Origin of the sequence: Aestuariibaculum sediminum (assembly GCF_014596945.1) — a bacterium.
GTDB classification, from domain to species: Bacteria; Bacteroidota; Bacteroidia; order Flavobacteriales; family Flavobacteriaceae; genus Aestuariibaculum; species Aestuariibaculum sediminum.
The window spans coordinates 519,042-576,712 of the sequence record NZ_JACVXB010000003.1; the positions used below are offsets into that span (position 1 = coordinate 519,042).

Sequence of the window (57,671 nt, forward strand, 5' to 3'; positions counted from 1 at the left end):
CAACCAAACAGGACATAATATTAGTTTCAGAATTTTCGGTAACAGCAATAAACGCATCCATATTTTCAATATTCTCCTCGTCTAGTAAATCTACATTTCTACCATCGCCTCTAACCACCAATACGTCTGGTAATTGATCGGCCATGTTAAAGGCATGCTCTTTATCCTGTTCTACCAGCTTTATGTACAAGTTCTTTTTACTTAAATCTCTAGCAGCTTTGAATCCAATCTGGCTAGCTCCTAAAATCATGACATTCTTTATCTCTCGATTTACTTTACCTGTGAGCCTGCATAATTCTTCAGCTCCACCTTCGGAAGTAATAAAAACCACATTATCGCCGCGCTCAAACCTTGTGCTTCCACGTGGAATTATTGTGTATTGAGTACCATAACGTTGAATAGCAATTGGCACAAAATGAATTTCAGGAAAAATCTCGGCTGCTTCTTTTACTGTTTTTCCAACAAACGACGCAGAGCTTGAAAGAGTTAATCCCACCATGGTTAAAGCGCCACTTTCGAACTCATAGGTTTCGTTAAACGACGACTGCTTTAATGATAATTCGATTTCTGCAGCTGCTAACGCCTCAGGAGAAATCAATTCATCTACACCAAATCTGTCGAAACCTAATTCCTCCTTATGGTGTATAAATTCGGTATTTGATATTCTTGCTATAGTTTGTTTTGCGCCCAACTGTTTTGCTAAGGCACTCACGGTAATATTGGTGGTTTCACTTGAAGTTACGGCTATAAACAAATCACATATACCTACACGCCCTTCCTTTAAAATACTTATAGAGGTAGCATCACCACGAACCACTTTAATATCTAAATGTGCATCGGCATAGGAAATTCGTTCTTTATCCGGATCTATTAAAGTAATTTCCTGAGATTCGTAGGATAATAATTTTGCTAAATGAAATCCAACTTCTCCAGCACCAGCAATTATAATTTTCATTTGTTATTGTTCAAATTTAAATGAGAGAATGTCCCATTTCTATATCTGTAGAATTTGCTATTAATCTTAAACAAGAAATGTTTCATCACATATTATATTATAATAAGTAATACAAAGATAGTATAATTTACATTTGTAAATAAAAACGTCTCCTACATTTCAATTTCTATAATTGTACAATTCGTTTTTTAGCGAATTAGGCATTATTTCATATTTTTTACTCGGAATAAATTATGTAGGTTTGTCAAAAATTTAAAGCATTGTCAAAAATTAAACCATACAAGCATAGCGATTTAGGAAAAAAAGAACAAGTAACTCAAATGTTCGACACCATTTCTGGAGATTATGATGGCTTAAATCGTGTTATTTCCTTTGGAATAGATATAAAATGGCGTAAAAAAGTTGTTAAAATGGTTAAGGAAACCAATCCTGAATCCATATTAGACATCGCCACTGGCACAGGCGATTTAGCTATTAATTTAGCTGAAACTAATGCCAATAAAATTGTTGGGTTAGACATAAGCAGCGGCATGCTAGAAATTGGCAAAGAAAAAGTAAAAAACAAAGGCTTAGGAGACCGAATTGAAATGATTTTGGGCGACAGTGAAAATATGCCTTTCGAAACCAACACCTTCGATGCCATTACCGTATCGTTTGGTGTAAGGAATTTTGAAACTTTAGAAAACGGCCTTAAAGAGATTTACAGAGTGCTTAAACCTGGCGGTACTTTTGTTATTTTAGAAACTTCTATACCAACAAAAACGCCTTACAAACAAGGTTATAACATTTATTCAAAACACATTTTACCAGTAATAGGCAAACTTTTTTCCAAAGATCGTAGCGCCTACAAATACTTAAGCGAATCTGCATCGGCTTTTCCATATGGAGAGGCGCTAAACAATATTTTGCGCAAAATTGGGTTTATTAATGTTGAAGATTTTCCGCAAACATTTGGAGTTGCGACTATTTATAAATCCGTAAAGTAAATAACCTATATGAAACGCATCCTTGTTTTATTATCATTTTTATGCTTAGTTCATGGAGCAAATGCCCAGCTGTTTAAAAAAGATAAAGTTATTTATGATGCGAACCAAGGTCGCGGATCTACAGATAACGACTTACTGCGTTGGGGGTATTTTTTAGGAATTAATTACTTAGATTTTAATTTCGATTACAATCAGGATTTACGTGATATTTATGTAAAACGAAGTCCCGGATTTAATGTTGGGTTAATTGGTAATTTACGTGTAAATAGCTTTTTAGATGTTCGTTTAGAACCTGGACTGCTTATTTCTAGTCGAGAATTACATTATAGTTCCACTTATTTTTCCGACCCCGATGTATCGGATTCTGACTTATTCCGTGAAGTCAAATCCACCTATATTTATGTGCCCTTACTTCTAAAAGTTTCCACGAAGCGTATTAATAATTTTAAACCGTTCATTACAGGAGGATTTGCTACAGCCTTAAATTTATCTAGTAATGAAGGAAACCCAAATGATAATAACAACGGTCAGTTCAGAACTAAAAAAAATATGCTGTTTTATGAGTTAGGGTTCGGTATCGATTTTTACTTACATAACTTTAAGTTCACCCCATCCATTAAAGGTGTTTTTGCCATGAACGATGAGCTCGTGAGGGATAAAGACCCAAATAGTCCATGGACAAGTAACATCCACAGTATGCAAACAAGAGGCATTTTTATTAACTTTACCTTTCAATAAAGCCTAATTATCGACGCTTCAATTCACTTAATAAAATGGCTGTTGCAGTTGCTACATTTAAACTTTCAGTAGCCTGTAAATCACCAAACCTAGGAATCGAAATCTTATTAGTCACCAACTGTTCTATACGCTTCGAGATACCGTTAGCTTCATTTCCCATCACTAATACTCCTTTTTCCGGCAATTGACTTTGGTAAACATTATCACCTTCCATAAAGGCCCCCAATACAGGTAAATCCATTTCTGATAAAGTTTCTTTTAAATCGGCATAATGAATATTCACCCGAGTTATTGATCCCATTGTAGCTTGTACCACCTTAGGGTTAAAACAATCTACTGTTTCCTGACTACATAATAATTCAGTAATACCAAACCAATCGCAAAGTCTAATAATAGTACCTAAATTTCCTGGGTCACGAACATCATCTAAAGCAACTATTAAACCATCGTAGTTTAGAGTTATTGGTTGTGGAATTTTAAAAAGAGCCAATGCCATATTCGGATTTTTCAAAAAACTAATTCGTTTTAAATCGCTTGCCGAAATTATCGTTTCTAGTTTGGCATTAATATTGAAGCTTTGCGTTGTGAATAACGCATGAAGTTCTAGATTAGAAGATAGTAGTTCTGTTATGGTTTTTACACCTTCAACTACAAATAACCCATGTTGTTGACGGTATTTTTTTTGCTTCAAGCTAGCAATTAATTTTATTTGACTTTTGGAAAGCATTGAAAAAAAATCCTTTAAACTATTAACGGCGTAAAGAAATAAAATTTTACTCTGATAAATGTTTTAATTTATTTAAATCTTTTTTAGAACAAGCAAAAAAAGAATAATATAGCTTTATTTAAAGTAATGTCTATAAATTACCTTGGAAAAAAATAAAAATAAACTCATGAAATAATGTATTTTTGAGCCAATTAAAGGTAAAAGCAACGCGGTACATCCATAAGAATTTAACAACCTACATTAATTTATAATTTCGTTTGAAACCACTTTATAAAAATATACCTGTATTAATTGTTATGGCAGGAATATTGTTTTCATGCAACGCCGTAAAACGAGTTGATGAAAAGGACTATTTACTTACCAATAATGCGGTTTTAATTAATGGAAAGAAAAACAAATCGGAAACCATAGGGAATTTACTGTACCAAAAACCTAACAGTAAAATACCAGTTGTAAACACGCCTTTAAGATTGCATATTTATAATTTGGCACGACCAAACATAGATTCTATTCTTGAAGAAAAAATTTATAATAACCCAAAAAAATTAAAACGAAAAACTAAAAAGTTTTCAAGAAAACAAGTCAATAAGGATGTTGAAAACCGATTAAATTTCAACGCTTGGTTAAAATCTACGGGTGAAGCTCCGGTAATTGTAAGCGAAGATAAATCTGAAAAATCGGTTAAGCGACTGGAAGATTATCATATTAATAATGGTTGGTTCGATGTTGAAGCCAGTTATGAGATAAATAAAAAAGACAATAAACGCGCAGACGTTGAATACAACGTTGAAACAGGCCCTGCGTTTTTATTAGATACCATTACCACTAAAATAAAATCGCCTGTTATAGATTCTATTTATCACAAAAAAATACTACGTAATAGTCTCATAAAATCGAAAGAACAATACAGAACGTCTAATTTCGAGCAGGAACGCGACCGTATTTCGAACGAATTAAGAAACTCTGGACTTTTTCATTTTAATCAGGATTATATAGGTTTTGAAATCGACACCATTGGAACCAATAAAAAAGTAAACGTCGATATACAAATTCAAAATAGAACCATTCGGGATTTAGATTCTATTTACCGCGTTCCATTCAATATTTACAAGGTTAAAGACGTAAATATTATTACCGATTATACCTTTGAAAAGAGAAACAAAAAGTTAAATGGTCCCGTTAACTATAAAGGTTACAAACTTTGGAGCTATGGCAAAATGCGTTATCGCCCTAAAGCCATTACTGATGCCGTTTTTATAACTCCCGGAGAAATTTTTAAAGATAACGACCGCACATTAACATACAGGCACATAAATGGATTACGCACGTTTAAATATCCAAATATCGATCAGGTAGAAATTGACAACCACACCCTATCGGACACCATTAGATTAACGGCTTTAAAAAAGTTCAGTTTAGGTTTTAGTACCGATGTTTCAACCAGCAATATTCAAACCGTAGGATTTTCATTAAATCCTAGTCTTTTAATGCGTAATATATTTAGAGGCGCAGAAACCTTGGAAATTTCGGCCATTGGATCAATCGGTTCTTCAAGAGACCAAAATGAAGGCGATCCTTTTTTCGATATTAACGAAATTGGAGCAGACCTGAAACTTACTATTCCACGGTTTTTCTTCCCGTTTAACACCAATAATTTAATAGCGAAAGACATGTCGCCCAGCACACGCATATCGCTTGCCACTACAAGTCAAACCAATATTGGGTTAGACAAACAAACCTTAAGTGGTGTATTTAATTACAAATGGTCGCCATCGCAAAAAGTAACAGATCGATTAGATGCATTCAACATTCAATATGTAAGAAACCTAAATATTGATAATTACTTTAATGTATATACCAGCTCATTCGATAATCTGGAAAATATTGCTTTAAACTCATACAATACCCCTTCAGAATTTATATCTATTGATAACAATGGTCAGGAATCGCTGATTATAGATAAATCTGATGAGTTTATAGATCTGGTGTTATCCGATGACAATTACCAATCTAGCAACCCCAATCAGTATAAAGAAGTTAATAATATTAACGAAAGAAAACAACGTTTAACCGAGAACAACCTTATTCTGGCCTCAAGTTTCAGCTTAACCAATGATGAACGAACCAATTTATTTGATGAGGATTTTTCAATATTTCGATTTAAGTTAGAAACCGCTGGAAATATTTTATCGGGTATGTCGGACATTTTAGGTTTGCAAAAAAACACTAATGGACGTTACGAGCTGTTCAATGTGGCTTATTCCCAATATATAAAAACCGAATTAGACTATGTAAAGCATTGGGATTTAGGCAAAAAAAACATTTTAGCTTTTAGAAGTTTCTTTGGAATTGCGATTCCGTATGGCAATTCCACTAATATTCCATTTTCTAAAAGTTTCTTTGCTGGAGGAGCTAACGATAACCGCGCCTGGAACGCCTATAGCTTAGGTCCTGGTAGTTCCAAAAATAGTAATGACTTTAACGAAGCTAACTTAAAAATAGCATTAAGTGCCGAACATCGATTTAATATTTTTGAAGACCTTAACGGTGCCGTTTTTGTTGATGCCGGAAACATATGGAATGTCCTGGATGATGTTGAAGATGAAAATGCGGTATTTTCTAATTTCAATTCGCTAGAAGATATTGCTATTGGAACCGGTTTTGGATTACGCTACGACTTTAGCTTTTTTGTATTCCGTTTCGATATAGGTTTCAAAACGTACGACCCTTCTTATCAAGATAATAACCGTTGGTTTAACGATTATAATTTTGGAAATGCGGTTTACAACATTGGAATTAACTATCCATTCTAGTTCTCCATCATATCTCCATCCTGCATCGTTTGGTATTTTATTCTATATAAATAGTTTACACATCTGTATTTTGGTATTAGCCTCTACCTACACTTTAGCTTACAAAAACTACAACGTTTTAGTTTATTTTTAGCATTTTACATAGATAAAACATCTTCTCCTAACATAAAAATTGATTATTTTTGGGACTTACAAACTAAAAAAAACAAAATTTTATAAAATGGGACACAACATTAAACCAGGAGTTGCTACCGGACAAGAAGTTCAAGCAATTTTCAAACTTGCCAAAGAAAAAGGATTTGCTCTACCAGCAGTTAACGTAATCGGTTCAGACACTATTAACGGTGTTTTAGAAACTGCAGCTGCTCTTAATGCTCCGGTAATCATTCAGTTTTCTAATGGTGGTGCCCAATTTAACGCTGGTAAAGGCTTAAGTAACGACGGACAAAAAGCTGCAATTGCTGGTGCTGTTGCCGGTGCAAAACACGTGCATACTTTAGCAGAAGCCTATGGTGTTCCTGTTATTTTACATACAGATCACTGTGCTAAAAAATTATTACCTTGGATAGACGGTTTATTAGACGCTAGTGAAAAGCACTTTGCAGAAACAGGTAAATCACTTTTCAGTTCTCACATGATTGACCTTTCGGAAGAGCCTCTGGAAGAAAACATCGAAATATGCAAAACCTATTTAGAGCGTATGAGCAAAATGGGAATGACATTAGAGATTGAATTAGGTATTACAGGTGGTGAAGAAGATGGCGTAGATAACACAGATGTAGATGATTCAAAATTATATACACAACCTGAAGAAGTTGCTTATGCATACGAAGAATTAAGCAAAGTTAGTAGCCAATTTACTATTGCTGCAGCTTTTGGTAACGTTCACGGTGTTTACAAACCAGGAAATGTAAAACTTACTCCAAAAATTTTAAAAAATTCTCAGGAATATATTTCAGAAAAATACGGTGTAGAGCACAATCATATTGATTTCGTATTCCATGGTGGTTCGGGTTCATCTGTTGAAGAAATTCGCGAATCGATTGGATACGGTGTAATTAAAATGAACATCGATACCGATTTACAGTACGCATTTATGACTGGTATTAGAGACTACATGGGAGGAAAAGCCGAATACTTAAAAGGCCAAATAGGAAACCCTGAAGGTGATGATGTTCCTAACAAAAAATATTATGACCCTAGAGTTTGGTTACGTGAAGGAGAAAAAACCTTCGTTGAACGCTTAAAAAAGGCTTTCGAAGACCTAAACAATGTGAACACATTATAACAAGGTTCTAATAAATATTATAAAGCCTCTACAATTGTAGGGGCTTTTTTATTTCTACAATATATCATTAACTAGCTCTCATTACAAGACCATCAATTTATTGCTATTCAATAATTTAATTGAACAACACAGTCCTTATAGGTTAAATTTTTTGTAACTTTTAACAGCCCTAACAAACTATTTTTCCCTAACAGAAAAACAAATTGTGTTAACCAATCAATTGTTTAGAGCAGCTCTTCTATTTTTTAATATTTTGAGTGTAACTCTTAGTTATACCCAAAATGAATCTGCTATTTGGTATTTTGGCAATCGTGCCGGACTTGACTTCAAAAATGGCTCGCCGGTTTTTCTTAATAATGGAAAATTAAATACCGAAGAAGGATGCGCTACAATAAGTGACCAATATGGAAACCTGTTATTCTATACCGATGGACGTACGGTTTTTAATAAAAATCACGAAATCATGCCGAATGGAGTAGGTTTAAAAGGCCATCTTTCAAGCACACAGTCTGCCATAATAGTACCAAGTATTTCAAACACACAACTTTATTACATTTTCACGGTTGATGATAAATTCGGATCACAGTGGGGAGGACCTCCAAAAACGGGCTTAGCGTTTTCGGTGGTAGACATGACCTTAAACTCTGGTTTAGGGGACGTTATTCCTACATCTAAAAACACCGTATTACTCCCGTATGCATCCGAAAAACTAACTGCTGTAAAAAAGAAAAACGGTGATGGATTTTGGATTATCGCCTTCGCAGAAAAATCAAATGCATTTCACGCATACGAGGTTAATGCGCAAGGTGTTAATACAACTCCTATAGTTTCCCCAACAAATTCAATAGATTTTTCCCGAGGATACCTTAAAGCCTCGCCTAATGGTGATAAATTAGCCATGATTAACGCTGTTTTCAATGGCTTTTTACTTTTTGACTTTGATAATGTAACAGGTAAAATTAGTAATCAACAGGCTATAGAATCTCAATTAATTTTAACCTCTCCTGATCCGTTTTACTTTTGGCGAGGCCCCTATGGGTTGGAATTTTCTCCTAACGGCACGCTTATTTACATTTCTGGTGATTTAACAGGAATTGTGCAATTCGATATCAGCTCTGATAACGTTAACACAATAAAAAATACAGGCATATTATTACACGACGGTAGCAACCACCGTTTTGCAGCATTGCAATTAGCATTAAATAAAAAAATTTATGTAGCCACCTATAACTCCAACAAGTTAGGTGTGATACAAGAGCCCAATATTAAAGGTACAGAATGTCGCTTTATTAAAGATATTATTCTATTAGATTTTGGTATTTGTTTAGACGGTCTGCCGCAATTCTATCAACATTATTTTTCAGAATTGGAAATAGAAATCACCAATTCTTGCTACGGAAACCCTAATGCCTTTAATTTCTCAAGTAATTCTAGTTTTGATACTATTCATTGGGATTTTGGCGACGGCACTTCTTCTTCCGAACAAACCCCCGAATATACTTATAGTGCTCCGGGTCGTTACGCAGTAAGTTTGACCGTAACAAAGGGTCTGAAAACATTAACTCAAACAGCTATTGCCTTAGTACATGAGTTACCCGCATTCCCCACTGAAATTGAGCTTCAACAATGTGACAATGATAACGATGGTCTAACAATCTTTAATTTAGACCAACTCATGCAAACAATAAATCCTAAATTTAACGGTCATATTCGTTTTTTTGAATCGGAAAAGGATGCTGAACAGTTTACCAATTCAATTGATGATTCATCTGCATATAAAAACAAAACTAATGGTTTAACACAAGTTTGGGCTAGAGTAACAAACGAAAACGAATGTTATAAGTTGACAAAACTAAAATTAATTGTTACCACATCGCAAATCCCCGAAAATTTTGTTTGGGATTTTTATGCCTGTAGTCAGGATGACAATATGGATTATGCTACATTTAATTTTAGCGGTGTTACAAACGAAATAAAGCTATTATTCCCAAACCCAGAAGACCTCATAATTAATTATTATCGAAATGTTAATGATGCTTACACACAAAACAATCCTATTGAAAACATTTCCAACTACACAAATACGGGCTATCCCAAGTCACAACAAATCTACATTAGGGTTCAAAATAAATTTAATAGCAATTGCGTAGGCTTAGGAGCCCACATAAATTTACATGTTAACGCTTTACCCGCATTTACATTGGAAACGCTTCCCGTAATCTGTTCCTCTACTCCTTCTCATGAAGTTGTTATTACCCCCTTTAAGAATCTCCCTGTGGAGGACTATAATTACACTTGGGCGTTTAATGGTAGTATCGTTTCGACCGCACCTCAACTAATTACAAGTATTCCTGGAAATTATAGTATAACCTTAACTAAGAAGTCTATAAGTAACTGTTCCGTAACTAAAACATTTACGATAAAATCATCAGAAACAGCTACCGTTTCATTGAATGATATCACTAAGATTGAACTTTCAGAAAATAATTCTATTGGCATACATAAAAACAATTTAGGCACAGGAGACTACGAATTTGCTTTAAACAATAGCCTAGGTCCGTATCAAGATACAGCTTATTTTGATAAATTACCGTCTGGACAACACACCTTATTTATTAATGATAAAAACGGTTGTGGCACAACCGCTATTGACGTGTATATTATGGGGTATCCTAAATTTTTCACTCCAAACAATGATGGCGTTAACGACACTTGGAATATTGAAGGAATTAACGGTAATAACATACAAAAGCCAATTGTATACATTTATGATAGATATGGTAAGCTTCTCAAAGAAATAACCCCAAACGAAACGGGTTGGGATGGTATTTCAAATGGCAAATTAATGCATCCCGCAGACTACTGGTTTGTTGTTTCTGCAAAGAACGCCAATGGTCAACTAAAAACCTTTAAAGGTCATTTTAGTTTAATTCGATAATCATAATTCCTTGTCTATTCTTCAGTATTAAAGTAATCAGAACTAAAACCATAATAAATTACTAGTAATCATTAAATTAAAAAACAATATTTTGAATCTTTTCAGATAAATAAGCATAAAAAATACATTTTAACCAATAAAAGAGACAAGGCATTACCTCAAAATTAAAAAAAGACTTAATTTTGTGCACTGGTTTTTTAGATTTGTATGTTACAAAAAACATTAGAAACCTTATAATTATAACGATAAACAAGATTTTCTTTATAAATCTAAAATCGTAAATTTAAAATCGTAAATCATTATGTCTTGGTTTAAAAGAAAAACAAAAGGAATAACCACCACAACCGAAGAGAAAAAAGATACTCCGAGAGGATTATGGTATAAATCTCCAACTGGTAAAATTGTAGATGCAGAAGAATTAGAAAAGAATTTTTACGTTAGTCCTGAAGATGGCTATCACGTAAGAATCGGAAGTAAAGAATACTTTGAAATTCTTTTCGACGATAATAAATTTAAAGAATTAGACGAAAACCTGGAATCTAAAGATCCTTTAAAATTCGAGGACACAAAAAAATACCCAGACCGATTAAAAGCGGCTCAATCTAAAACAAAACTAAAAGATGCCGTACGCGTTGGAGTTGGAAAATCTAAAGGTAAAGATTTGGTTGTTGCCTGTATGGATTTTGCTTTTATTGGAGGATCCATGGGAAGCGTTGTTGGAGAAAAAATTGCTCGTGCAGCCGACTATTCTTTAAAGCATAACATTCCGTTAATGGTCATCTCTAAATCTGGAGGAGCCCGAATGATGGAAGCCGCATTATCATTGATGCAATTAGCAAAAACATCTGTAAAACTTGCGCAGTTAGCCGATGCTAAAATTCCTTACATATCATTATGTACCGATCCAACGACAGGAGGAACAACCGCATCGTTCGCCATGTTAGGAGATATTAACATAAGTGAACCTGGTGCCTTAATCGGGTTTGCTGGTCCACGCATTGTAAGAGATACTACAGGAAAAGAATTACCAGAAGGATTCCAAACGGCAGAATTTCTATTAGAGCATGGCTTCTTAGATTTCATTACGCTTAGAAAGGAGCTTAAAAATAAAGTGAATCAATATTTAGATTTAATATTAAATCAGCCATTAAGAGCCTAATACATATTTTATTTAAAAGCGATAAATTTAAGAAAGCAACTAATACTAGTTGCTTTTTTTTATGCAACAAACTTCACAATAAATTCATAATCAGTATATTTACAAAAACAAACATTAACCCAAATCTAAAATTATGAAATTAAAATTATCTTATTTATTTTTAGTTCTCACCATATTTCTAAGTTGTGATGAGTTGGATAAACTCACTGAATTTGATGTAAGTGACAACTACGGAACTACACTTAACGTAGCTGTTCCGGAAGGCGGTTCAATGTCCTGGTCGGAAAATATAACTGTAAACCTTGCATCCAACAATCAGGTTCAGGAAAATCTTGAATATATTCAGGATGTTACCATAACTAATTTAAGTTTTGAAATAGATAATTATGTAGGTGCTGCCGACGGCAAATTAAGCAATGCCACAATTTCTATAGCCGGAAATACAATAAGTATTGGCAGCATAGATTTAAAAGCTGCCGATGATTCCAATCAAATATTTTCAATTGGTACTGCTGAACAATTAGCACTTATCGCTGCTTACTTAAAAAATGAACAACGCGTTACGGCGACCCTCTCTGGGACCTTAAATACCACACCTGTTAATTTTGATGTAAACATTGATGTTGAAGTTACAGTAACCATAGATGTTATTTAACAGATTAAAATAAAACTTTGAGTGAAACACAAAACCCTACACAACTTTTCTTTTAAAATTATTAGCTTAAAAATGATTTTTAATTAGTATATTTGCCGCTCGAAAGACAGCCTTTCGATTACATAACAATTATTTACAATAATATTAGCATGTATTTAACAAAAGAAAGTAAACAAGAAATCTTCGCAAAACACGGTAAAGGAGCAAATGATACGGGTTCTGCCGAAGGACAAATCGCGTTATTTACGCACAGAATTAATCACTTAACTGAGCACTTAAAAAACAATCGTAAAGATTTTAACACTGAGCGTTCGTTAGTAAAATTAGTAGGTAAGCGTCGTGCTTTACTAGATTACTTAACTAAGAAAGATATTTTAAGATATCGTGCTATAGTTAAAGAACTAGGTTTAAGAAAATAATTAAAAAGAGGCTTTTACAGCCTCTTTTTTGTTTATATACTACTCAAGTGCAAGAGTTTAATATGCACAAAATAAGAAGCTAATTACAGTTTTTCATTGGTCAACACACAACAACTACACGCAACAACACAACGACCATTGTTTAATTAGAATTAAAAAATTTATGATTCCTAAAACATTTAAAGAGGTTATAGACCTTGGTGACGGAAGAGAAATCTCTATCGAAACCGGAAAATTAGCAAAACAAGCGCATGGTAGCGTTGTAGTTCAATCAGGAAATTGTATGTTACTTTGTACTGTAGTATCTAACTACCAAGCATCTGACGTGGATTTCCTACCATTAACCGTAGATTACCGTGAAAAATTTGCTGCTGCTGGTCGCTATCCTGGAGGATTCTTTAAAAGAGAAGCCAGACCAAGTGACGGAGAGGTTTTAACCATGCGTTTAGTAGACCGTGTGTTACGCCCATTATTCCCAAAAGATTACCATAGCGAAACACAAATCATGATTCAATTAATGTCTCATGATCCAGAAATAATGCCAGATGCTATGGCTGGATTAGCCGCTTCTGCAGCTATTCAATTAAGTGATATTCCTTTTGAAACGCCTATTTCTGAGGTGAGAGTTGGTCGCGTTAACGGCGAATTTATCATCAACCCGTCTTTATCTCAACTAGAAGAAAGTGATATCGATATGGTTATCGGTGCATCAGCAGACTCAGTGATGATGGTTGAAGGTGAAATGAAAGAGATTTCAGAAGAAGAAATGACCGAGGCTATTAAGTTTGCTCACGAAGCTATTAAATTACAATGTGAAGCGCAAACTAGGTTAGCTGAAGCCTTTGGTAAAAAAGAAACACGTGAATATGAACCTGAAAAAGCCGATGAAGCTTTAGAAAAGAAAATTCACAACATGGCATACGACAAAGTATATGCCGTTGCAAAAGCTGGCTCATCTAAACATGAAAGAGGTGCTGCTTTCGCAGAAATTAAAGAAGAAATTATCGCGTCTTTCACCGAAGAAGAACAAGAAGAGTTTGGCGATTTAATTTCAAAATACTACAGCAAAGCTGAAAAGAATGCTGTTAGAGACTTAACATTAAATGAAGGTTTACGTTTGGACGGACGTAAAACCACTGATATAAGACCAATTTGGTGTGAAGTAGACTATTTACCATCAACGCATGGTTCGTCTATTTTTACACGTGGGGAAACGCAAGCATTAGCAACAGTAACTTTAGGTACATCTAGAGAAGCCAATATGATTGACATGCCTTCTTTTGAGGGTGAAGAGCGTTTCTACTTACATTATAACTTCCCTCCTTTTTCAACTGGTGAAGCAAGACCAATTCGTGGCACTTCTCGTCGTGAAGTAGGACACGGAAACCTAGCGCAACGTGCATTAAAAGGTATGGTGCCAGCAGACTGCCCTTACACTGTTCGTGTAGTTTCTGAAATTTTAGAATCTAACGGTTCATCGTCGATGGCAACCGTATGTGCAGGTACTATGGCTCTTATGGATGCTGGTGTAAAAATGATAAAACCTGTTTCTGGTATTGCCATGGGATTAATTACGGATACCGAAACTGGCAAATACGCTGTATTATCAGATATCTTAGGAGATGAAGATCACTTAGGTGATATGGACTTTAAAGTTACCGGTACAGAAGATGGTATAACAGCTTGTCAAATGGATATTAAAGTAAAAGGATTATCGTATGAAATTCTTGTACAGGCCTTAAAACAAGCACGTGATGGTCGTTTACATATTTTAGGAAAAATTACCGAAACCATTGCTACACCTAACGAATCAGTTAAAGCGCATGCGCCTAAAATGGTTACTACAACTATACCAAACGAATTTATTGGAGCATTAATAGGACCTGGTGGTAAAGTAATTCAAGAATTACAAAAAGAAACAAATACAACCATTGTTATTAACGAAGATCCGGTTACCGAAGAAGGTATTGTTGAAATATTAGGAACAGACCAAGAAGGTATTGATAAAGTGTTAGCTACCATAGATGCATTAATGTTTAAGCCTGTAGTAGGAAACGTTTACGAAGTTAAAGTAATAAAAATGTTAGACTTTGGTGCTGTTGTTGAATATACTCAGGCACCAGGTAACGAAGTACTTTTACATGTAAGTGAATTAGCTTGGGAGCGTACAGAAAATGTTTCTGACGTAGTAAATATGGGCGATGTATTTGAAGTAAAATACTTTGGTGTAGACCCTAAAACACGAAAAGAAAAGGTATCTCGCAAAGCCATTTTACCAAAACCAGAAGGTTATGTAGCTCGTCCTCCAAGAGATAATAATCGTAGTGGTGGCAACAGAGACAACCGTAATCGCGATAACAAACGTCGTGATGATAGAAAACCTCGAGATAACAGAGATTAATTTTTAATCGAATCTCAAAAAATTAAAGATCCCGTAAATTTATTTTACGGGATTTTTTTTTAGAACCATACGCTTAACTTCAGACAAATTTGATGCATTTAACTAAAAATTAAAACGCATAACTAAGCGATACTTTTACCAAATAGCTCTCAGGCTTCGCCACATCGAAAGTCCTGAACCTCATTACCCCCAAATTACATACCCCAATTAATTTTAGGCTTTTATTCAACTGTTGGGTTAGGCCAATATTAAATCCTACATCATAAAAATTATAAAACTGATGAAAGTTAGTTATCCCGACTACAGACTTTAAAGAGTTTTCAAACAGGCCTCCAAATTGAGGTTCAACGTACATTTTAAAAACATTATAAATCGGGATTTCAGAACTGAAACTTATTGAATTCTTAAAACGATCTTCCAAAATAAACTTTGGAAATTCTAATATATCATCTTGTCCATAACAATGAACTGACAACATTAAAATGAGAAAAAGTTGCTTTAGCCTTTTCATAACTACTTAAATAAATAAAACTTCCTGGTATTTATTCAAAAGTAATGTCCATTGATTGAAAAAACGTCCAGTATTATTTATCAAAGATAATTTTGGATAACTGCTTAGCTGATAAATTATGTTATCCCATGTTGAAGGCTTTTGAACTCGTTAGCTTTGTTGAGATTCAAACCAACTTATGGCATCTTCTAGCCCTTCTTCTAAAGGGGTAAAGTTAACTCTTAAATGAAGCTTCGTTTTCTCATTTGAATAATAGCTATTGATACACAGCAACCTCAAATTATTCGAGGTAAAAGATGTTACTAAACCCATTCTATTTAACCCATCACCAAAAAGACCAGCCAAAAGCAGTATATATTTTGGTATTTTAATTAACGTGGCTTTCCGTTTTTGCTTCCGATTTAGCATTTGATAAAATGCCTTAAAAGTTAAATTTTCATTAGTAACAATATACGCTTCGCCACTTTGTCCTAAATCAAATGAATTTATTATGGCTTGAACTACATCAGTCACGCAAACAAAACTCTTACCTCCGGGCGGGTAAAAAATAATGCGCTTGTTTAAACCGCGAAGTACAATTACTCCCGAACTCGGTTTTGAATCATACCCCCCTATCATAAAGGCAGGATTTATGGAAACTACCTCCATAGCACTAGATTTAGACAATGCTAATTCCTGAGCTTTTAGTTTACTTTGTGAATAAAAAGATTTAGTAAAAGGTGATTTAATAGGGTTATGCTCATGCCCTAAGTTTTCTAGTGTTCCGAATCCAAATATATTAGCCGTACCAATATAAATTACTTTTTTTACCTTTTGTTTTAAAGCTGCGTCAATTAGGTTCTTTGTACCATGCACATTTATTTCTTCAAACGTTTTATACTTTGAAATTTTAGGGCTGGAAATTGAAGCGGTATGAATCACATAGGTACAACCCATTAATGCTTTTTCTAGAGAATGTAAATCTAAAATATCGCCTTCTTCCAGGGTTAAATTCTTATGATATTCTCCTATATAGTTATCAGAATTTCGGACTAAACCAATAACCTGATACCCTTGTTTAAGTAATTCGATAATTGTATTCGTTCCCAGTAAGCCGTTTGCCCCCGTTACTAAAACTTTTAATTGTGTATTCATATGATTTATGGATGACAAAATTGTTACATTTCTTTTTCAAAAAAAAATCTCTTCAATAGGATTTAACAAGTTACCAGACTGATAACAGAACGGTTATTACAAGTATATATTTTAACCTTTTTAAAAATGTCTGGCACTGTAAGTTGAACAAATATTTGGATTAAAATGAGGTGCTCTATCATGAATAATATTAATAAAAATAAAGATTTCAATAATTCTTAAAATCGCAAATAATATAAAAAAATAGCGTCTAGAAATCTAAATTAATTAGCATTAGATTAAACGTAATATACAAAAAAGCCAAGATTACTACTTAGTAAATTCTATTGCTCTTATTCGAATTACGCAGCAATTTTATCAAGCACATAAAACATCTATTTTTTGATTTAGTTCCGTGCAATTACAGTATGGATTCATCAAGAATTAACTTACACAGACGTGATTACTAATTAATTTTCGATTAAACTTTAAATGTGCTCATAATCAATCTTTGTTTCTAATTTAGTTTTGCGCTGATAGTTATATGTAGATATGATAACTTTATGGTATCGAAACAGGGAGTTTTTTAATTTCTCGATTTGCTAGTTTATCTTTTATAAATTCTGGTAATATTTTATCTAAAACCATTAAGCAATTATTTATAAATCCAGGAATAACCACTTCTTTTCGTCGTAATAGGGACTGTACTGCAATTACAGCAGCATCCTCAGGGTTTAATACAGATTTACGAGAAACCCAGCCCAACAACCTGTTTTGATAACACAATCTGGTAGTTGTATTTAAACCTCCAGGGCAAATTGCTGTAACCGAAACATTATCTTGTTTTAGTTCCTTTGCTAAACTTTTAGAAAAGGATGTTAAATAGGCTTTCGTGCCACCATAAACCTGTTTGGTAGGCAGAGCAAAAAAACTAGCCATACTGCTAATATTTAATATTCCGGAAGGTGCATTTGTTTTTAAATTACCTAAAAGCAACCTTACTAATAAGGTTGGTGTAGTAACGTTAACATCTATTTGTCTTAAAATAAACTGCTCATCCAGACTTGAAAAAAGACCACGACTTAGCACTCCGGCATTATTGACCAAATACTTAATTTGAAGCTGGTGTTTTTTAATGTATTTTGAAATGGAATAACAACTTTCAACCAAGCTTAAATCCAGTTCCAGATAACGGACTTCGACCGCAAAATGTTGCTGTATAAATTCAGAAACATCTTTTAAACCTGAATTAGGCAGAGCGATTAATACTAAATTCATTTTTCTTTTTGCAAACTCCAAAGCCATGGCTTTACCAAATCCCTGACTTGCGCCTGTTATTACTGAATAAATTTTCATGATATTAAATTTAATTTTTTTATGGTTTGTTGCAGTCCGTGTTCAAAAGAAACAGGACTATAATTCAATTCTCGTTTCGCTAAACAAGAAACTGATTTTCTGTTGACAAATAAGGCATCTAAAACAGCTGGTGTTAAACTGGAGGGCAGCCCAAAAACTGTTCTCAAAGCATCCCAAAAAAACAAACCTGACCTAAGTAACTGGTAATTTATTGTTATAATTTTTATGCTACTTTTAGTATGCTTTTTTATATTTTGAAACAGTTGCTTATAACTTAGGTTATCTCCTCCAATTATGTATTTTCCCGAAATAATATTACTTTCCATTGCCTGAATATGAGCATTCACAACATCTTCAACATACACATAATTAGCCGTTACTTCCATTCGATCTGGAACAACTAACATGTCCTTTTTCGCTATAAGTTCTATGAGTTTGTTCACCCCACTTGAGAATGTTTTAAACCCAGGACCGTACACCTTTGTAACATTTAAAATAATATAGGGCAACCCTTGTTTTGAATAGGCTAATATCTTTTCTTCAGACATACTTTTGGTGAGTTCATAATCATTTCCATAAGCTGCCAAACGAGGTTGCTTTTCTGTTATTGAAACATCTTTATATGACGGACCGAAAACAGAAAGTGAACTGGTATAAATAAATTTTTTAATATTATATTTCAAAGAAGCTTCCAACAGATTTTCTGTACCTACTACATTGGTTTGGTAAAACTTATGAATATTTCTACATTTCAAATTAGTATATGCGGCCGTATGAAAGACGTACTCACAAGCTTCTATGGCTTTGTTTATAGCAGAACTATCGCAAATATCTCCTTCAAAAAGCACAATATTTTCGTGATCTGGTACCTTAGCAGAATTAATATTTCGGCAAAGTGCATGCACAGTAATGCCTTTTTTTGCTAAACTTTGAGCCAACTGATGCCCAATATAGCCTGTTGCTCCTGTTACTAATACTTTCATGACATTGAATTTTTGTTAAGAGTTAATTGATAAAAAATAGAAATTTCATAAATGGCCGATAAGGCTAAATGAATTAAAAACGGATACCATATACTTTGAGTATAAACACTAAACAAGCAAAGTATAATACCGAAGGGGATAGCTCCAATTATTTCCCGTTTTGAATCGAATGCATGTATTAAAACATATAATACGGTTACATAAGTTATAGACAACGTAAGACTTGTGCTGTCTAAAAAATAAAACAACAATACGCCTCGAAAAAAGAATTCATAGCACAACAGAAACACAATACGAATAAAAAAGTAATATTTAGCATCAGAAAACCGATAACCTCCATTTCCTTGTTCCTTTAATTTATTATTATTTACACCTAACATCGCAGCATATGCCGACAAAAAAAAGAACAACAAGAAAAGAATTAACACCTTAAGCTTCATAACACCTAAAGTGAGTATTAAATATTGGTAATCTGTCAATACAACAAAAGGAAATACACCAAAAAATATAATACCTAAAATATGCTTTAAGTTTAATAGTTTTAGTCCATTAGTTACCTGTAAGGATGTTTCAAGATTATTAACATGCAACTTTTTAAAGACATAACTTATTAAAAAGTAAGCAAAAAAAGGTAGTAATAGAACCAAGATTACAATATCGGTTGTCATGATAAAACAGGAATTAAGGTCACTTTAAACATGTTACTTATTGCTTCAATTTTAATGCATTCACCATTTTTATAATGAAAGACATTATATTTCCCTCTTTCGAAATCGACTCGATAACAACCTACCCTAACAGGGGTTACGCTTACCGCTTGTTTTAGGTTATCGCAATATACTTTTCGAACCTCTTTAGGTTCTTCAAAATAGAGAGCTACCAAGCCCTTAGACAATTTTGAAAGTTCAATAAACTTCTTTTCATTATTATCAATAACTGCATATTGCTCAGTTTCACGTATTACTTTGTGGTTTGCTTTTACCTTTCCATTAATTTTTCTATATACCGATGAATATAAAAGCACTCCATCTTTATAAACTGATTTTTCTGAAGAAGAAACACTAACTTTTACCAACAACTTAACTTCCACATTACTCTTTAAATCGTATGTAATGACATCTTGGTTTACATGTTTTTCAATATGTATATATCCTATGGTTGTATTATTTTTTACAACTTTGTAGGTTAAAATTTCAGTTTTAGAAATAGTGTTAATTGCACATGCTGAACTGACTATAAAAAAGAAAAGCACAGACTTAATCTTTAATATTATTTCCCGAATTTTCTCGAAGTCATTTGAAGCATCCGATCCATACTTCATTCTTCGTATTAGATATAGAATTAATGCTGGTATCATAACTTAAAGGTTTTAGGTTAGTATTTCTAACCATAAAATTATGTCCAAATAAAAGTTTTAATATCCAATAAATTCTATTCTGTAAATATTAGGATGTCCAACGATAATATCGGACTTAAAATAATTCTAAAACTTTTCTCTGTAAACAGTAGGTGTGACCGATGTAAATTTTTTAAAGGCCGAATAAAAGGTAGATTTCGAATTAAATCCACACTCCAATCCAATTGCAACAATAGTATATTGACTAAAATCACTATCTGACAAAAACTTTTTTGCCTGTTTAACCCGTAAAGAGTTTATAAAGTCTGAAAAGTTATATTCGCTATATGAATTAATGAGTTTGGAAAAATAACTTTTACTCATACCTAGTTCGGTTGCTAAACCTTCCATACTTAACAATGGATCGAGATAAAGTTTCCCTTTAATGATATGCGCTTTTATTTTGTTAAAATCAGACTGATGTTTTGCATTAAAAAAATCATCGTCAGATTCTGTGTTACCAGATTTGGTTTCATCGTCAATCATAACTTTATCAGATGCAATGGTACTTCTTAAAGAAATACGATCGCGAACCACATTATACTTAAAAAAACCTTGGTAGCATATCCAATAAATAAGGAGAGACGAACTCAAACGTAAAAACATATAGGCATCCTCATTCCCGGTAATAGACTTTATAATAACTGCAAGAATCCAAGAAGCAATAACAATAACTCCTAATTTTATGAACCACTTTAACCAATTTAGATCATCAAACGAACTGATATAAGAAATTAACTGGTGTTTCTTAAAAACTATAACACAGGTGGTAATAAATAGAAATATACAGTAAAGTAAGTTAACAATCTCTTCTATTCTTGTGTAGAATTCTATTAGAGCATTGTCTTTACCTGGCACATTATAATACACGTAAGAAATTAAAACAAGGCGAATAACGAGTTCAATAATAAATATAGCAATAGTGACCTTGATAAAGTCATTTACACGATCTTGTATTCTTAAAAAATGCGTTGTAAAAGCATAAAACATGGGAAAAATAAGTACGTACCAAGGCACCTCTAATTGTTGAATTAGAAATAGTTCACATATTATATCTTTGTTAATGAGCCAGCGTTGCAGATTATTTAACGAAATAAAAAGCACCGTAAAATTTAAAAAGATTATGGCTTTATTAATCTTTTTCTTAACGCATAAGGTTACAAGATTAAATCCGAAACCTTGAATAACTCCAGCAATTAGGAAAAAGTCTATTATAGATTTTATACCCATACAAAATTTACTAAAAACGTTTTAAAAAAAATGATACAGGGACATATGGCTAATTAACTTTAACCTAGATATTATGCTTTCCAATTGATTGAATAACTCTAAGATAACAAAAAATGTCCTATTTTTTTTAATTCGGAAGAAATTATAATGACCCTATTTGTTTAATTATAAACAATCTAAAAATCATTTTAATTGTTAAGTAAAATAGTTAAAGGGAGGATAATTTTAATGCTATTCTACTCTCATACTGCACGAACACCATTACTAACCGGAAATTTATGTGCACCAGTAGTATCTAAATTATAGTTTTTTCTGCATTGCTTTTTTATAATAACATAATACAGAAAAGCATCTAAGGCACTATTAATTAATCGGCTGCAAATTTTAAAATTTGTTTTCGATTCTGTTTTCATAAGTTAAAGTTTTAGAGTTATAATGTTTAAATAAGTCAACTAAGAATTCATATAAAAGGATAATTAGTAAAGGGTCAAATTTGGTTGGTTGTTACAAATAACACTTGGTTACAACAAGTTTATAAATTAATAAGCATAATAGCTTTCAATATTTTTGCAAGACCTAGGAGTATTATTGCAAAACCAGAATTTAATAGGTACTTGGCGGATCACCGAACTCTTCTTTAAAAGCGCGACTAAACCAGGAAGGGTCGGTAAAACCAACGCTGTAGGCCACCTCAGAAATGGTCCTATCTGTTGTTTGAATTAATTCCTTAGCTTTTTGCAATCGAATGGAACGAATAAATAATGCGGTTGATTTATCTGTTATGGCTTTCAATTTTCTATAGAGCTGAGACTCGCTTAAACTCATACTAGATGCCAAAGCTGCGCTGTTAAAAGTACAATCATCTATATTTTCATGAATCAAATTAATTACCTTATCTATAAAAATAGTTTCGGTTTTGGCCTCAGTATTTCTATAGGTTTTAACAAAATCCTTTCTACTAAATTTATCAATCATTCGGTTACGAGTGGCAACTAGCTGTCTCAACCTAACCGTTAATTCTTTTTTATTAAAAGGTTTTATCAAATAAGCATCTGCACCACATTTTAACCCTTGAATACGATCTTTATCCAAGGCTTTAGCTGTTAATAGAATAATGGGAATATGATCGGTTATTGGATTTGATTTTAATGCCTTACAAACCTCAAATCCGTCTTTTTTTGGCATCATCACATCACAAACAATAATATCGGGAACATATTTAAGCGCCATTGCAATGCCTTCTTCACCATTTGGTGCGTGATAAATGGTGTAATCATTGTTTAAACAGGTTTTTAAATAATAAACAACATCCAAATTATCTTCTATTATTAAAGCAATGTCCTGCTCAATATCTGAAGTGAGTTCCATTGCACCGTGCGCTTCCTGGTCTGAATTATGTATATCAACTTCCAGCGTCAAACGGTGTTCCGGAGCAAATTCGGCGACATTCTTAACAGGTAACAATACTGAAAACTCACTGCCTTTGTTAATTTCACTGGTCACATAAACCTCACCTTCCATGAGCAGTACAAGTTCTTTTACTAAAGCTAGGCCAATACCAGTTCCCTGATATCCTCTTGATATCGAGTCGTCGACCTGATAAAATTTTTCAAAAACCAAAGGGATTTCATCACTTGAAAGTCCGATTCCTGTATCTATTATCTTGATGTGAAAATATTTTCCTGAAGAACTGTTTACAATACTAAGTTGCATAGTTACTTCTCCTTTTACCGCCGTGAATTTTATAGCATTCATTAAAAGATTGGTGACAATAGCATCAACCTTTTCCCTATCAAAATCCATAAAAAACACCTCTCTTTTAGAATAAAAGATGTACTTAATTTGTTTTTCATTTGCCAATGAAGAAAAGCTTTCGAATAAATATTTTAAATATAGAACGATATCTGCCTGCACATAATTTAATTCCATTCGAGAGCTCTCTAATTTGGTTAAATCCAACATATCATTCACCAACTTTAATAAGTTTTTTCCATTGCGCTGCATTACGTTTAACGCGTTCAACATAGAATGCACTCCCTTTTTACTGGCGTCGGATTTTAGATGATCTATTAACCCTAAGATAACGGTTAACGGGGTTCTAAATTCGTGTGTGATATTGGTATAAAGTGAATTCTTTAAACCATCAATTTCCTGAAGCCGCTTACTTTCTGCTAAAGCTAGTTTTCTTGAAATGGTAAAATGATAAAACCAGTATGCAGAAAACAAAATAATAAGCACATATATAATATAGGCTATACTTGTAGACCACCAAGGCGGTTTAATTATAATGTTCAATTCTAAAGGCGGTTTTAGCCATTCCTGCCCTCTAGAAAAACCATTTAACTGCAATTTATACTTACCCGGTGCTAAGTTTATAAAAGGTATTTCTTTACTGGCTAAAAAATTCCATTCCTTGTTTTGAGGTAACAGTTTATAAGCATACTGAATATTCTTATCGAACTGAAAGTCTATAGTTGAATAGGACAAAGAAAAAGGAAACTGATTATAATTAAATACTACCGTATTTGGATCTTCAGCCAAGGCCTTTGACATATTTTGTGACTTAACTCTTAATCCAGAAAAATACAATGGCTTTGGTTGATCTATTTTATCAATATCCTGTGGATTAAAATATGTGATACCATCAATACCTCCTAGATACAAATTACCATCTTCATCCTTAAACTTTGCGTGTAAATCGAACTCTCTGCCTTGTATATTATCCGAAACCGCATAATGCGAAAACGTATAGGTCGTTGTATTAAATTTGGACATACCATTATTAGTTCCCAACCATAAATTACCGTAATCATCATCTTGCACGATATAAATTAAATCATTTGGAAACTGACTTTGTTTCTTCCAGGATTTTACTGTAAAATCTTTTTTAAGTAAACCCAAACCTTCTCTAGTTCCTAACCAAACGTGTTCGTTTTTGTCTATGAGTATATCGTTAACGGAGTTATGGGGTAATGTATTAGAAACAGAATCTAATTTTATGACATTAGTAAATTGCGGAAGTGCATATGGTTTTTTATTAAATGACAACCGGCTTACCCCTTCTTGAGTTCCAATCCAGATATTATTCATTTTATCTACTCGAATACATTGGCCTGCATTATTAACCAAGGAATTTTCATTTTGAGGGTTATTATAATATCGATAGATTTTATAAACATCATTCGATGTGTACTCCATCCTAAAAATACCTTGCTCGTAAGTAACTCCCCATAAATTACTATTATGATCTAAAGCAAGATCCATAATGAAATTCATGTTAATACTATTTGAATTATTGTGTTCGAAATAAAAATTCTTAAACTTAGGTTTTTCCGGATTAAAGGATTTCAAATCAATCATACTCAATCCTCGTGTCGTACCAAACCACATACGTTCATGCGCCTTATCATGAACTATAGCCCTCACCACCGATCCTGCAATCGCGTTACTTTTATTCTGATTGTCTTTAAAATAATAAACTTTTTTAGATGTTATTAAGTTTAACCCTCCATCAGAAGTTCCAACCCATAGATGGTCTTCATTTTTATAAATAGAAAATATAATATCATCATTTAGAAGATGTTTACCCTTTTTACTTTTAGATATATTTTTAATATACGGCGCTTTAAAATTTAAAACATTAAGTCCGCTAGCGGTACCCACTAACAATTTATTGGCATCTAAATGAAGCATTGATCGCACCGTATTATTAGACAAACCTTTTTTAGAATCAACGATATAATCATACTTTCTGAGTACATTATAAGTATCGGCATTAAATAAGTACAATCCTCTGTCTGTAGCAATCCAAATATAACCGTGCTCATTTGTTAAAAAATCTACAACGTGTTTAGTTTTAAAGTCACCTGATACCTCAAGTTCATATTCTTTAATACTTTTTGTTGTTGTATTGTAAATATAAAAGCCTTCATAACTTCCAATAAGTAAGAGATTGTTTTTACGATAAATAGCCTGAACATTACCTGCTACCGACAATGTTACCGATGGCCTGTGGTGAAAATTTTCAAAGCCAAATAATTGCCCTTTTAAATCACCAAGCCATAATGTATTTTCTTCATCGATAAACAAACACGTAACGTCTTTAATTTTGTAACGATATTTTGCATGAAATGTATTATCACCCTCATGAAACGTTAAATAATAAACCCCTTTATTTCTGGTAGCTACCCAAAGGCCACCATTAGAATCTGGTTCAATGCCTGTGATTGTTTCATTGTATACACCCTGACTCAGCTTTATTTTTATAAAATTATCAGTTTTAGCATCGTAATAAGACAAACCATTACCTTTTGTACCAATCCAAATACGTCCATTTAAATCTTTGGTAAGTTTGTTAATAAAATTCCCTGAAACACTGGTACTATCTGAGACCTTATTTTTATAAATTTTAAAATTATTTCCATCGAAGCGATTTAAACCATCAGCCGTACCAAGCCAAACAAAACCCAAATCATCTACAACAATATCATTAACTGAAACTTGAGACATCCCATCATCCAAACTATAGCGCTTAATCCTATAATCATGATTTTGAGCAAATAACCCCGAGGAAAGAAACAACATAAATAGCCAGGACCTAACTAAGATTAAGTTCATTCTTAAAAACAAATATTCATTTTTCCCAGCCATTAAAACGCCACAAAAAGCCTAAAATTCAAAAAGTTACCCTATCAAATTTAACAAAAAATACATTAGAGTCTTAGGTTAAAATCGACGCTACGTATATTCTTCAATTTAGACAGTAATTTGAAAAAATTCCGTTAAACCTTTTACTAAATTTTCATTTAACACTCATTTTCATTATATTACGAATATGATTTACGAAGACAAAGCAAAATATTCAGACATTCTAAAAAATTCAATTCATTATTTAGAGAATCATGGTTTTGAAAATATCAAAGCCGACATTGACGGTTACGAAACTCCAAAATCTTACTCCAAAGCTGGAAGTGATATATCTATTACACCCGATGTAGTAGCAACAAAGGAGGGACGCAAGTATTATTTTGACATTAGTTTGAAATCAGAAAAACCCAAATTATTAAAATCGAAGTGGATTTTTCTAAACACCCTAAGCGCACTTAAATCTTCAAGGTTTAGACTTATTACGGCCCGAGGACATTATGCATTTACTCAAGAAATGCTAGATTCTATTAACCTAAACAATAAAACTTTGATTAAAATCTAATTTCTCGCAAGGCACTTATAGTCTGTGACTTCAACAAATTTGAAGTGTCATATTAAAAGAAAAACAAAAATCATTTCATTTTTTTGTAACATTTTTTTGTCTTTTCACGTATAACCAAATACAAAGTATTATTCATATAATTATTTACAGGAGCATTTTTTAAATGAGACAACTTAAAATTACGAAGCAGGTTACCAATAGAGAAACGGCTTCGCTAGATAAGTATTTACAAGAAATTGGTAAAGTTGACTTGATTACAGCTGACGAGGAAGTAGAGTTAGCTCAGCGCATCAAGGCTGGTGACCAAATAGCTTTAGAAAAGCTAACTAAAGCTAATTTACGTTTCGTTGTGTCGGTGGCTAAACAATATCAAAACCAAGGTTTAACCTTACCCGATTTAATTAACGAAGGTAATTTAGGTCTGATAAAAGCTGCACAACGTTTTGATGAAACACGTGGTTTTAAATTCATCTCTTATGCTGTTTGGTGGATTAGACAATCTATTTTACAGGCTCTTGCGGAGCAATCTCGTATTGTACGTTTGCCATTAAACAAAATTGGTTCGATTAACAAGATTAATAAAACTTTTGCTTTTTTAGAGCAAAGCCACGAGCGTCCACCAAGTGCAGAAGAGATTGCTAAAGAGTTAGACATGACTATTAACGACGTTAAAGAGTCTATGAAAAACTCAGGTCGCCATGTAAGTATGGATGCACCATTAGTAGAAGGTGAAGACTCTAATTTATACGATGTATTAAATAGTGGAGAGTCGCCAAATCCAGATAAAGAACTTTTACACGAATCACTTCGTACAGAAATAGAGCGTGCTCTGGAAACCTTAACTCCTCGTGAAGCAGATGTAATACGTTTGTATTTTGGTTTAGGAAATCAACACCCAATGACACTTGAAGAAATTGGAGAAACATTTGATTTAACTCGCGAGCGTGTTAGACAAATTAAAGAGAAAGCAATTCGCAGACTTAAACATACGTCTAGAAGCAAAATATTAAAAACATATTTAGGTTAGTAACTATTTTACGACTAAATAAAAGTAACAACAGTTACACATAACTGTTCGTTTTTTGATTGATGAAAGAACCCCCGGCTGATTACCGGGGGTTTATTTTTATACATTCTTTAACCATTTAGTGATATGGCTTTGCTATATTTGCAAAAAAATCACAAAAAACACTTAACATGAGTTCTAAATTAATTGCTCCTTCACTTCTAGCTGCCGATTTTGCAAATCTTCAACGCGATATTGAAATGGTAAATCAAAGTGAAGCTGATTGGTTTCATATTGACATCATGGATGGTGTTTTTGTGCCAAATATTTCTTTTGGTATGCCTGTATTGGAAGCCATTGGCAGACATGCAAAAAAAACTCTGGACGTACATTTAATGATTGTAGATCCAGACCGCTATATTAAAACTTTTGCCGATTTGGGAAGTAACGTTTTAACCGTACACTACGAAGCTTGTCCACACTTACACAGAACACTACAAGCTATAAAAGCTGAAGGCATGAAAGCAGGCGTATCGCTAAACCCACACACAAACATATCACTTTTAGAAGATACCATAAATGATATTGATTTAGTTCTTATTATGAGCGTAAATCCCGGTTTTGGGGGACAAAGTTTTATTGAAAATACTTATGAAAAAGTAAAACAACTTAAGGCTTTAATAGAACGCAAAGGTGCTTCTACAATTATTGAAATAGACGGCGGCGTTACCAACAAAAATGCTAAAGCATTAGTTGAAGCTGGAGCCGATGTTTTAGTTGCTGGAAGCTATGTTTTTAAAAGTGAAACACCAATTGAAACTATTAAAGACTTAAGAGCTTTAGCTAATTCTTAAAAATTCTTAGAATAAAATTTCAACAAATCTCTTGTTGTAATTATACCTATTAGCATACCCTCCTCTACAACAGGCAAGGCATGAAAAGGACTATTCGACAAAATGGTTGCAGCCTCTTTTATTGAAGTTGATGGTGGTATGGTTACCACTTGTTTGGTCATAACCTGCTCAATAGTATAACTATTATATACTACAGTATTCACATCATGCTCGTCGGCAGAAGCCTCTGCTAAACTTATTTTTTGAAGATCGGTAAAACTGAGCATTCCTATAACCACATCGGTGCAAACCACAGGAATATGTTTTATACGGTATCTCTTAAATAGCATTTCAGCACGTTCTAAATCGTCGTTTCTATTTAGTGCTATAACATCTTTTGTCATAATATCTGAAACGGGTATTAAGGCTCTCATGGTTTGATTATTTATTAGTTAGTAATTCAAATTCAATAGTGATTCAATAAAAATTTAATAATATCTGTAGTAGTAACAATACCTATTAACCTATTACTATCAACCACAGGTAATGCATGAAATTCCTTGGAGGCAAAAATTTCTGCAACGTCCTTTATTGATGTATTACTGGTTATGGATACCACATTTTTAGTCATAACTTGCCTTACTTTAAACATGTTGTAAACCAATACATCGGCATCGTCTCTCTCTTGATCTGTTAAATCAGCGAAACTTAATCGAAGTATATCATTATAACTCAATATACCTTTTATATGAAAACCGGACACTACCGGAATATGCCGAATATGATGTTCCTTAAACATATGCTCAGCAGTTTCTAAACTATCGTTTTCCTTTAATGTAATCACTGGGGTAGTCATTATCATTGAAACAGGTGTATTGCGTATCATAGTGTTACAATTTTTACTTAATAAAAGTAGTAAAGCTTAAAAACAACATTTATGATATATATCATTGCATATTAAATTTTTACATCGTATCTATAAAGATGAAATTGACTTATAGTCGATTAAGTTTTATAAATCACCTAATTTTTATTAACTTTTTAATTACCAACTTTTTAGCGATTTATAAAACACATTCTCCCCCAAAGCGTGCTTATATCAAAAAGCTAATCTTTAAACTAATAATTATGAAAAGCAAAACATTTTTTACAAAAAGTAAAATATTACTTTTTGTTCTGAGCATGATGATTTACTCTTGTTCTAACGAGTCGATGATGCCTCAAGAAGACATTGATAATGCTGTTAACAGTAAAATGAGTCTTAAAAAAAATGCTGACAATAGCACTAAATTTCATTTTACGACATCGCTAAAATCTTCCAATGAAGTACCACCTAACGATTCTCAAGCCGCAGGTGTAGCCATCGTAACGATTAACAAGGAAGAAACCATGATACATTACAAACTTATTGTGGCCAATATTGAAAATGTAAGAATGGCACATTTTCATAAAGGTATGGCCGGTACTAACGGTGGTGTTGTAGCCTGGCTTTATAATAATTTAGATGGACAACCTTCAGGTCCGTCCAATGGCGTAATAGCCGAAGGCTACATAACCTCAGAAGGCGTTATTGGTGCTTTAGCAGGTGATATGGATGCATTAATAGAAGCGATTAGAAATGGCGAAATATATGTAAACGTGCATACACAAGCTGTAGGTTCTGGAGAAATAAGAGGGCAATTATAACAGTAAGCCTGAAATATAAAAAGCTGTCTGAGAGGTTTTCTAAACATCCTTCTGAATCTAAACAGAAGCGCATTTGGTTTTAACCAGTTCTAAAACGTATCTGAAACAATTTTCGGAGTAATATAAACCAATCTTTTCAGACAGTTTTTATTTTTTAAAGTTAGCAACAATTAAAGATTAATAATTAGCGATTCTAAAATTAAGCATTTGTTTTACTTTTGAATAAACTTCAGGAAAATGCTGACTAAACTCCTTTGGCGTTTCAATAAAGTTTTCAATAATAACCGCTAAAAACTCAAACTGATTGGTAAACGCATATTTTCTAAAATAATCTGACGTCATAAGTCGATTTCTTAAATCTTCATCATGAACCAACATTTCAGCCAATTCTTTAAAGGTATCACTAAAAATAGTTGAACTTACATCGCGTTCCTTAATACTATTTATATGAATAGCATGCGTGAGCTCATGAATTCCTAAGTTTAAATTGTCGGTATCAGACTTAAATCCTTCTTGAAAATCCTCCCATGACACGACCAAGGCCTCGAGTTTTGGATTAAACTCACCTTTATGGTACGCATCGTTAGTTTTAGAATAAAACTTAGTGGGATAAACCACTATTTTTGAGATTAAACCAATGTAAAAATCTCTAAATCCAAAAGTTAACATAACTGCAGTTGCGGAAATTAACACTCTAATTTCATCGTTAATTATTATTCCTGCCCTTCCTATAAACTCTTTATCATTTATGAAACAACGCACTCTATGTTCGAAATGACGTTTTGACTTATCGTTAAGTTTTTGATAGAAAGAAAATTTAGAATCCAGAATTCGTTTTTGACTTTTATCTAAACGCTTTAAGTGTAGATAGAAATGATTGTATAGGGGTTTTCTAAAACGCATTACATAAACCATTTCAACCATTTTAAACACGTAGTTTAAAATAATACCTATTAGAAATACAAGAAGAATTCCAATAAGTATTGTACTTCCTAGGTCAGCTTCTTTATTAATAAAGACAAAAAACATAAGTATCGTTATAATTAGGGATATTTATGCTAATGTAAGCAAAAACAGCCCAAAAAATGGGCTGCTTTAAAATAATCAACAATTACTAATACTCAAACTATATTTTAATATTATTGACCATAAACATCTAATTCACCTAAAAATGTGAAATTATTTGGACCTTCTAATGCTGTCATACGAATGTATTAAGGTTTTGTATTGTTTTTTTTAATCTACTTAATTCATGAACACTTTTCTAAACTTTATCATCGATTTTGATAATGCGTTATAAACAGCTTTTTTATTCATTTTTAAAACCTCTGCTATTTCGTTAATGGAAAGTTCATTGTAAAATTTTAAATATATAATTTCCCGCTGCCTTGGAGTTAATTTTTGGTAAGAGCTATTTAATGCCTTAATTTTAGAATTGGAAGGTTTCAGAACTCCGGAATTAGTTAAATTCAACAAATCTTCAGAAACTTCGAAATCACATCTAGAAAAAAGCTTACTTCTTTTGCTATGTTCTTTGAGTTGCCTGTAAAGTTCCCTACGAAATGCACTTATTAAATAAAAACGGATATTATCAGTTTCTTTTAATGTTTCTCTTAATAACCATATTCTAACAAATAACTCCTGAATGCAATCATCTACCAATTCCCAATTGGTAGTAAAAGTTCTTCCATAATTAATTAAATAAGGAGCGTGCTCATCAAAAATTAAATTAAAGGCATAGCGATCTCCTTTTTTCATTTCTAACCATACATTTGCATGGCATTTATGATTATGTGCAATCTTTAAAACCCTCAAAGAAATAAGAATTAGTTAAACATTAATTAAACAAATGATAAAATCATTTCGGAAATTAATACTATAACAAAATCTCAAGCAATCCTAGCAATTAATATTATCTACACCCTATTCGACAAAAAAATACACCTCTAAAGTAACTAGTTACTAATAATTATATCATTAGTTATTTATAAGCGGGAAGTTTGACTTAGTTGTAAAAGGAGAAAAACAGACATAAACCAATAAAAAAAGCAGGAAAAAACACATGTTTTCCCTGCTTTTAAAATGGTGACCACGGAGGGATTCAAACCCCCGACCGCTGGAGCCGAAATCCAGTGCTCTATTCAGCTGAGCTACGTGGCCTACTTCATAAAAAACACCATGTATTTTTTATGCTAGTTTTTGTCTTACTATTGTTGAAATGGTTTTACCATCGGCCTGTCCTGTTAATTGCTGAGAAACAATTCCCATAACCTTACCCATATCTTTCATACCTTCTGCTCCAGTTTCTTCAATCACTTTAAGTACTACTTTTTCAATTTCTTCTTCTGATAAAGCTTCTGGTAAGAACTGGCTAATAACTTCAGCTTCTGCCAATTCTGGCGCTGCTAAATCTTCACGTCCTTGTTCAACATATATCGCAGCACTGTCTTTACGCTGTTTAACTAATTTCTGAAGCATTTTAAGCTCTTGCTCCTCGGTTAAACCATCCTGACCTCCTGTTTCGGTTTGCGCCAATAAAATAGCTGATTTCACTGCTCTTAAAGCCGTTAAAGCTGTTTGATCTTTCGCTTTCATGGCTTCCTTTAACGCCGTCATGATATCTTGTTGTAAACCCATTGATATATTTTATTTGACTGCGAATATAATAAGAAATTTAGATTCGTTTACTAAATTAAACATATAAAAAAACCGCAAAGCTGAGAGAGGGACTTTGCGGGATCCATAACATAGAATGGGTAGTGTACTAAATTAGTCTACATTATCGTGTAAAAATGAATTATTACTTCTTAATTGAATATCGTCATTATCATCAAGCCCCACACTGGTTCTTGACATATTAGTTTCCGATGAGTGCTTGGCTTCATTTAAATTAACACCTTGTCGCTTGTAAGCAGGAACTTTTTCAATATCGTCGATTTTGGCATTATTGAATTTATAATTGAAGTCTTTCATTTTACGTCTGCGTTCTTCTGCGCGCTCTTTAAGCATATCAGAAATCGGACTGTTCATCGGGTCTATTTCTTCCACCGTATTAACGTCCGACGGTTCTGGCTTTACAACCTTTTTTTCAAATACAACTTCCTGGTCGTATTCCTCTAAGGTTTTAGATGCCTTTCTTCCTTTTGAACCTTCTGGCTCAGCATAATCATCTAATGCATAACGAATATCTCCTTTTTCGTTGGTTTCGTTTACCGGAATAAGTTCTACATAATCGTTAACCTTAATTTGTTTTAAATCTTCATCCAGGTCAAATCGTTTGGTCTCCTCTTTATTCTCAGCAGTTGCTTTATTAGAGATCGGTAAATCAAATGTTAATGTTATTTGCTTTTCTTCTTCGATATCCTCTACTATTTCTGGCGCAGCCATTCTGGTTACCGGCTTAATTACAAAGTCATCTTCTTCCTCTACATTAGACTTCACCTCTTCGTATTCCACATGAATATTCTTAATATATTCTGATGTTGGAATAATATCTTTATTTATAGAATTTGATTCGGCTTCGGGTTTCTTTTCAAAAACAGGTTCTTCTTCTTCAACATCAAAATCTAAAGTATGACGCACAACTGGTGGTTCCTTTTTTTGTTCTAACTCTACTATCGGTTCGATAATTACCGGATCCTTAGTTTTAGCAACTGGCTTTTTAATTTCGGTATCGTCGTTTCCTAATGCATGAATAACCTTTTTAGTTTCGGTATTAGAAATCTCGTCTTGTTGTTCTACATTAAAACCAGTGGCAATAATAGTTACTGCGATAGATTCTTCTAATGCATCATCTTCACCAACACCCATAATAATATTTGCCCCATGTCCGGCTTCATTTTGTATGTGGTCGTTAATTTCTCCTATTTCATCAATAGTGATTTCATGCGAACCTGAAACAATTAACAACAATACATTTTTAGCTCCCGTAATTTTATTATCGTTTAACAATGGCGAATCCAAAGCCTTACGAATAGCATCTTGAGCGCGATTTTGACCAGCAGCAACCGCCGAACCCATTATAGCCGTTCCGCTATTACTTAATACCGTTTTAGCATCACGTAAATCGATATTTTGTGTATAGTGATGTGTAATTACCTCCGCTATTCCACGAGCAGCTGTGGATAATACTTCGTCGGCTTTTGAAAATCCAGCTTTAAAGCCTAAATTCCCATAAACCTCGCGTAATTTATTATTATTAATGACAATTAAAGAATCAACTACACCTCTTAATTCTTCGACTCCTTTTTGTGCTTGTTCGATACGCATTTTTCCTTCAAACTGAAAAGGCATAGTTACGATTCCTACGGTTAAAATGTCTAAATCTTTAGCCATTTTAGCAATAATAGGAGCCGCACCTGTTCCGGTTCCTCCACCCATTCCGGCTGTAATAAATACCATTTTTGTGTTGGTATCTAACATGGTTGAAATGTCTTCTATACTTTCAACCGCCGAGTTTTTTCCAACTTCTGGGTTTGCGCCTGCACCTAATCCTTCGGTTAAGTTAACACCCAACTGAATTTTATTAGGCACACCACTATTTTGAAGGGCTTGTGCATCGGTATTACAGATATAAAAATCCACACCCTTAATACCTTGTTGGAACATGTGGTTGATAGCATTGCTACCACCTCCTCCAACACCAATAACTTTGATGACATTTGATTGATTTTTTGGTAAATCAAATGCGATGCTTTCGAATTCTTTTTTGCTGCTCATAAATTCTGTTTTACTGGTCTAATTTTAATTTTTCTTAATACTTTTTTTTCCTCGACTTTCGAAATGATTTAAATATTTTACGTTTCGAAATCTATTTTTGTCCTTTATCTTACGATCTGCTCTTATAAAAACAGTTACTTACTCTGCGTTATCTAAAAAATCTTTAACACGTTCGGTTAATTTATCTAAAAATGAACGACGCTCTTTTGGAGCTTGAGGTTCAATTGGTGTTTCCTGATTTTCTTCTTTCGTATCGTCTGTTTCATTACTTTCAGGAACTTCTGCTGCATTAATTTCTTCAACCTCCTGCTGCTCGACACGTTTTCTTTCTTGTCTCTTTAATCCATCTAACACCAAACCAACGGCCGTTGCGAATAACGGACTTGTAATATCATCGTCACTATCGCCGGCTAAATGTTCATTAGGGTAACCAATTCTGGTATCCATTCCTGTGATATACTCAACTAATTGTTTTAGGTGTTTTAATTGAGCTCCTCCACCTGTTAATACAATTCCTGCTATAAGCTTTTTCTTTTGTTCTTCGTGTCCGTAGTTTTTTATTTCAACATAAACCTGTTCAATAATTTCAACTACACGAGCATGAATAATTCTAGAGAGGTTTTTTAATGTTATTTCCTTAGGCTCTCTTCCTCGTAATCCTGGAATAGAAACAATTTCGTTGTCTTTGTTTTCGCCGGGCCACGCAGAGCCAAACTTAATTTTTAATAATTCGGCTTGCTTTTCAATTATGGAACACCCCTCTTTTATATCTTCTGTAATTACGTTTCCTCCAAACGGAATTACCGCTGTATGGCGAATTATACCATCTCTAAAAATGGCCAAATCGGTAGTTCCTCCTCCTATATCAATAAGAGCGACACCCGCTTCTTTTTCTTCTTGACTCAAAACAGCGTTTGCTGAAGCCAGAGGTTCTAATGTTATACCTTCTAAATTTAAGCCTGAGCTCTTTACACAGCGTCCAATATTCCGAATAGAAGACACCTGACCTACTACAACATGAAAATTCGCCTCCAAACGACCTCCATACATACCTATAGGTTCTTTAATTTCGGCCTGTCCATCGACTTTATACTCCTGGGGTAAAACATGAATAATTTCTTCCCCCGGTAGCATAACCAGTTTATGCACCTGATTGATTAAGCGATCTATATCGTCTTCATCTATAACTGTTTCGGAATTGGCTCTAGTAATATAATCGCTGTGTTGAAGGCTTCTAATATGCTGTCCGGCGATACCAACGGTTACATTTTCTATTTTCATTCCAGCAGCATCCTCGGCTTCCTGAACAGCCTGCTGAATGGATTGAATGGTTTGGGTAATATTATTTACCACACCACGGTGCACACCAAGACTCTTAGATCTTCCAATGCCTAATATTTCGACTTTACCATAGTCGTTTCTACGTCCAATCATGGCCACAATTTTTGTGGTTCCTATGTCTAATCCTACTGCTAAATTATGCTCCATTGCTTAAATTTTGGTACATACTACTTGGTTGTCAAACTGCAAATTGACTTTACTATAATTCTTAAGCGTATCCTCTTTCAGGCTTTTTTGATAAAACGCTTTAAGATTATTGATTTTCTTATTTAAAAGTTTAGTATCGCCCAACTGCACTAAAAAATTACATTGCCTAAGTCTTATAGATAAAGTCTCATCTTTCGCCTGATGAATTTCAATAACATGTTTTTTCAGAAATTCGTCGGTTGTAATTTTTTTTGCTACAGTATAAACGTTAACTAAATTATTTTTCTCTACAAAACCAGTAACTAGTGGCACTCTTGCCGTATAATTATTAGACAACGGCATATAATTACCGTCAACATCTATATAATATGACGCATTGGTACTAACTCGTGCAATAGGTGTTTTTTGTTCAATTGTTGCATTAAGTATACCGTTTACAGCGAGATATACTTCTGCATTCTTGATCATTGGATTAGATTTTAGGGCATGCTCTAATACATTCAAATCTAAAATTTCTTTGGGTATGTTTTTAACCTCGCCGAAATTTTGTATTAACAATTTACTAACATCCTCATTTGTAATGTATAAATTGTTTTCACTAGTAAATTTTATATGAGGTTCCGAAACAGGTCGCGTTGCATTTCTTGCCGATGCAAATGCAAACAGGAACACAACAAGTGCTGTTAAAGCAAACATTTTTATGTAATTCCAATTAACTTTCAACGCTAAACTCCTTTTTTATTCGTTTTACTTCTTCCCCTATATCGCCTGCTCCAATAGTGAGGATTATTTCTGCTCCGCTACTTTGAATTTGACGCAATAAATTCTCCTTTGTCACCAATTGCTTATGGTCGTTCTCAATTTTATCTAATAGCCATTGCGATGTTACCCCTTCTATCGGTAACTCTCTGGCTGGATAAATATCTAACAACATTACTTCGTCGAATTGCGCTAAACTTACGGCGAATTCATCGGCAAAATCTTTTGTTCTACTGTATAAATGCGGTTGAAATACTGCCAACACTTTTTTACCTGGATACATTTCGCGCACCGCTTGGTGCACGGCGTTAATCTCTTCTGGATGATGTGCATAATCATCTATATAAATCAAGTTTTCTGATTTTATATGATATGAAAATCTACGCTTCACACCTTTATAAGATGCTAAAGCTTTGGCGAGCTGCTGGTTAGGGCAACCATATTCCACAGCCATCGCCAAGGCTATTAATGCATTCGACAAATTATGTCTACCAGGCAGGTTAAACTCTAAATTTTTAAGTGTTGTACTGGGCGTTTTTACATCAAAGACGTAAGCACCATTTACTATTCTTATATTTTTTGCGCAGTAATCTGCATCGTCTTCAATACCATATGTAAGTCCTTTTATGGGCAAACCATTTTTAACAAATAGCTTACCATCAGGCTTTACACGCCTTGCAAAATCTTCAAAAGAACGTTTTAATTCTGAAGCATCGCCATAGATATCCAAATGGTCGGCATCCATAGAGGTTATACAAGCCAGATTAGGTGACAGTGTTAAAAATGATCTATCAAATTCATCAGCTTCCACCACAGAAACCTTTGTTCCGTTTAAGATTAAATTGGAATTATAATTTTCGCTAATACCTCCTAAAAATGCGGTAACAGGCACATTACAAGCCTTCATTAAATGACCTAAGATACTCGTGGTTGTAGTTTTTCCATGCGTACCTGCTACAGCCAGACAAAAGGTTTGCTCCGTAATTAAACCTAAAACCTGAGAACGTTTCAACACCTTAAAACCTTCAGATTTGAAATAATTCAATTCCTTATGATCTTTTGGCACAGCTGGAGTATAAACTACTAAAGTCGTATCTACATCGTGAAATTCTGCTGGAATTTGAGCTATTCCATCTTCAAAATGAACTGAAACACCTAAAGATTCTAAATCTACAGTAATATCGGTTGGTGTTTTATCGTAACCAGAAACCCCCTTCCCGTTAGCAACAAAATAACGTGCTAAGGCGCTCATGCCGATACCGCCAATACCTACAAAATAAACCCTATGTATACTGTTTAAATCCATTTAATTTTTAGGCTTTAAAAGCTTTTCAACTTCGTCAGCTATATCTTTTGTTGCATTAACTAATGCTATCTTTTTTATATTGTCACTAAATTCCTTTTGCTTTTTTGGAGAGGCTACTAATTGTGAAAATTTATTCTTAAAATCGACTTCCAGCTCTTCTTCCTTTATAATCATGGCGGCGTTACGCTCTACTACAGCCATGGCATTTTTTGTTTGATGATCTTCAGCAACGTTTGGCGAAGGAATAAAAATAACCGGCTTTCCTACAATGCATAGTTCGGAAACAGAACTTGCTCCTGCTCTTGAAATAACAAAATCGGCAGCAGCATAGGCAAAATCCATATTATTTAAAAACTCATGCACCTGAACATTTACTGTATTATTGTAAATTTTATATTGCTGATAGTACAGCTTACCACACTGCCAAATCAATTGAACATTTTGCGTATCGAAAAAATCAAGTTCTTTTTCAATCAACTCATTAATGCGCCTAGCCCCTAAGCTTCCTCCTATAACCAAAAGCGTTAATTTCCCTTCCTTTAAATTGAAAAGCTTTTTAGCCTCTTCGGTTTTAGAATTAACTTCCAGCAAGCCTTGACGTACCGGATTTCCTGTTTTTATAATTTTATCCTTTGGAAAAAACCGCTCTAAACCATCATAAGCCACACAAATTTTCTGAACATGTTTTGCCAACAGTTTATTAGTAATACCTGGAAATGAGTTTTGTTCCTGAATTAAACTTGGCACTCCATTACTTGAAGCCATATATAATAAAGGCCCACTAGCAAACCCGCCAGTACCGATAGCTACATCTGGTTTAAATGTCTTCACTATGCGCCTCGCGCGATACAAACTACTTATCAATTTAAATGGAAACATTAAATTCTTCATCGTTAATTGACGTTGAATTCCTGAAATCCAGAGTCCCTCAATTTTATATCCTGCCTGCGGAATTTTTTCCATCTCCATTCTATCCTTTGCGCCCACAAATAAAAATTCAGCATCATCATAACGACGCTTCAATTCATTTGCTATAGCTACCGCAGGGTATATATGACCACCTGTACCTCCTCCGGACAAAACAATTTTATATGTTCTTGATTTTTGACTCACTTCTAATTTCTATAATCTATATCGCTTCCGATAAAATCTCTAACGGATTTTCTTCTTCGGTTAATTCTTCTTCTTGCTCTTTTATTTCTTCGCGCTGAGCGCTTACACTTAATACAATTCCAATAGCTAAACAAGTCATCCAAATAGATGTTCCTCCACTACTAATTAAGGGTAATGTTTGTCCTGTTACAGGAAACAATTCTACTGCAACCGCCATATTAATTAATGCCTGAAAAACTATTGGCAAACCTACACCAAGTACGAGTAACTTACCAAAAATAGTATCGGCCTTTTGGGCTACAATTACAATTCTAAATAGCAGCCACATGTACATAATCATAATAAACACACCACCCATAGAGCCATATTCTTCTACGATTATGGCGAAAATAAAATCGGATGATGATTGTGGTAAAAAATTCTTTTGAATACTCTTCCCAGGACCAACCCCTTGAATACCGCCTGAGGCTATGGCTATTTTAGCTTTTTCAATTTGATAATCGGCTTCCGTATCTTCGTCATTGGCAAAATTCTCAATTCGACTTATCCAGGTATCCACGCGATTGGGCATTGCTCCCGGAAACGCCTTTGCTACTAACACAAACATGGTTAAAGCTAAAACACCTGACCCAATAATTACAGCTAAATAACGTATAGGATAGCCTCCTAAGAACACCAACATTAATACCATTAAAAATATTATGGCTGCCGTTGATAAATTAGCAGGCAAAATTAGTGCTAATATTAAAAATACAGGAACCCATAACGGCAATACTGTTTCTTTAAAAGTGACTATTTCATCTTTTATTTTAGACATATATCGAGCCACATACACTAATAAAACAACTGCTGCGAATGTTGATGTTTGAAAAGACATTCCAACAATAGGTATTTGAATCCATCTACTCGCATTTGCCCCATCGATGGTTGTTCCCTGAAGCATAGTTATAGTAAGCAACACTAAAACTACAGGGATCATTATAAGCGACAACCCTCTAAAATAACGGTAAGGAATTTTATGCACACCATACATAATTACAAAACCTAAAAACAAGTGCACAAAATGTTTAATAAAAAAGGCAAATGTATTCGTACTATCGCCTTTATAAGCCAAATTACTCGCTGCACTATAAACAGGCAAAAACGACAGAATAGCCAATAATGCTACTATCGCCCAAATTAATTTATCGCCTTTTAAGTTTTTAAATAGTGCTTGCACTTTTATTTAATTGTATTTAATTTTTATAAATTTCTTACTGCATCTTTAAATTGACGTCCACGATCCTCATAATTTTCAAATAAATCGAAACTCGCACATGCTGGGGAAAGCAATACATTATCTCCCGATTCTGCCAATTTATAAGCCATTTTTACAGCATCGCTCATACGCTCTGTTTCAACAATAGTATCTACCATAGCTCCAAAGGTGTTCAATAACTTTTCATTATCTACACCTAAACAGATAATAGCTTTTACTTTTTCGTTTACAAATGGAAATAACTCCTCATAATTATTCCCTTTATCAACGCCTCCAACGATCCAAACGGTTGGTGCATCCATACTTTCCAGAGCAAAATATGTTGCATTTACGTTGGTCGCTTTAGAATCGTTTATGTACTGCACCTTATTAATTTTAAGCACCTGTTCTAACCTATGTTCAACACCTTGAAAGCTTTCTAAGCTTTCGCGGATAGTCTGCTTCCTAATTTTAAGCAAATGCGCTACGGTTGAGGCCGCCATAGCATTTTTAATATTATGCTTACCTTCTAATGCAAGATTTGTTGTTGGCATATGTATATGGTTATTATCTATTGCTATAATCATGTTTTCCTCATCTAAATATGTTCCCTTTTCCATTTTCTTGGTTATTGAAAATGGTAATAATGTCGATTGAACCGGGTGTTTTTTTAACCATTCTGTAATAACTTCATCGTCCGCATCATATATCAGGTAATCTTCCTTGGTATGATTCTCTGCTATTCTAAATTTTGAAGCAATATAATTTTCAAATTTATAATCATATCGATCCAGATGATCTGGCGTTACATTAAGTAAAACGGCAATTTTAGGTTTAAAGGTTTTTATATCGTCTAATTGAAAACTACTGATTTCTAAAACGTAATTTTCAAAATCCTTATCTAAAATCTGCTTAGCAAAACTATCGCCTATGTTTCCAGCCAAACCAACATTTAATTCCTGCTTTAAAATGTAATGCGTTAACGTTGCCGTTGTTGTTTTACCGTTACTCCCAGTAATTCCAACAATAGTTGCTTTCGTAAAATTTGAAGCAAACTCAATTTCTGAAACTATCGGTATCCCGTTATCACGAATTTGTTTTATCAATGGTGCCGTATCAGGAATCCCAGGACTTTTCATTACGATATTGGCATTTAAAACTTTAGCTACAGTATGCGCTTCATCTTCCCATTCAATCTCATTATGTATAAGAACCTTTTTATAATTTTCTTTTATTTTTCCTTTATCAGAAACAAAAACCTCATATCCCTTTGCTTTTGCTAAAAGCGCTGTTCCAACACCGCTTTCTCCTCCTCCTAAAATCACTATCCTCTGTTTTGTCATTCCGCTTTCAATTCAAAATATTCCTGTCTGCACAGGAATGACTTTTATCTAATTTTTAAAGTAACAATCGATAAAATTGCTAACAGAATACCTACAATCCAAAAACGAGTTACTATTTTACTCTCGTGATATCCTGATTTTTGATAATGGTGATGCAACGGTGACATTTTAAAAATACGACGTCCCTCTCCATATTTTTTTCTCGTATATTTAAACCAACTTACCTGCATAACCACAGATAAATTTTCGGCTAGAAAAATACCGCACAACACCGGTATTAACCATTCTTTACGTACCGCAATAGCAATTACAGCAATGATTCCTCCTATTGTTAAACTTCCTGTATCACCCATAAACACTTGGGCCGGAAAAGTGTTATACCATAAAAAACCGATTAATGCACCAACAAACGCAGCAATATAAATGGTTATTTCTTCTATACGAGGGATGTACATGATATTTAAATATTCTGAAAACACGATATGCCCCGACACAAAGGCAAAAATCCCAAGTGTTAAAACAATAATAGCCGAAGTTCCAGCCGCCAACCCGTCAATACCGTCTGTAAGGTTAGCTCCATTTGAAACTGCAGTTATTATAAAAATGGTCGCTAAAATAAATACAATCCAAGCATATTTTTTAAGACTAGGGCTAATCCAGGTAATTAAATCGGCATAATCAAATTCATTTCCTTTTACGAAAGGAATCGTTGTTTTCGTTGATTTCTCTTCTCCGTTAAATAATTTTGCTGGCGAAACATTAGAATCTTCTGCAATAATTTCCTGCTGTTGTTCTGCTGATATTTTTTCTTTAATTGTAACGTCGTTATGAAAGAACAAGGTCGCGCCAACAATTATACCTAACCCAACTTGTCCTAATACTTTAAAACGGCCTTTTAAGCCTTCCTTATCTTGTTTAAATTTCTTTAAATAATCATCAATAAAACCAATAACACCCATCCAAACAGTGGTTACTATTAACAAAATGATATAAATATTTTCAAGTTTAGCTATTAGCAAAACAGGTATTAACGTAGCTAGAATTATAATAATTCCCCCCATTGTAGGTGTACCCGCTTTTTCACTTTGACCTTCTAAACCTAAATCTCTAATGGTTTCACCCATTTGCTGTTTTTGTAAAAAACGAATAATGCGTTTTCCATAAATAGTAGATATCAGCAAAGACAAAATCATGGCTAAGGCTGCTCTAAAGGTGACAAACCCAAAAAGAGAAGCTCCAGGAAATTGAAACTGTTGTTCTAAATATTCAAATAAGTAATACAGCATCTACTAATTAATTTATTTTTTTAATTGTTTTAAAAAATCATTCACCATTTTAAAATCGTCAAAATCAAAGCGTTCCCCCTTTATTTCCTGATAGGTTTCATGCCCTTTTCCTGCGATTAAAATTATATCATTTGCGTGGGCCATTTGGCAAGCCGCTTTTATAGCCTGAGCACGATCGGCTATAGTTAAAATCTTTTTAAAATTTTGAGGCTCCACCCCTTTTTCAATGTCATCTAAAATGGATTCAGGTTGTTCACTCCTTGGATTATCATTTGTAAAAATTACTTTTGTGCTCAAAGCTGAGGCGATATGTCCCATTTTTGGGCGCTTAGTTTTATCTCTGTCTCCACCACAACCCACAACCGTTATAAGCTCTTCGTTTTTGGTTCTAATACTATTAATTGTTTCCAATACGTTTTTAAGAGCATCGGGGGTATGTGCGTAGTCCACAATAGCGGTAATTTTTTCTTTAGAAACCACATACTGAAAACGTCCGCTAACACTTTCCAACTCACTAATTAATCGAAGTACCTCAACTTTTTCCAAGCCTAACAAGACAGAAGTCGCATATATAGCTAAAACATTATAAGCATTGAAACTACCTATTAGACGAGTCCAAACTTCAGATTCATTAATTTTTAGCAATAAACCACCAAACTGGTTTTCTAAAATCTGAGCTTTATAATCAGCATAACTTTTTAATGCATACGTAACCTTTTTAGACTTTGTGTTTTGCAACATCACCAAGCCGTTTTTATCGTCTATATTAACCAATGCAAAAGCATGCTTAGGCAAATTATCGAAGAATGATTTTTTAACATCACGATATTCGGCAAACGTATTATGATAATCTAAATGATCATGCGATAAATTTGTAAACACACCACCTTCAAAATGTAATCCGGTAGTTCGATGTTGATGAATACCATGCGAGCTCACTTCCATAAAGCAAAATTCAACACCTTCATCATTCATCAATTTCAAATACTTATTGATGGTTAACGAATCTGGCGTTGTGTGAGTTGCTTTAAACTCTTTATCATCTACCATAATTTTAACAGTAGACAACAAACCTACTTTATAACCTGCCTTTTTAAACAACTGATACAACAAACTGGTAACCGTTGTCTTACCATTAGTTCCGGTTACCCCTACTAATTTCAGGTTTTCTGATGGTGTACCGTAATAATTCGATGCCATAACAGCCAAGGCTTTATGAGTATTATCCACCTCAACATAAGTAACACCATCTAGCAATTGTTCTGGCATGCTTTCGCAAACTACGGCTACAGCTCCTTGTTTTACCGCCCCATCAATAAACTTATGCCCATCAACAGCACTGCCTTTAATAGCAACAAAAACGTCTTTGCTTTTAATGTTTCGTGAATTGAAATCAATAGCAGAAACATTTACAGCTGTATTACCTACAACGGCGTTTATAGTAACTTTATATAATATGTCTTTTAAAGCTATCATGAAGCTGTTAAAATGATGGTTTGATTATTCTTTAACTTTATATTCTTATCAATAGACTGGCTCTTTACTATACCATGCCCTTGTAATTTTACTTTTATATTCACCTGCATATTTTCTAATAATGCAATAGCATCCATAGCTGGCAACCCTATTACATTAGGCATTATTGTTTTATAGGTTTGTGCTGTTTCATAAAACCCTTTAAACTCTTTTTCCACCGAAGCACGTTTTACCTCAAGCGATTCCACTTCATCAATTATCGGTGTATCGGTGTGAATTTTTTGCGCAATCCTTTTAAACACGGGCCCCGTAACATCGGCACCGTAATACCCTTTTTTAACACTTGGCTTATGGATAACTACAATGCAGGAATACTTAGGGTTATCAGCTGGAAAATAACCTGCGAACGACGAAATATAGCGTCGGTTTTGCTTCCAGTCATCCATCCAGTATTCGGTTTGTGCCGTTCCCGTTTTACCCGCCATTGAAAAATACGGCGAATATAAGGAACGTCCTGTTCCCCGCTCAACAACATGCTTCAAAATATTTTGAATTTCTTTTAGCGTTTTTTCTGAACAAATTTTATCACCTTCACCATCTCTATCGAAAGACTCTACAACCTGATCTAACTCTTTCACTTCTCTTATAAATCGAGGCTTAACCAAAACACCATTGTTAGCAATAGCATTATAAAAGGTTAAGGTTTGTAATGGTGTTAATTTCAAATTATACCCATAAGCCATTGAAGGTAACGCATTCCGACTCCATAGTTTATCACCCGGCTTTGGAATTACAGGTTCTCCCTCACCAATTATGGGCAATCCTAAAGGCTTGTCTAATCCCCAATCCTGAAGATGCTCAACAAATTTTTGCGGTTTCTTAGCATACCCATCATCGATAATCGTTGCCAATCCAATATTAGAAGACACCTCTAATGTTCTGGCTACGGAAATTTTCCCGTGGCCATGAGTATCATAAATACCACGGCGATAAAACTGTTTATACCCCATTTTGGTATCAATTACGGTAGAAGTATCAACCACTTTATCTTCTAAAGCCGCCATTAAAGCCATCACTTTAAAAGTAGATCCTGGCTCATGCGCTTCACCAACGGCATAATTTAAGCGTTCGGAATACTTCCCATTTTTATTTCTACCTAAATTAGAAATCGCACGAATTTCACCGGTTTTAGCTTCCATAACTACCACACAACCATGATCGGCTTCATATTCTTCCAACTGTTTCAATAAAGCGTGATGTGCGATATCTTGAATATTAACATCTATAGTAGTATACACATCGTAACCATCTTTAGGCTCTATTTCATTAGCATCACTTAAAGGCTTCCATTGCCCTTTTCCTATTTTTTGCTTTTTGCGTTGCCCATCGGTTCCTCTCAGGTATTTAACACCAAAAGCGCCATCAATACCGGCGCGTGTTACATTTCCATCATCATCAAAACGCTCATACCCAATTGAGCGTTGTGCAATAGCCCCCATCGGATGCTCTCGCTTGGTAGTTTGCTCCACAATTAAGCCTCCTTTAAATGCACCAAGTCTTAACATTGGAAAATTCCTTAAGCGTATATAATCGCCATAACCGACATTACGCGCTAATAGAAAAAAGCGATTTCGGTTGGCGCGTTCTTTTCGTAATGTTTTTTGATAATAGGATGATGATCGCCCAGAATATTTTGATAACGAATCGCAAAGTGGAATAAGATATGCTTCAAAAGTTTGATTTGTTGGCGTTAACAAATCTATGCGCACATCATATTTAGGAACCGAAGTTGCCAACAAGTTACCATTTACCGAATATACATTACCTCGATTGGCCGGAATTTTAACGTTTTTAATTACACGCGTATTCGCTAGAGCGCGGTACTTTTCACCTTGCAAAAACTGAATACTAAACAATTTAAACAGCACAGCAACACCAAAGACGAACATACATCCTGATATAAAATACAAGCGGTTTAATATGTTTTTCTCCTTTACTGCCAAGTGTTATTAATTTTGCGATTTAATTTTTATTTTTTTTGGCGGAATCACAGATGGCGCAATCCCTTTATCTCTCATTGCGCTTATTACCGCCGACTCCATTTTAAGTTTCATTAACTTAGAACGACCATCAATAAATGCCGACCGCATTTCGTTAACTTCATTTTTCAACCGTGCTATTTCATACACCTTTTTATCAGCACTATGCGAACTTGCTATCATAACTATCGCTAATACCGAAATAAAAATGATAATTCTCCAGTTTTTAAAAGCATCATCGCTAACTAAAAATGTTCCTTTTAATATGGCGTATATATTGCTTTTCATTTATACTTTTTCTGCTATTCTTAATTTCGCACTTCTAGCCCTACTATTTAGCTTTATTTCTTCTTTTGAAGGCACAATTAAGCCTCCAACTTTTTTAAACGGCACTTCAAAGTTCCCAAACATATCGCGCTCTGGCTCCCCCTCAAACAGACCATTTCTTATAAAACGCTTCACCAAACGATCTTCTAGTGAGTGATATGAAATTAAGCTCAATCTTCCCTTTTCATTTAATAATTCAGGCGCTTGCAACAACAATTCCTTAATGACTTCTATTTCCTGATTCACCTCGATTCGTATGGCTTGATAAATTTGTGCCAAAATTTTATTCTCATGTTTAGGAGACAAAAATTTCTTTAAAGCACTCTTTAATTGATCGCTGGTTACAATTGGCGCCTCTTCGCGTTTTTCAACAATCAACCTGGCCATAGCCGCTGCCGACCTCAACTCACCATACTGCGACAAAACCGCTCGCAACTTCTCTTCCTCATAATCATTAACAACATGGTAAGCCGACAATTCGTTATTTTGATTCATTCGCATATCTAAATCTGCCTCAAAACGTGTAGAAAAACCACGTTCAGCAACATCAAACTGATGCGATGACACTCCAAAATCACCTAAAATCCCATCTACTTTTCTTACACCATGAAATCTTAAAAAGCGTTTTATGTGCCTGAAATTTTCATTTATTAAGGTAAATCTTGAATCATCAATTTTATTTTCAATTGCATCTAAATCCTGATCAAAAGCGAATAATTTACCCTTATCACTCAGTCTACTTAAAATTTCTTTACTATGTCCACCTCCGCCAAAAGTGACATCAACATACACCCCGTCAGGATTAACATTTAATCCATCAACTGTTTCTTTTAACAATACAGGGTTATGATATTCCATAGTCTTCTTCATCTTGCCCCATCACTTCTTCAGCTAAATCAGCAAAATCATCAGCTGCATCATCAATGGCTTGTTCATACAATTCTTTATCCCATATTTCAACGATATTTATGGCCGAAGCCACAACAATTTCTTTTGAAATACTAGCAAACACCGTTAAATCTTTTGGAATTAATAGACGACCGTTCGCATCTACTTCTACAATTTTAACACCTGCAGTAAAACGACGAATAAAATCGTTATTTTTCTTTTTAAAGCGGTTTAGTTTATTCATTTTTAGCATAAGGCGTTGCCATTCTGCCATAGGATACAATTCTAAACACTTTTGAAATACCGACCGACGCAACACAAAACCCTCTTCCAATATAGAAGACAACTGTTTTTTCAACGGCGCAGGCATCATAAGCCTACCCTTGGCGTCTACTTTACAATCGTATGTTCCTGTTAATAAGTCCACTATAGTTTCTAAAAAGCGTTAACGGTTTGTGTTTCAAATATATTGAAAATTTTACCACATTTTACCACATTTTACCACTTTGTTAATAATTTTTCGATTAAGAGACACCAAAATTTGTTTTTATGCACCCCCAAACCCAATGAACACTAATAATCAACACATTACACCTGAACAACGAAAATTATTGAATTTGTTAACATCTTTACTAAAAACTATATTTTTTGAGAAAAGCTTAAAAACGTAGTTAGTATAGATGAAATAACTATATTTGTTTTTAAAGTAACGACAACTGATTAATGACGCATCGTTTAAAAAAAGAAAAGAACTACAGCTATATTGAAGCTGGCGAAGGTACGCCAATTATTGTATTACACGGCTTAATGGGCGGATTAAGTAATTTTGATTCGGTTATTGAACATTTTAGTCAAAAAGGCTATAAAGTAATCATCCCCGAACTACCCATATACTCCATGTCTCTACTGAAGACTAATGTTAAAAATTTCGCTAATTATCTGCACGATTTTATTGAGTTTAAGGGTTATGAAAATGTTATTTTGTTAGGAAACTCTTTAGGCGGCCATATTGGGCTTTACCATACTAAATTATACCCTGATAAAGTAAAAGCATTAATCATTACAGGAAGCTCTGGTTTATATGAAAGCGCAATGGGTAGCGGATACACCAAGCGCAGTGATTATGAAGTTATCAAGAAAAAAGCACAAGATGTTTTTTACGATCCTGACATTGCTACAAAAGAAATTGTAGACGAAGTTTACGCTACCGTTAACGACCGTAATAAACTAATAAAAACTTTAGCTATTGCAAAAAGCGCAATACGCCACAACATGTCTAAAGATTTACCCAATATGCAAACACCAACTTGTATTATATGGGGTAAAAACGACACCGTTACACCTCCAGAGGTAGCCGAAGAGTTCAACGAACTTTTGCCAAATTCCGATTTGTATTGGATAGATAAATGTGGGCACGCTGCTATGATGGAGCACCCTCAAGAATTCAACAAAATTCTTGAAAACTGGCTAAACACAAAAAATTTATAGCCTTTTAATTTAGGTTTAAACCCAACACACACATTTCTGTGTAATCAACATAAAACGCGCATGCAAATAAAATCTGCAGAATTTGTTATGAGCAACTCCGACGTTGCTAAATGCCCAAAAAGCATGCTTCCGGAATATGCATTTATAGGGCGAAGCAATGTAGGAAAGTCGTCGCTTATAAACATGCTAACCCATCGTAAAAGTTTAGCAAAAACATCGGGAAGACCAGGAAAAACACAACTCATAAATCATTTTTTAATAAACAAAAACTGGCATTTGGTAGACTTACCCGGTTATGGCTATGCACGTGTTTCAAAAAGCACAAAAAAGGTATTCCAAAAATTCATTACCGCTTATTTTAGTCAAAGAAAACAACTTGTAACCGCTTTTGTTTTAGTTGATATTCGACACGAACCACAACCCATAGATTTAGAATTTATGCAGTGGTTAGGCGAAAATGGCATTCCGTTTTCAATAATTTTTACCAAAGCCGATAAATTAAAACCTAAAGCGATAGACAATCACGTTGAAAAATATAAACATGTACTTTTAGAAACCTGGGAGGACATGCCAAACTATTTTGTAACCTCATCAAGTAAAGAAATTGGTAAAGACGATGTTTTGAATTACATCGACGAACTCAATGGAAACCTGTAGACTGATTTTGTTTAAAATTTCCTTTGTTTTTTAAAATTGATAATTTTAATTCTCTCAAAATCCTTAATAACATAACCTACCATATGAAATTTTTCGCCCTACTTACAACTTTATTGTTAACCCAGTTTACAGCCTTTGCTCAAATTGAAGGCATTACAGAAGTATATACAACACCAAATAAATTATTGCAAACCATAGGGCTAGTAAATGCGTTTCTTGATAACGCCGATACTGCTCCCTTAGCTCCTGATTGCAAAGCCAACAGATCTATTAAGAAACAAAAAAAGTGTACTGAAAAATTTATTTACAAAAATATATCTAATTCGATTACACCAGATAAAATAGCCAATATTGGACTATCTAAATTCTCTACAGAAATTGACTTTATAATAAACGAATTAGGAGAAGTTATAGTAACAAATATAACTGGAGATTTTGAAGCCATTAACGACAGTTATTTTATCGCTTTAAAAAATCTACCTAAATTCATTCCTGCTACCAAAAACCGAAAACCAATAAAAGTCCCCTTTAAAGCTACTTTTAAACATACTAGATTAGGAAAAATAACAAAAATGTCGCTAAAGTAACTATTTCCCATATTTAATTTTTCACATCCAAGGCATCTCGAAGGGCATTACCTATAAGCATAAATGCCATAACTAAACTCATAATACAAAGCCCAGGAATAAGAGCTAAATAAGGTTTTCCAAGAATAATATAATTATAGTGATCTTTTATCATGGCACCCCAGCTTGCCATCGGAGGCTGGGCTCCTATCCCAAGAAAACTCAACCCACTTTCAATTAAAATAGCCGAAGCAAAATTGGCCGCAGATATTACAATTACAGGCGCCATAATATTTGGTAAAATATGTTTTGTAATAATTCTTAAATCGTTAAATCCTAAAGCCCTAGCTGCTGTAACGTATTGTTGTTCTTTTACACTAATTACCTGTCCACGTACAACTCGAGCCACCTCAACCCACATCGTTAACCCCACCGCAATAAACACCTGCCAAAAGCCTTTACCTAAAGCCAGTGTAATAGCTATAACCAAGAGTAAAGTTGGAATGGACCAGGTTACATTTATTATCCACATAATTATTGCATCAACTTTACCTCCAAAATAGCCTGCAACACTTCCCATAAAAACACCTAAAACGAGAGAAATAAATACAGCAACAAATCCAATAAAAAATGAGATTCTTGCCCCTACTAAAACCCGACTTAACAAATCTCGCCCATATTTATCGGTACCAAATAAAAAAGTTTTTTCAGTTATAAAAGGTTTAACTGAATGATTAGGAAATACATCTAAACTAATCTCTTTTTCCACACCTTTCAGTCCGTCGGATGCATACTCGGTATAAACTAATTTATCTTTGAGCAACCTAAAGTCTGATATGGGTATTTCGGTATCGGTAGATTGGGTTCCGAAAAATAGTTTTTCAATAGCATTTTGATCGTTCTTTAAACCAGAAGGGATCGTTAAGATATTTATTTTAAATCCTGGCTTTTTAGAGTGTATAGCCAAATGCATCTGATTGGCATGCTGAGAGCTATCGGGTGCAAAAGCATAAGCAAATACAGCAACTATGCCCACAAGAATTACAAAGACAAAACTTAAAACGCCCCAAAAGTTTTTTTTAAACCTTTGGAGCGCCAAATGTTTCAACGAGTTGGATTTATAACTCATACGAACGCGTTATTTTTTTACCTGAGTAGACGCGGCAGCTATCTTTTTTAAACGTTGAGAAGCCTTTATATCTTCAAGAACATTCAAGGCCTCTTCAATATAAACATCTTGACTTAAACTTTCATGCCAGCGTTTACGTTTTTCCTGTAAATCTGTCGTATCTTGTTCAAAAAGCGAACGTTCATATGAGGTAGAATTAAAGGTTAAGTTTGTTTTATAATCTGAAATAGCATCGAATCGTTTCGCTTCCTCTTCATTTAAATCTAATTCTGCTTTGTACTTATTAAAGTTTAATGACACTACAGTTTCATCAATTTTACTTTTAACCCATTTTGCATTGTCTTCAATAAGTTTTAATTGCGAATTGTTTTTCATACGCTCTTCGCTGCTTTTCACAATCGCGTCATAATCAAAATAATCCCAAGGCGTATAATCTGCTGAATCTATTTCATCCCATGGCAATGGGTTTTCTTTATCTTTTTCCCCTACTTCAATAAAACTGAATCGTCCAGGTACTTTAACATCGCTTTTTACACCTTCCAGTTGTACCGAGCCACCATTTATTCTGTAATACTTTTGAGTTGTTAAGGCCAATGCCCCTAAATCGCCACTAGTATTATTTCTTAACATGGTATTTAAATTAATTACATTTTGAACGGTCCCTTTACCGTAGGTTTGCTTGCCTCCAATTATGATTGCCCTTTTGTAGTCCTGCATAGCTGCCGCCATAATTTCGGATGCTGAAGCTGATATTTCATTTACCAAAATCACCAACGGTCCATCCCAAGAAATTGAACTATCATTATCCTCTAATACTTCTTTTGCTTTTCCGGTAGAACGCACTTGTACCACTGGCCCATCTTTAATAAATAAGCCGGCCATATCTACAACCGTTGGTAACGAACCACCGCCATTATTACGTAAGTCCAAAACCAATCCTTCGATTCCTTCTGATTTTAATCGAGCGATTTCAGTTTTTACGTCCTTAGCCGCATTAATGTTTTTATAATCTTTAAAATCGACATAAAACGCTGGCAAATCAATAATACCAAACGTTAATCCATCTTTTTTAACGACAGAAGACTTTGCATAGGTATCTACTAATTCGATAACATCTCGAACCAGAGTTATATCCTTAATCGTACCATCTACTTTTTTAACTGTTAATGTTACTTTGGTCCCTTTAGGGCCTTTAATATATTTAATTGCATCATTAATTCGCATACCAACAATATTTACTGGTTGGTCTTCGTCTTCCTGCTTAACTTTGATAATTAAATCTTCAACTTCTAATTCCTGGCTTCTCCATGCTGGTCCACCCGAAATAAGTTTAACTACCTTGATGTAATCGTTTCGCTTTTGAAGTTGTGCCCCGATACCTTCCAATTTACCTGACATACGCTGATCGAAATCCTCCTTATTGTTTGGTGCCAAATAATAGGTATGCGGATCGAACTCTTCAACAATTGTGTTCACATATATACCAAACCAATCTTCGCGTTGAAAATCTTCCAAATTATCGTTAAAATAAATTTCGATAGAACGCAATGTAGATTCACGCGCTTCCTTTTCCATTTCTGCCTCGGTTTTCATAACATGAGACGGATCTTTTTCTTTTAACCTTACTTCATCCTCGTAGATATCGTCGTAATTAGAAAGTGTAGAAAATTTAAGTTGACGTCTCCAACGCTCTTTCATTTCAGCCTTATTCTTAACAAAACCTGTTAATTCATAATCGGTATTGAAATCCTCGTCAATTGAATAATCAAACGGTTTAGATAACACTTCTTTATAAATCTCTTTGGCTTCTGCTATTCGTTTTATTAAACGCTCATGAACCACATTAAAAAACGTAATATCACTAGCCTTAATTTGATCATCAAGTGTTAATTTATACTTTTCAAAATCTTCAAAGTCCGACTGATAAAAATAACGTTTAACCGGATCTAAAACATCCAAATAATCTTTAAATAATTCTTCAGAAAAAGAATCATCAAACACTAAAGGATCATAATGTCCATTTTCTAACACAAAGGTTATTACCTGAATCAAAAGTTTATCTTTATCAGGGTTATCAAACTTTTTGGTAGTAAAACTGCATGATGCAAAGCCCAACAGTAAGGCTAATAAAAGCACATTATATTTCCTTCTCATAATATTTTTCATTCGTTTAATATTCAGCGACACTTAGAATGTCCGACATTTTTTTACTAAAATAAAGAAAAATATAAGCCAACACAGGCATTTGCTACTAATTTTTTGTTAAACCGAATAATTAAAGTGTATCCTACAGAATTTATGTATTTTAGCCAATGAAAATTCTACACACCAAATGAAAAAAAGACCGCTAATACTTGTTACCAACGACGATGGCATAACTGCTCCGGGTATACGTGCCTTGATTTCAGTTATGAAAACCATTGGCGATGTGGTAGTTGTAGCTCCAGATAGCCCACAAAGCGGCATGGGCCATGCGATTACTATAGACTCTACATTGTATGTTGAGCAAGTAAAAGTTGATGATGGATCGCAGGTTGAATACAGCTGTTCAGGTACGCCTGCCGATTGCGTTAAGCTCGCCATTCGAGAAAAATTAGATCGCAAACCCGACTTATGTGTTTCTGGCATAAACCACGGTTCGAACTCGTCGATAAACGTCATATACTCCGGTACTATGAGTGCTGCAATAGAAGCTGGAATTGAAGGCATTCCAGCCATTGGTTTTTCATTACTAGATTACAAGTGGAGTGCTAATTTTGAAGCCTCAAAAAGCTACGTAAAAACCATTACAGAAAACGTTTTGAAACATGGTTTACCTAATGGTGTTGTTTTAAACGTCAACCTTCCTAATTTACCAAAAGAAGACATAAAAGGGATAAAGGTTTGCCGACAAGCCCGAGCTAATTGGGTTGAAGAGTTTGATAAACGTAAAACACCTTCTGGTAAAGATTATTATTGGCTTTCGGGCCGCTTTGTTAATTTAGATGGTGGCGAAGATACCGACGAATGGGCTCTTGAAAACGGCTATGTATCCGTTGTTCCTGTTCAATTTGATTTAACCGCGCATCATTACATTCAAAATTTAAACTCCTGGAATTTAAACGATACTGAAACAAATTCAGCATAAATGAAAAGAGAATTATTAATAGGTATGTTGGTAGGATTAATTGCCAACGGCATGGGCTTAATTTTAACCGCCACAATTTTAGGGCAAGGCGAAGATTTTACTACAGTAATAAAAGCTGCCCACAACGAAGGGTTTTTAGGTAAACTTATAAGTTTAGGAGCTATTCTAAACCTAATTGCCTTTTTTCTTTTTATTAAGAAAAGACAAGATTACAGAGCAAGAGGCGTATTAGTCATTACGGTTTTTGTAGCAGTTTTTACATTTGTTTTTAAATTGTTTTAAATGAAGTATTACATTTTAGCTGGAGAAGCATCGGGCGATTTACATGGCTCTAATTTAATGAAAGCATTATTTGAGGTTGACCCAAATGCAGACATTAGATTTTGGGGAGGCGACCTTATGCAAGCCGTTGGAGGCACTTTAGTTAAACATTACAAAGAACGCGCTTTTATGGGCTTTGCCGAAGTAATCATGAATTTGAATAAAATATTCAAACTCATTGCCTTTTGTAAAGAAGATATTAAAACCTATAATCCAGATGTCCTTATTTTTATTGACAATTCAGGTTTTAATTTGCGCATTGCAAAATGGGCAAAACAAGAAGGCATAACTACCAACTATTATATTTCGCCCCAAGTTTGGGCGTCTAGAGCTAAGCGTGTTTTCGACATAAAAAGAGATATCGACGCGATGTATGTTATTCTTCCTTTTGTTGAAGCTTTTTATAAAAAATACGATTATAAAGTAAATTTTGTTGGACACCCACTTATTGATGCGATTTCAAGCAGGAATCAGGTTTATGAAAGCCAATTTAGAAAAACCCATAAACTAGGAGACAAACCAATAATTGCCTTATTACCTGGAAGTCGCAAACAAGAAATTAAAAATATGCTTTCGGTGATGTTAGAAATGGTAAATGATTTTGACGCATACCAATTTGTTATTGCTGGTGCACCTAGCCAGGATTACAGTTTTTACGAGCCATTTATAGCCGCTAATAATGTGAAATTTATAGCCAATAAAACATACGATTTATTAAGTATTTCCTCGGCTGCCCTAGTCACATCGGGAACGGCTACTTTGGAAACTGCATTATTTAAAGTCCCTCAGGTTGTTTGCTATAAGGCAAATGCCATTTCTTATCAAATTGCTAAACGCATAATAACTTTAAAGTTTATTTCGTTAGTTAATTTAATCATGGATAAAGAAGTCGTCACAGAGTTAATTCAGAACGATTTCAACAAAAAACGACTTAAAAAAGAACTTTCTCGTATTTTAGATGAAGACATTCGTCGTAAAATTTTCCTCGATTACTACGAATTAGAAAAAACACTTGGAGGGAAAGGCGCCAGCAAAAAAACGGCGCAATTAATTTATAATTCAATAAAAAATTAAATTATTATATGAAGCGTATTGGAATTTTACTGTTATTAACACTAAGTCTTTTTAGTTGTAAATCTTCCAAACGCTCTAAACAAAAACCCTCTAAGGACTCACAGGTTGTTATTAATGCTAAACGCGCTTTAGATAATTACGATAACAATCTGACCAATATTGAAGTTATTGAAGAGCCAAATGAACCAAAATTAGCCGAAGAAGCAGACACCAAAGCAATTGCTATAACCCATTATGCCTTACAATTTGAAGGTGTTCGTTATAAATGGGGAGGCACAACTAAAGCAGGAATGGATTGTTCCGGTTTAGTTTTTGAATCGTTTAGAGCCCATGATATTTTATTACCAAGAATTTCGAGAGATATGGCTAAAAAAGGAGACAAAATAACCATACGGAAAGCTCAAGAAGGCGATTTACTGTTCTTTAAAACCGGAAATAGAAGAAATACAATTAATCATGTTGGATTAGTTATAAACACACAAAAAGACATACAATTTATACATGCTACCACACGTGGCGGAGTTATCATATCTAAGTTGTCTGAAACATACTGGAATGACGCTTTCGTAGAGGCTCGGCGCATTTTGTAATATTTATCTTATATTTATTGAGTATTTACATTGACTCATAAGGTCAATTATTCCAATACTGTGAACGAACTCAATACCCCAATTATTAAGTTAACCTTTTGCTTGGTAACAGGCATTATTCTTAACCGCATTTTTCCTGTTTCAATTGCTGTTAGCTTCTTTATTGCATCAGTCTTTATCATTGCATTATCAATCAGCTTCTTTATTGCAAAAAGTAAACTAGGAAAAACTATTTGGTTCGGACTCTTTTCTTATCTAACCATGATTTGCATAGGGGTAATAACTTCAAACATTCACAATCCATTAAACTATAAAACTCATTATTCAAACTACACA

At 34.1% G+C, this 57,671-nt stretch carries 52 protein-coding genes and 1 tRNA gene (2 of these 53 cut by a window edge); 21 read left to right on the top strand and 32 right to left on the bottom strand.

The window, feature by feature from the left end:
* Positions 1–955, bottom strand: partial view of a Trk system potassium transporter TrkA gene (gene trkA, locus ICJ83_RS09895; RefSeq protein ID WP_188230218.1) — the 5' portion only. 395 nt of this gene lie to the left of the window's left edge; the window shows 955 of its 1,350 coding nt (coding positions 1–955); its start codon is at positions 953–955; its stop codon lies beyond the left edge, outside the window.
* Positions 956–1,215: 260 nt separating this feature from the next.
* On the opposite strand from trkA, the gene ubiE reads away from it, so the two are divergent.
* Positions 1,216–1,941, top strand: coding sequence for a bifunctional demethylmenaquinone methyltransferase/2-methoxy-6-polyprenyl-1,4-benzoquinol methylase UbiE (ubiE, locus tag ICJ83_RS09900; RefSeq protein ID WP_188230219.1), 726 nt, complete (start codon positions 1,216–1,218; stop codon positions 1,939–1,941).
* 9 nt (positions 1,942–1,950) lie between these two features.
* Complete coding sequence (porT, locus tag ICJ83_RS09905) at positions 1,951–2,679, top strand: type IX secretion/gliding motility protein PorT/SprT (protein WP_188230220.1); 729 nt, start codon at positions 1,951–1,953, stop codon at positions 2,677–2,679.
* Between the two features lie 7 nt (positions 2,680–2,686).
* On the opposite strand, the gene ICJ83_RS09910 is transcribed toward porT, so the two are convergent.
* Positions 2,687–3,406, bottom strand: coding sequence for a TrmH family RNA methyltransferase (locus ICJ83_RS09910; RefSeq protein ID WP_188230221.1), 720 nt, complete (start codon positions 3,404–3,406; stop codon positions 2,687–2,689).
* Positions 3,407–3,702: 296 nt separating this feature from the next.
* Here ICJ83_RS09910 and tamL point away from each other — a divergent pair, with 296 nt between their 5' ends.
* The 7 genes from tamL to ICJ83_RS09945 all read left to right on the top strand — a co-directional run bounded on the left by tamL (position 3,703) and on the right by ICJ83_RS09945 (position 15,079).
* The gene (gene tamL, locus ICJ83_RS09915) at positions 3,703–6,219 is read left to right on the top strand and encodes a translocation and assembly module lipoprotein TamL (protein ID WP_188230300.1); all 2,517 of its coding nucleotides are present in this window, start codon (positions 3,703–3,705) and stop codon (positions 6,217–6,219) included.
* Positions 6,220–6,439: 220 nt separating this feature from the next.
* The gene (gene fbaA / locus ICJ83_RS09920) at positions 6,440–7,507 is read left to right on the top strand and encodes a class II fructose-bisphosphate aldolase (RefSeq protein ID WP_188230222.1); all 1,068 of its coding nucleotides are present in this window, start codon (positions 6,440–6,442) and stop codon (positions 7,505–7,507) included.
* 253 nt (positions 7,508–7,760) lie between these two features.
* On the top strand, positions 7,761–10,445 hold the full coding sequence (locus ICJ83_RS09925; RefSeq protein WP_188230223.1) for a T9SS type B sorting domain-containing protein: 2,685 nt from the start codon (positions 7,761–7,763) through the stop codon (positions 10,443–10,445).
* Positions 10,446–10,746: 301 nt separating this feature from the next.
* Entirely contained in the window at positions 10,747–11,604 is an 858-nt protein-coding gene (accD, locus tag ICJ83_RS09930; protein ID WP_188230224.1) for an acetyl-CoA carboxylase, carboxyltransferase subunit beta, read from the top strand.
* Positions 11,605–11,737: 133 nt separating this feature from the next.
* Positions 11,738–12,259: a hypothetical protein gene (locus ICJ83_RS09935; protein ID WP_188230225.1), complete on the top strand. Its 522-nt coding sequence runs from the start codon at positions 11,738–11,740 to the stop codon at positions 12,257–12,259.
* A 149-nt stretch (positions 12,260–12,408) separates the two neighbouring features.
* Positions 12,409–12,678, top strand: coding sequence for a 30S ribosomal protein S15 (rpsO, locus tag ICJ83_RS09940; RefSeq protein ID WP_188230301.1), 270 nt, complete (start codon positions 12,409–12,411; stop codon positions 12,676–12,678).
* A 163-nt stretch (positions 12,679–12,841) separates the two neighbouring features.
* Positions 12,842–15,079, top strand: coding sequence for a polyribonucleotide nucleotidyltransferase (locus tag ICJ83_RS09945; protein ID WP_188230226.1), 2,238 nt, complete (start codon positions 12,842–12,844; stop codon positions 15,077–15,079).
* A gap of 109 nt (positions 15,080–15,188) precedes the next feature.
* On the opposite strand, the gene ICJ83_RS09950 is transcribed toward ICJ83_RS09945, so the two are convergent.
* The 9 genes from ICJ83_RS09950 to ICJ83_RS09990 form a co-directional block, all read right to left on the bottom strand.
* A complete protein-coding gene (locus ICJ83_RS09950; protein WP_223154691.1) occupies positions 15,189–15,590 on the bottom strand; it encodes a hypothetical protein in 402 nt (133 codons plus the stop codon).
* Between the two features lie 150 nt (positions 15,591–15,740).
* Entirely contained in the window at positions 15,741–16,724 is a 984-nt protein-coding gene (locus ICJ83_RS09955) for an NAD-dependent epimerase/dehydratase family protein (RefSeq protein WP_188230228.1), read from the bottom strand.
* A 540-nt stretch (positions 16,725–17,264) separates the two neighbouring features.
* Positions 17,265–18,059 (bottom strand): SDR family NAD(P)-dependent oxidoreductase, encoded by a 795-nt coding sequence (locus tag ICJ83_RS09960; RefSeq protein ID WP_188230229.1) that lies wholly within the window; start codon positions 18,057–18,059, stop codon positions 17,265–17,267.
* Positions 18,056–19,042, bottom strand: a complete 987-nt coding sequence (locus tag ICJ83_RS09965) for an SDR family NAD(P)-dependent oxidoreductase (RefSeq protein WP_188230230.1) — start codon at positions 19,040–19,042, stop codon at positions 18,056–18,058. Before ICJ83_RS09965 ends, ICJ83_RS09960 begins: the two co-directional genes overlap by 4 nt.
* Positions 19,039–19,710, bottom strand: a complete 672-nt coding sequence (locus ICJ83_RS09970; RefSeq protein ID WP_188230231.1) for a CPBP family intramembrane glutamic endopeptidase — start codon at positions 19,708–19,710, stop codon at positions 19,039–19,041. Before ICJ83_RS09970 ends, ICJ83_RS09965 begins: the two co-directional genes overlap by 4 nt.
* A complete protein-coding gene (locus ICJ83_RS09975; RefSeq protein WP_188230232.1) occupies positions 19,707–20,399 on the bottom strand; it encodes a DUF6134 family protein in 693 nt (230 codons plus the stop codon). The genes ICJ83_RS09970 and ICJ83_RS09975 overlap by 4 nt, the downstream gene beginning before the upstream one ends.
* A 126-nt stretch (positions 20,400–20,525) precedes the next feature.
* On the bottom strand, positions 20,526–21,668 hold the full coding sequence (locus tag ICJ83_RS09980; protein WP_188230233.1) for a helix-turn-helix domain-containing protein: 1,143 nt from the start codon (positions 21,666–21,668) through the stop codon (positions 20,526–20,528).
* Between the two features lie 242 nt (positions 21,669–21,910).
* Complete coding sequence (locus ICJ83_RS09985; RefSeq protein WP_188230234.1) at positions 21,911–22,081, bottom strand: hypothetical protein; 171 nt, start codon at positions 22,079–22,081, stop codon at positions 21,911–21,913.
* A gap of 190 nt (positions 22,082–22,271) precedes the next feature.
* Positions 22,272–26,285, bottom strand: coding sequence for a hybrid sensor histidine kinase/response regulator transcription factor (locus ICJ83_RS09990; protein ID WP_188230235.1), 4,014 nt, complete (start codon positions 26,283–26,285; stop codon positions 22,272–22,274).
* A gap of 217 nt (positions 26,286–26,502) precedes the next feature.
* Between ICJ83_RS09990 and ICJ83_RS09995 the strand changes: the two genes are divergently transcribed.
* From ICJ83_RS09995 to rpe, 3 genes are all read left to right on the top strand, one after another.
* Positions 26,503–26,877 carry a hypothetical protein gene (locus tag ICJ83_RS09995; RefSeq protein WP_188230236.1) on the top strand — a complete coding sequence of 125 codons (375 nt, stop codon included), beginning with the start codon at positions 26,503–26,505 and terminating at the stop codon, positions 26,875–26,877.
* 163 nt (positions 26,878–27,040) lie between these two features.
* Entirely contained in the window at positions 27,041–27,904 is an 864-nt protein-coding gene (locus ICJ83_RS10000; RefSeq protein ID WP_019387909.1) for a sigma-70 family RNA polymerase sigma factor, read from the top strand.
* A 170-nt stretch (positions 27,905–28,074) separates the two neighbouring features.
* Positions 28,075–28,737 (top strand): ribulose-phosphate 3-epimerase, encoded by a 663-nt coding sequence (rpe, locus tag ICJ83_RS10005; protein ID WP_188230237.1) that lies wholly within the window; start codon positions 28,075–28,077, stop codon positions 28,735–28,737.
* On the opposite strand, the gene ICJ83_RS10010 is transcribed toward rpe, so the two are convergent.
* Positions 28,734–29,150, bottom strand: a complete 417-nt coding sequence (locus ICJ83_RS10010; RefSeq protein WP_188230238.1) for a CBS domain-containing protein — start codon at positions 29,148–29,150, stop codon at positions 28,734–28,736. The two genes, rpe and ICJ83_RS10010, sit on opposite strands and share 4 nt — an antisense overlap.
* A 32-nt stretch (positions 29,151–29,182) precedes the next feature.
* A complete protein-coding gene (locus ICJ83_RS10015) occupies positions 29,183–29,602 on the bottom strand; it encodes a CBS domain-containing protein (protein ID WP_188230239.1) in 420 nt (139 codons plus the stop codon).
* 242 nt (positions 29,603–29,844) lie between these two features.
* On the opposite strand from ICJ83_RS10015, the gene ICJ83_RS10020 reads away from it, so the two are divergent.
* Positions 29,845–30,402: a CHRD domain-containing protein gene (locus tag ICJ83_RS10020; RefSeq protein ID WP_188230240.1), complete on the top strand. Its 558-nt coding sequence runs from the start codon at positions 29,845–29,847 to the stop codon at positions 30,400–30,402.
* 177 nt (positions 30,403–30,579) lie between these two features.
* Here the strand turns inward: ICJ83_RS10020 and ICJ83_RS10025 are convergent, their stop codons facing one another.
* From ICJ83_RS10025 to mraZ, 17 genes are all read right to left on the bottom strand, one after another.
* A complete protein-coding gene (locus ICJ83_RS10025) occupies positions 30,580–31,431 on the bottom strand; it encodes a zinc-dependent peptidase (protein WP_188230241.1) in 852 nt (283 codons plus the stop codon).
* Positions 31,432–31,647: 216 nt separating this feature from the next.
* On the bottom strand, positions 31,648–32,160 hold the full coding sequence (locus ICJ83_RS10030) for an RNA polymerase sigma factor (RefSeq protein ID WP_188230242.1): 513 nt from the start codon (positions 32,158–32,160) through the stop codon (positions 31,648–31,650).
* A gap of 325 nt (positions 32,161–32,485) precedes the next feature.
* Positions 32,486–32,562, bottom strand: a tRNA-Arg gene (locus ICJ83_RS10035).
* A 27-nt stretch (positions 32,563–32,589) separates the two neighbouring features.
* Positions 32,590–33,039 (bottom strand): GatB/YqeY domain-containing protein, encoded by a 450-nt coding sequence (locus ICJ83_RS10040; RefSeq protein ID WP_188230243.1) that lies wholly within the window; start codon positions 33,037–33,039, stop codon positions 32,590–32,592.
* A gap of 132 nt (positions 33,040–33,171) precedes the next feature.
* Entirely contained in the window at positions 33,172–35,121 is a 1,950-nt protein-coding gene (ftsZ, locus tag ICJ83_RS10045; protein ID WP_188230244.1) for a cell division protein FtsZ, read from the bottom strand.
* Between the two features lie 138 nt (positions 35,122–35,259).
* Positions 35,260–36,609, bottom strand: coding sequence for a cell division protein FtsA (ftsA, locus tag ICJ83_RS10050; protein ID WP_188230245.1), 1,350 nt, complete (start codon positions 36,607–36,609; stop codon positions 35,260–35,262).
* A 3-nt stretch (positions 36,610–36,612) separates the two neighbouring features.
* Positions 36,613–37,305, bottom strand: a complete 693-nt coding sequence (locus ICJ83_RS10055; RefSeq protein ID WP_317173282.1) for a cell division protein FtsQ/DivIB — start codon at positions 37,303–37,305, stop codon at positions 36,613–36,615.
* Between the two features lie 16 nt (positions 37,306–37,321).
* Positions 37,322–38,674: a UDP-N-acetylmuramate--L-alanine ligase gene (murC, locus tag ICJ83_RS10060; protein ID WP_188230247.1), complete on the bottom strand. Its 1,353-nt coding sequence runs from the start codon at positions 38,672–38,674 to the stop codon at positions 37,322–37,324.
* Positions 38,675–39,787, bottom strand: a complete 1,113-nt coding sequence (gene murG, locus ICJ83_RS10065) for an undecaprenyldiphospho-muramoylpentapeptide beta-N-acetylglucosaminyltransferase (protein WP_188230248.1) — start codon at positions 39,785–39,787, stop codon at positions 38,675–38,677.
* 16 nt (positions 39,788–39,803) lie between these two features.
* On the bottom strand, positions 39,804–41,006 hold the full coding sequence (locus tag ICJ83_RS10070; protein WP_188230249.1) for an FtsW/RodA/SpoVE family cell cycle protein: 1,203 nt from the start codon (positions 41,004–41,006) through the stop codon (positions 39,804–39,806).
* 23 nt (positions 41,007–41,029) lie between these two features.
* Positions 41,030–42,367, bottom strand: a complete 1,338-nt coding sequence (murD, locus tag ICJ83_RS10075) for a UDP-N-acetylmuramoyl-L-alanine--D-glutamate ligase (protein ID WP_188230250.1) — start codon at positions 42,365–42,367, stop codon at positions 41,030–41,032.
* A gap of 44 nt (positions 42,368–42,411) precedes the next feature.
* The gene (mraY, locus tag ICJ83_RS10080) at positions 42,412–43,653 is read right to left on the bottom strand and encodes a phospho-N-acetylmuramoyl-pentapeptide-transferase (protein ID WP_188230251.1); all 1,242 of its coding nucleotides are present in this window, start codon (positions 43,651–43,653) and stop codon (positions 42,412–42,414) included.
* 12 nt (positions 43,654–43,665) lie between these two features.
* The gene (locus ICJ83_RS10085) at positions 43,666–45,129 is read right to left on the bottom strand and encodes a UDP-N-acetylmuramoyl-L-alanyl-D-glutamate--2,6-diaminopimelate ligase (protein ID WP_188230252.1); all 1,464 of its coding nucleotides are present in this window, start codon (positions 45,127–45,129) and stop codon (positions 43,666–43,668) included.
* Positions 45,126–47,078, bottom strand: a complete 1,953-nt coding sequence (locus ICJ83_RS10090) for a penicillin-binding protein (protein ID WP_188230302.1) — start codon at positions 47,076–47,078, stop codon at positions 45,126–45,128. Before ICJ83_RS10090 ends, ICJ83_RS10085 begins: the two co-directional genes overlap by 4 nt.
* Before the next feature lie 60 nt (positions 47,079–47,138).
* A complete protein-coding gene (locus ICJ83_RS10095; RefSeq protein ID WP_188230253.1) occupies positions 47,139–47,456 on the bottom strand; it encodes an FtsL-like putative cell division protein in 318 nt (105 codons plus the stop codon).
* The gene (gene rsmH, locus ICJ83_RS10100) at positions 47,457–48,353 is read right to left on the bottom strand and encodes a 16S rRNA (cytosine(1402)-N(4))-methyltransferase RsmH (RefSeq protein ID WP_188230254.1); all 897 of its coding nucleotides are present in this window, start codon (positions 48,351–48,353) and stop codon (positions 47,457–47,459) included.
* Entirely contained in the window at positions 48,340–48,810 is a 471-nt protein-coding gene (mraZ, locus tag ICJ83_RS10105) for a division/cell wall cluster transcriptional repressor MraZ (RefSeq protein ID WP_188230255.1), read from the bottom strand. The genes rsmH and mraZ overlap by 14 nt, the downstream gene beginning before the upstream one ends.
* A gap of 296 nt (positions 48,811–49,106) precedes the next feature.
* Here mraZ and ICJ83_RS10110 point away from each other — a divergent pair, with 296 nt between their 5' ends.
* From ICJ83_RS10110 to ICJ83_RS10120, 3 genes are all read left to right on the top strand, one after another.
* Complete coding sequence (locus ICJ83_RS10110) at positions 49,107–49,871, top strand: alpha/beta fold hydrolase (protein ID WP_188230256.1); 765 nt, start codon at positions 49,107–49,109, stop codon at positions 49,869–49,871.
* Between the two features lie 60 nt (positions 49,872–49,931).
* A complete protein-coding gene (gene yihA, locus ICJ83_RS10115; RefSeq protein ID WP_188230257.1) occupies positions 49,932–50,528 on the top strand; it encodes a ribosome biogenesis GTP-binding protein YihA/YsxC in 597 nt (198 codons plus the stop codon).
* Between the two features lie 83 nt (positions 50,529–50,611).
* Entirely contained in the window at positions 50,612–51,115 is a 504-nt protein-coding gene (locus ICJ83_RS10120; RefSeq protein WP_188230258.1) for a hypothetical protein, read from the top strand.
* Positions 51,116–51,128: 13 nt separating this feature from the next.
* Here the strand turns inward: ICJ83_RS10120 and ICJ83_RS10125 are convergent, their stop codons facing one another.
* Positions 51,129–52,223 carry an ABC transporter permease gene (locus tag ICJ83_RS10125; RefSeq protein WP_188230259.1) on the bottom strand — a complete coding sequence of 365 codons (1,095 nt, stop codon included), beginning with the start codon at positions 52,221–52,223 and terminating at the stop codon, positions 51,129–51,131.
* Positions 52,224–52,232: 9 nt separating this feature from the next.
* Positions 52,233–54,377, bottom strand: a complete 2,145-nt coding sequence (locus ICJ83_RS10130) for a carboxy terminal-processing peptidase (protein ID WP_188230260.1) — start codon at positions 54,375–54,377, stop codon at positions 52,233–52,235.
* Positions 54,378–54,555: 178 nt separating this feature from the next.
* On the opposite strand from ICJ83_RS10130, the gene surE reads away from it, so the two are divergent.
* The 5 genes in view from surE to ICJ83_RS10155 are tightly spaced (at most 60 nt apart) and all read left to right on the top strand, a layout consistent with a single transcriptional unit that may run on beyond the window.
* Entirely contained in the window at positions 54,556–55,350 is a 795-nt protein-coding gene (gene surE / locus ICJ83_RS10135; protein ID WP_188230261.1) for a 5'/3'-nucleotidase SurE, read from the top strand.
* A complete protein-coding gene (locus ICJ83_RS10140; RefSeq protein WP_188230262.1) occupies positions 55,351–55,632 on the top strand; it encodes a hypothetical protein in 282 nt (93 codons plus the stop codon).
* On the top strand, positions 55,633–56,745 hold the full coding sequence (gene lpxB / locus ICJ83_RS10145) for a lipid-A-disaccharide synthase (protein ID WP_188230263.1): 1,113 nt from the start codon (positions 55,633–55,635) through the stop codon (positions 56,743–56,745).
* Positions 56,746–56,753: 8 nt separating this feature from the next.
* A complete protein-coding gene (locus tag ICJ83_RS10150) occupies positions 56,754–57,335 on the top strand; it encodes a C40 family peptidase (RefSeq protein WP_188230264.1) in 582 nt (193 codons plus the stop codon).
* 60 nt (positions 57,336–57,395) lie between these two features.
* Positions 57,396–57,671 carry the beginning of a ComEC/Rec2 family competence protein gene (locus tag ICJ83_RS10155; RefSeq protein WP_188230303.1) on the top strand. The gene runs 1,758 nt beyond the window's last position, so only the first 276 of its 2,034 coding nucleotides appear in the window; its start codon is at positions 57,396–57,398; its stop codon lies beyond the right edge, outside the window.

Bases quoted from the DNA above. Each gene is read 5' to 3' on its own strand.
- ICJ83_RS09980 (WP_188230233.1), bottom strand. From the start codon at position 21,668: ATGGGTATAAAATCTATAATAGACTTTTTCCTAATTGCTGGAGTTATT.
- ICJ83_RS10125 (WP_188230259.1), bottom strand. From the start codon at position 52,223: ATGAGTTATAAATCCAACTCGTTGAAACATTTGGCGCTCCAAAGGTTT.
- rsmH (WP_188230254.1), bottom strand. From the start codon at position 48,353: ATGGAATATCATAACCCTGTATTGTTAAAAGAAACAGTTGATGGATTA.
- ICJ83_RS10085 (WP_188230252.1), bottom strand. From the start codon at position 45,129: ATGATAGCTTTAAAAGACATATTATATAAAGTTACTATAAACGCCGTT.
- ICJ83_RS09995 (WP_188230236.1), top strand. From the start codon at position 26,503: ATGATTTACGAAGACAAAGCAAAATATTCAGACATTCTAAAAAATTCA.
- ICJ83_RS10030 (WP_188230242.1), bottom strand. From the start codon at position 32,160: ATGAAAAAAGGAGATCGCTATGCCTTTAATTTAATTTTTGATGAGCAC.
- ICJ83_RS09950 (WP_223154691.1), bottom strand. From the start codon at position 15,590: ATGAAAAGGCTAAAGCAACTTTTTCTCATTTTAATGTTGTCAGTTCAT.
- surE (WP_188230261.1), top strand. From the start codon at position 54,556: ATGAAAAAAAGACCGCTAATACTTGTTACCAACGACGATGGCATAACT.
- ICJ83_RS10015 (WP_188230239.1), bottom strand. From the start codon at position 29,602: ATGATACGCAATACACCTGTTTCAATGATAATGACTACCCCAGTGATT.
- ICJ83_RS09975 (WP_188230232.1), bottom strand. From the start codon at position 20,399: ATGATACCAGCATTAATTCTATATCTAATACGAAGAATGAAGTATGGA.
- rpsO (WP_188230301.1), top strand. From the start codon at position 12,409: ATGTATTTAACAAAAGAAAGTAAACAAGAAATCTTCGCAAAACACGGT.
- mraY (WP_188230251.1), bottom strand. From the start codon at position 43,653: ATGCTGTATTACTTATTTGAATATTTAGAACAACAGTTTCAATTTCCT.
- ICJ83_RS10000 (WP_019387909.1), top strand. From the start codon at position 27,041: ATGAGACAACTTAAAATTACGAAGCAGGTTACCAATAGAGAAACGGCT.
- ICJ83_RS10040 (WP_188230243.1), bottom strand. From the start codon at position 33,039: ATGGGTTTACAACAAGATATCATGACGGCGTTAAAGGAAGCCATGAAA.
- ICJ83_RS09910 (WP_188230221.1), bottom strand. From the start codon at position 3,406: ATGCTTTCCAAAAGTCAAATAAAATTAATTGCTAGCTTGAAGCAAAAA.
- ICJ83_RS10025 (WP_188230241.1), bottom strand. From the start codon at position 31,431: ATGTTTTTTGTCTTTATTAATAAAGAAGCTGACCTAGGAAGTACAATA.
- ICJ83_RS09965 (WP_188230230.1), bottom strand. From the start codon at position 19,042: ATGAAAGTATTAGTAACAGGAGCAACAGGCTATATTGGGCATCAGTTG.
- ICJ83_RS10055 (WP_317173282.1), bottom strand. From the start codon at position 37,305: ATGTTTGCTTTAACAGCACTTGTTGTGTTCCTGTTTGCATTTGCATCG.
- ICJ83_RS10010 (WP_188230238.1), bottom strand. From the start codon at position 29,150: ATGAGAGCCTTAATACCCGTTTCAGATATTATGACAAAAGATGTTATA.
- ICJ83_RS09955 (WP_188230228.1), bottom strand. From the start codon at position 16,724: ATGAATACACAATTAAAAGTTTTAGTAACGGGGGCAAACGGCTTACTG.
- ICJ83_RS10020 (WP_188230240.1), top strand. From the start codon at position 29,845: ATGAAAAGCAAAACATTTTTTACAAAAAGTAAAATATTACTTTTTGTT.
- ICJ83_RS09985 (WP_188230234.1), bottom strand. From the start codon at position 22,081: ATGAAAACAGAATCGAAAACAAATTTTAAAATTTGCAGCCGATTAATT.
- ICJ83_RS10130 (WP_188230260.1), bottom strand. From the start codon at position 54,377: ATGAGAAGGAAATATAATGTGCTTTTATTAGCCTTACTGTTGGGCTTT.
- porT (WP_188230220.1), top strand. From the start codon at position 1,951: ATGAAACGCATCCTTGTTTTATTATCATTTTTATGCTTAGTTCATGGA.
- ICJ83_RS10110 (WP_188230256.1), top strand. From the start codon at position 49,107: ATGACGCATCGTTTAAAAAAAGAAAAGAACTACAGCTATATTGAAGCT.
- ICJ83_RS09960 (WP_188230229.1), bottom strand. From the start codon at position 18,059: ATGAAAATTTATTCAGTAATAACAGGCGCAAGTCAGGGATTTGGTAAA.
- ftsZ (WP_188230244.1), bottom strand. From the start codon at position 35,121: ATGAGCAGCAAAAAAGAATTCGAAAGCATCGCATTTGATTTACCAAAA.
- yihA (WP_188230257.1), top strand. From the start codon at position 49,932: ATGCAAATAAAATCTGCAGAATTTGTTATGAGCAACTCCGACGTTGCT.
- ICJ83_RS09935 (WP_188230225.1), top strand. From the start codon at position 11,738: ATGAAATTAAAATTATCTTATTTATTTTTAGTTCTCACCATATTTCTA.
- fbaA (WP_188230222.1), top strand. From the start codon at position 6,440: ATGGGACACAACATTAAACCAGGAGTTGCTACCGGACAAGAAGTTCAA.
- ICJ83_RS10095 (WP_188230253.1), bottom strand. From the start codon at position 47,456: ATGAAAAGCAATATATACGCCATATTAAAAGGAACATTTTTAGTTAGC.
- ICJ83_RS10150 (WP_188230264.1), top strand. From the start codon at position 56,754: ATGAAGCGTATTGGAATTTTACTGTTATTAACACTAAGTCTTTTTAGT.
- murD (WP_188230250.1), bottom strand. From the start codon at position 42,367: ATGACAAAACAGAGGATAGTGATTTTAGGAGGAGGAGAAAGCGGTGTT.
- murC (WP_188230247.1), bottom strand. From the start codon at position 38,674: ATGGATTTAAACAGTATACATAGGGTTTATTTTGTAGGTATTGGCGGT.
- ftsA (WP_188230245.1), bottom strand. From the start codon at position 36,609: ATGGAGCATAATTTAGCAGTAGGATTAGACATAGGAACCACAAAAATT.
- ICJ83_RS10120 (WP_188230258.1), top strand. From the start codon at position 50,612: ATGAAATTTTTCGCCCTACTTACAACTTTATTGTTAACCCAGTTTACA.
- ICJ83_RS10140 (WP_188230262.1), top strand. From the start codon at position 55,351: ATGAAAAGAGAATTATTAATAGGTATGTTGGTAGGATTAATTGCCAAC.
- ICJ83_RS09945 (WP_188230226.1), top strand. From the start codon at position 12,842: ATGATTCCTAAAACATTTAAAGAGGTTATAGACCTTGGTGACGGAAGA.
- rpe (WP_188230237.1), top strand. From the start codon at position 28,075: ATGAGTTCTAAATTAATTGCTCCTTCACTTCTAGCTGCCGATTTTGCA.
- ICJ83_RS10090 (WP_188230302.1), bottom strand. From the start codon at position 47,078: ATGTTCGTCTTTGGTGTTGCTGTGCTGTTTAAATTGTTTAGTATTCAG.
- ICJ83_RS09990 (WP_188230235.1), bottom strand. From the start codon at position 26,285: ATGAACTTAATCTTAGTTAGGTCCTGGCTATTTATGTTGTTTCTTTCC.
- accD (WP_188230224.1), top strand. From the start codon at position 10,747: ATGTCTTGGTTTAAAAGAAAAACAAAAGGAATAACCACCACAACCGAA.
- tamL (WP_188230300.1), top strand. From the start codon at position 3,703: ATGGCAGGAATATTGTTTTCATGCAACGCCGTAAAACGAGTTGATGAA.
- ICJ83_RS09970 (WP_188230231.1), bottom strand. From the start codon at position 19,710: ATGACAACCGATATTGTAATCTTGGTTCTATTACTACCTTTTTTTGCT.
- lpxB (WP_188230263.1), top strand. From the start codon at position 55,633: ATGAAGTATTACATTTTAGCTGGAGAAGCATCGGGCGATTTACATGGC.